A 46,307-nucleotide genomic window follows, 5' to 3' on the forward strand; every position below is an offset into this window, starting at 1 on the left:
CGGAAGGGTAAGAAAATAAAAAATGAAAAAAGCGCGGAATGGCAATATTGAATTGCTGCGGTTTGTATTTTGCGTGGGGGTGGTATTGTTCCATGCGTGGTACGTGCGCAGGGGATATATCGGCGTTGAATTCTTTTTTATCGTAACAGGGTATTTTCTTGCCGAAAAGATATGCCGGTTAAACGCAAGAGAAACAACCTGCCCTTCGCTAGAAAATGCCATGAAAGAAGCGACATGGGATGTGCTCAAGCGTTATCGTTTGATATTTCCATACTTTCTTGTGGCAACCGTTTTGGGGTTTATAGTGCGTGCCTATGCACAACAGTGGGACAGCGCTACAATTCTGTTGAATTTACAGCTGATTCCGGCAGATTTCCTGTATTTACAGAACTTTGGGTTTTCTGTAGCCTCCACAACAGGGGTGCTATGGTATCTTTCCGCAATGACTTTTGCGGTCTGGGTGCTGTATCCGCTGCTGCGCAGGCATTATGGCTTGACTGTGCAGGCGACCCCGGCAGCAATCCTGCTGATACTGGGCGTGATCCTGCAGAACTGTGGTTCACTGGATGCCCCATGTACACTTCTGTTTGGCTGGGTTAATACCGGAATGCTGCGTGCCTTTGCAGGAATTCTGGGAGGGGTAGTAGCAAACAGGGCTGCATCAACTCTGAAAAAAATTGATGTAGGGAAAAAGATGGCCGCGATGATGACAGCCGTGGAATTGGCTGGGTATGCGTGGGTACTTTACCATATATGGTCAATGAATGAGACACGTGCTATGCTGGATGGCATTGTGGTTTTGGCGTTGGGTGCGGCATTTACCATTACGGCAAGCGGAAAATCGCTTTTCTACGGAAAATTTGACAACGGCTTTGTCAGATTTCTGGGGAAAGCAACCATGCCAGTTTTCTTGAGTCATTTGTATTGCGTACAATTTTTGCCGAATATACTGGCAATGTACAGCGTAGAAGTGACCGAACTGCAAAGGCTGGTTCTTTCTTTTGCCTGCTGTGCAATAGCGGCAGGAATTGTCTATTATGTAGGGAAAATTATAGACAGACAAATGAAAAAAAGCTGGCATGCTTTTTGCACAGAGATCATTGCGAAAAACAAATAAGGTGTTGAAAATGGAAAAAATCGAAAGGCAGATACAAACCGTAATCGTAACCGGCCCCACCGGGGCCGTGGGCACAGCATTGTGCAGCCGGCTGCTGCAGGCCGGGTGTACCGTGGTGGCGGTCTGCCGCCCCGGCAGCCCGCGGGCCGTAGCGCTGCCCAAGGATGCAAACCTGTATGTAGTTGCCTGTGATGCCGCCAACCTGGCGGATTTGCCGCAGTGCATGGCCGCAGCCGGGCTGCCCGTGCAGGCGGATGCCTTTTTCCACCTGGCGTGGGCGCACACCATTGGCGCGGGCCGCAATGATATGCCGGCTCAGATTGAGAATATCCGCTATACCATTGATGCCGTGCGTACCGCGGCGGCAATGGGCTGCCGTGTGTTTGTTGGTACCGGCAGCCAGGCAGAGTATGGCCGTGTGGACGGTGTTCTGCGGGCCGATACCCCCACAAACCCCGAAAACGGGTACGGCATGGCCAAGCTGTGTGCAGGCCAGATGAGCCGTACCGAGGCCGCCGCCCTGGGCATGGACCATGTGTGGGCGCGTATCCTTTCGGTTTACGGCCCGCATGACGGCCCCAACACGATGATCTCCGCCACCATCCAAAAACTGCTGGCCGGGCAGTGCCCGGACCTGACGGCAGGGGAGCAGAAGTGGGATTATCTTTACTCCGCCGATGCTGCGGATGCACTGTACCGCATGGCCTGCCATGGCCGCAGCGGTGCTGTGTACCCGGTGGGCAGCGGCACCGCCCGCCCCCTGCGGGAATATATTGAGACCCTGCGTGATGCCATCGACCTGGCCCTGCCGCTTGGCCTGGGCAAAATCCCTTACGGGCCGCAGCAGGTCATGTTTTTGCAGGCGGATATCACCCAGCTTGCGGCGGATACCGGCTTTGCGCCGCGCACCGCCTTTGCCGATGGCATCCGCGCCACCATTGCGTGGGCAAAAACGCAAAAGCAAACCAATTAAGCCAATAAGGAATAACCCCGTCCGTGCGGGCAGGACCCGCATGGACGAACAGGAGCCAGACAGTATTTATGCAGTTGACCTACCAAAAGTTAAAGCCGTTTGCCTTATCCTATCTCACCGCGCCGCTGGCGGTGTTTTTTGCGGGGTATCTCCGCGCGCCGTTTGCCGTTGCGGGCCTGGCCGTGCTGGCCTTTGCCTGGTGGTATGCCGTGTGCAAAACGCCGCAGGTTAAGCAAGTGGGGCAAGAAGAGCAGGGCATTACGCTTTCGGTGCCAAAGCTGGTGCTGCTGTTTGCCCTGATGCTGTTGTGGGGCTACCTGGGCGGTCAGACGGGCTTTTTTTACCAGAACTCGGACTGGGGTTACCGCAACGCCATTTACCGGGATCTGATCACAAACAGCTGGCCGGTGTATTACCCGCAAAAGGATACGGCGCTGGTGTATTATATCGGGCACTGGCTGGTCCCGGCGGCGCTGACCAAACCGGTATACGCTCTGTTTGGGCTGGATGCCGCCTGGATGTTCGCCCGTATGGCCCTTTGGGTGTGGACGGCGCTGGGCACCTATCTGGCGGCGCTGAATTTGTTGGTCTACCTGCGTGCTGATACCGGCAAAAAGCAGGGGATCGGCCTGCTGTTTTTGATTTTCTTCAGCGGCATGGATATTCTGGGCGCGCTGTACAGCAGCCGACTGCCGGACCTGCTGGCCTATGACGCTATGCACCTGGAATGGTGGACGAATGATTTCCAGTTCAGCTCCCTGACGACCTGCCTGTTCTGGGTGTTCAACCAGACAGTGGGGGCATGGCTGGCAACCGTCTGCTTTTTGCAGGAGAAAGACTGCCGCAACTACCTGCTGCTGGGCACGGCCTGCCTGATGTGCGGCCCCTTCCCATTTGTGGGGCTGGTTATTTTTATGGTGGTGCGCGGCATTGTTCTGCTGGCACAGCGTCAAAAAGGCGTGCTGCAATCGGCGTTCTCCCCGGCCAATGTGCTGGTGCTGGTTGTGGTGCTCAGCATTACGGCCAGTTATTTTTTGGCCAATAACGCCTTTGGCTACAGCGTTCTGGGCGAAACTGTCGCCGGGAACCAGGCAGCGCAGCAGACTTTTGGCCAAAACGTTCTGACCAGCCTGCAAAAAGGCATGCTGGTATTTTACCTGCTGGATGCCGGCATTTATCTGCTGCTGCTCTGGCGGCAGAACCGCCGCAGCTGGCTGTTTTATACCTGCGCCGTGTCGCTCTTCATCATTCCGTTCTTTAAGGTGGGACAGGGGTGCGATTTCTGCATGCGGGTGTCCATCCCGGCTATCTTTATCCTGATGACCCTCTGTGCCCGGTACTTTATCGCCTTGGTGGGCACCAAATGGCGGGACGGTACGCTTGCACAGCATGCCGTGACCATTCTGCTGGCGGCAACGCTGCTGATCGGTGCCTGCACCCCGGCCATGGAAATTTACCGCGGCATCTGCCACATTGCCAAAGAGGGGACTTTCTGCCTGGAAAACGAGGAGCCCTACACCCTGGCGGACCGCCCTGTAAGCCTGAACTTTGAAACGCAAAACTGTGAAAATAAATTGTTCTTTACCTATTTTGCAAAATAGTGTATAGTGATAAGGGTCTGCCCGGCTATTGCGGCAGTGGGCCAAAGACTAAACTTAAAGGAATGAAACCTGCATGAGCGAGAAGAAAAAAGTCATCTCTGTTATGATCCCTACCTATAACGAGGAGGAGAACGCCCGCCCCATCTATGAGGCGGTGCGGGATGAGATTCGGAAGGATTGCCCGGATTATGACTATGAGATCCTTTTTATTGATAATAAAAGCCAGGATCGTACCCGCCGGATCATTACGGACATCTGCGCACAGGACCCCAAGGTCAAAGCCATTTTTAACAGCAAGAACTTTGGTCAGTTCAACAGCCCCTATTACGGTATGATCCATACCACAGGGGACTGCACCATTACCATCTGCGCGGACTTCCAGGACCCGGTGGAGATGATTCCAAAGTTTGTGGCTGAATGGGAAAAAGGCTACAAAATTGTAATCGGCAAAAAGACCACCAGCCAGGAAAACCCTGTCATGTACTTTTTGCGGGACTGTTACTACAAAACCATCAAAAAGATGAGCAATGTGGAAATGATCGAGCAGTTTACCGGGTTTGGCCTGTACGATAAAAGCTTTATCCAGACCCTGCGTGATTTGCACGACCCCACCCCGTTTTTGCGCGGGATTGTGGCGGAGCTTGGCCCCGAGCGCAAGGAGATTGAATACACCCAGCCCAAGCGCCGGGCAGGCAAGACCCACAACAACTGGTACAGCCTGTTTGATGCCGCCATGCTCAGCTTTACCAGCTACACCAAGATTGGGATGCGGATGGCGGAGTTCTTCGGCTTTTTCTGCGCGGCGGTCAGCTTTATCCTGGGGCTTGTGTTCCTGGTGGCAAAGCTGATCCACTGGAATACCTTTGCTGCGGGTTATGCCCCGATGATTATTGCTGTGTTCTTTGTAGGCGGCGTGCAGCTGACCTTTCTGGGATTTTTGGGCGAGTACATCATGGCAATGAACGCCCGTATTATGGACCGCCCCCTGGTGGTGGAAGAAAAGCGGCTGAATTTTGAACCCGAAACGCCGGAAAGTGATACTACCCGCGCCCAGTAAGACCGAGTGGTTATAATAGATTGCGAGTTGACAGTAAAACAATGATTCCTTTTAATATTCCCCCGCAGGTTGGTACAGAGCTGGACTATATGCACCAGGCCATGGCCAACAATAAGATCTGCGGCGATGGCCCTTTTACCCGCCGCTGTGATGAATGGATGGAACAGCGGTTCCATGCGGGCAAGGTGCTGCTGACCACCAGCGGTACCACCGCGCTGGAAATGGCTGCCCTGCTGTGCGGCATCCAGCCCGGTGATGAGGTGATCCTGCCCAGCTACACATTTTCTTCCACGGCAACGGCCTTTGTTTTAGCTGGGGCCAAGCTGGTGTTTGTGGATATCCGCCCGGACACCATGAACATTGACGAAGCAAAAATTGAACCCGCCATTACCGAAAAAACCAAAGTCATCTGCGTGATGCACTATGCCGGTGTGGCCTGCGATATGGATACCATCATGCAGATTGCGCGCCGCCATAACCTGAAGGTGGTGGAAGATGCCGCCCAGGGCGTGATGGCCAGCTATAAGGGCAGGGCACTGGGCACCATCGGTGATTTTGGCTGCTACTCTTTCCATGAGACGAAGAACTTCTCAATGGGGGAGGGGGGCGCGCTGGTCATCAATGACCCCGAAACCGTGACCAAGGCCGAAATCCTGCGGGAAAAGGGTACCAACCGCGCCAGTTTTCTGCGCGGCCAGGTAGATAAATATACCTGGGTTTCTTATGGCTCCAGCTACCTGCCCAGTGATCTGAATGCCGCTTACCTGTGGGCACAGCTGGAACAGGCCGATACCATCAATACAGACCGTACCCACAGCTGGGATTATTACGCACAGGAGCTGGCACCGCTGGCTGAAGCAGGCCTATTGGAGCTGCCCACCGTGCCGGAAGGCTGTGTGCATAACGGGCATTTGTTCTATGTCAAGCTGCGGGACCTGGAACAGCGCACTGCGTTCATTGCCTATTTGAAAGCCCACGGTGTGGCATCGTCTTTCCATTATGTGCCGCTGCACAGCGCCCCGGCGGGCATCCAATACGGCCGCTTTGCCGGTGTGGATGAATACACCACAAAGGAAAGCAACCGCCTGACCCGCCTGCCGCTGTACTATGGTCTGACCGAAGCCGACCGCGCAGCCGTGGTGCAGGTGGTCAAAGACTTTTTTGCACAGAAATAACATGCCCAGTGCATGAAATCAGCAATATAACAAAAATCCGTATCCCGAATGCCAAGCAGGGCAGGAGGATACGGATTTTTCTGTTTGTTCTTTTAAAATTAAGCGAAAGTTCTCCACGGAACAATGAGGTCAGGGCACGGGGGACGAAATGCTTGCCTGTTTGTATAAAAAACCAAGGGCAATACCGCATAATTCTAAGTGCCGATACGGCGAGCGAGGTGCGGCAGATGCCAAGCCAAAAGCGTAGATAATACTGGATGCTGCAAAGGTGAGCGCCGCCAGTGGCGGAAACAGCGAACCGAAGCAGGGGCAGCGGTCGCAGAGTGCGAGGGGCTTTTGCCCCGAAGCACGATGCGGGTACCGCAACCCGACATTATCGAGCATTTTGGCAACGCAGATGCCGTGCCGCAGCTGCCGGAGCGGTGCTTAAGCCGCAAGGCGGGAATTGTGCGGTGTTGCCCAAGGTTTCTACAGGGGAATAATGCCGTTCACTTTCCCCACCCGCTGCTTTGCAGCATGGTTTCATCGCTCAGCATCCACAGGGCTTCCACATCGTTCAGCTGCTCGATCAAAGCCTGCCCTTTTTCTACCGGCATGCAGAACACACCGGTGGAAAGCGCATCCCCCAGGCCGCTGTCACTGCTTACAATGGCAACGCTGTTCATGTAGCGGGCAGGCTGCAGGGTGGTCAGGTCGATCAGGTGGTGGTAGCGTACACCGTCCACGGTAAAGTAACGCTGGTAGTCCCCGCTGATCACAAGGCTTTGCCCCGGCTGCAGCTCCACGGTATCCACATAGCTTGCGGTGGCGTATTGGCCGTCCTGATCCGGCCAGGGGTTATCGACTCCGGCAACCCAGGGCCCGCTGTTGGGCTTGGTGCCAATGGCGCGCACATTGCCACCCACGTTCAACAAGGCGCTGGTCAGGCCGCGGGCTTCGGCTGCCTGGGCGCATTGCTCCACCGCATAGCCTTTGCCAATGCTGCCAACGTCCAGCTGCAATTCCGGGTCTGCAAAATACACCGTCCCGGTATTCTGGTTCAAAATCAAATCATCCATATTGCAGTGGGCAGCCGCAGCCTGCAGGTCGGCGGTTTTGGGCAGGATATCGGCGCTTACCTCGGCTCCATCGCCCGCGGCGGTGCGGGCATCGTGCCAGTAGCGCAGCACCGCCCCGGCAGCGGCATTGCAGGCACCGTCCGTTGCCTGGTACATCTCCTGCGCGAAGGTCAGCAGGTTCATAATCTCATCCCCAACGGCAACGGGGGCAGCGGCGGCTCCGGCGTTTACATCCGCCAGGTTGGTCATGCCGTCATAGTGGTTGTAAATATCATACAGCTGGTTATACCGCAGCAGGTCTGCATGCAGGGCGGTCATCTGGGTGTTCCAGTCGGCTTCACTGTCGGCATAGCCGCTGATGACAGTAACGGTGTCAAACACATCCCACCAAGTTACGCTGTAGCGCTGGGGGCTGGTGGTTCCAGTTGCCGCACAGCCGCTCAGCAGCAGGCAGAGCGCCAGCACCGCACAGGTCAGGCGGCGCTTCATGCTTGGCCTCCCACGTGTTCATGCTCGCGGTTCAGTTCGGCCAGCAGGGCAGCAAGGGTCCAGCCGCGGCTGGTGGGGGTTACCATGGCGCGCAGCGGGATCACCGCCCCGCCGCGGCGCACTTCATCCACAAACTGGCCCAGATCGCCATTGTCATGCCGCAGCCCGCTCACAATCATGGCCGGGCGCTCCGGTACATCCGGGGCGGGGGCGGCTTCACCGCCAGTGTGCCGCCCGATGCAAAGGGCTTCCATGGTGGTGCCCAGGTCGGCGGCGGTCAAAAGGCGGACTTTCAGGCGGCTCAGGCGTGCAGCGTGTTCCACCGCGGCGTGCTCGGCACTGCCGGGGGCAACCTGCCACAGCAGCACACAGCGCGGTTCCTGCTGGATTCTGGCTTTCATAACAATACCTCGTTATGCCTGCCCGCAGCCGGGCAGGCAGCAATCATAAAATCAAAATGTGCGGCGCAGGGGTCAGTCCCGCGCCGCACGGTGGAAAAGGTTCAATTACAGGTCAGGGTGATACTCTTTGCAGGTGCATTTTTTCCATTTCAGGCCGCTGCCGCAGGGGCAGGGATCGTTGCGGCCAATCTTGGTCACGCGCACAGGGGTGGCACCCTTGGCACCAGCCTGAGCCGGTGCGCCTTCGCCGGTGGGCTTGGCAACCTGTTCGCGTTTCGGCTCCTGGTTCTGCTGGCGCACTTCAATGGTCAGCAGCATGTGTACGGCATCCTCGCGGATGGTGGCGATCATCTCGTCAAACATGGCAAAGCCTTCAATGCGGTATTCCACAATGGGGTCGCGTTGGCCGTAACCGCGCAGGCTCATGCCCTGCTTCAGCTGGTCCATGTTGTCAATGTGTTCCATCCACTTGGAGTCAACATTGCGCAGCAGGCAGATGCGCTCCAGTTCGCGCATCATGGGGGCACCGTACTTCTGCTCCTTGCTTTCCAGAATGCTCATGCCGCGCTCATACAGCACCTTGGCAACATCCTCGCGCTTCAGATCATTCAGCTGCTCGGCAGTGTAGTTAAAATCAGTGGGCAGGCACAGCCAGTTCAGGTAGTGGCGGCGCAGGGCAGCAAAATCCCAATCGTCGGCGGTTTCGCCGCTCAGGAAGGACTCGCAGGTCTCGTCGATGGACTGCTTCATCATCTCGTGCAGCTTGTCGGAGATATCCTCGCCGTCCAGCACCATCTGACGCTGCTTGTAGATGATCTCGCGCTGCTGGTTCATGACATCGTCATACTGCAGCACCTGCTTACGGATGGCAAAGTTGGAAGCTTCCAGCTTTTTCTGGGCGCTCTCGATCGTGTTGGTGATCAGCTTGTTCTCGATGGGCATGTCCTCGTCCAGGCCCAGGGTATCCATCAGGCCCTGCACGCGCTCACCGCCGAAAATGCGCATCAGGTCATCTTCCAGGCTCAGGAAAAAACGGGATGCACCGGGGTCGCCCTGACGGCCAGCACGGCCGCGCAGCTGGTTATCAATACGGCGGCTTTCGTGGCGTTCAGTGCCAATGATGAACAGGCCGCCAGCTTCGCGCACAGCCTCGGCTTCGCGCTTGACTTCCGGTTCATATTCTTCAACCAGCTCGTCAAAGCGCTTGCGGGCAGCCAGAATATCAGCATCCTGGGTGTCGGCATGGCCGTCGCACTCGGTCATCAGCATTTCAACTTTTGCTTCATAGGCTGTGTCCGGGGCAGGGGGGATGGGCAGGCCCTGTGCCTTGGCGCGGGCTTTGGCGTGCTCGTATTCGTCTTTCAGCACTTCCAGGTCGGCATTCATCTGGCGGGTCAGCTCTTTGCGCAGGGTGGCCTTTGCCATATAGGTCACGTTGCCGCCCAGCATGATATCGGTGCCGCGGCCAGCCATATTGGTGGCGATGGTCACAGCGCCCTGCTTACCGGCCTGTGCAACGATTTCGGCTTCGCGCTCATGCTGCTTTGCGTTCAGCACATTGTGCTCAATGCCGCGCTTTTTCAGCAGCTTGGAAAGCGCCTCGCTCTTTTCCACGCTGACGGTACCAACCAGAACGGGCTGGCCCTTGGCGTGGCATTCGGCAACCTGCTCGATCACGGCATTATACTTGCCGTTGATGGTCTTGTACACGCTGTCCGGCAGGTCCTTGCGGGCGCGGGGCTTGTTGGTGGGGATGGATACGATCTGCAAGCCGTAAATTTCGCTGAACTCGTCCGCTTCGGTGGAAGCCGTACCGGTCATGCCGCCCAGCTTTTTGTACATGCGGAAATAGTTCTGGAAGGTGATGCTGGCCAAAGTCTTGCTCTCAGCAGCAACGGTCACGCCTTCCTTGGCTTCAATGGCCTGGTGCAGACCGTCATTGAAGCGGCGGCCATACATCAGACGGCCGGTGAATTCATCAACGATGATGACCTCGCCGTCTTTCACGATATAGTCGGTATCACGGTGCATCACACCGCGGGCCTTGATGGCACCGTCAATATAGTGGCGCAGGGTCATGTTGTCGGCATCGGCCAGGTTCTCAACATTGAACCATGCTTCGGCTTTCTTAACGCCGCTTTCGGTCAGGGTGCAGGTCTTGTGCTTTTCGTCCACAACGTAATCACCGTCAACCTGTTCATCGGCTTCCACTTTGTCGTCCAGTTCAACGATGACAGACTTTTTCAGCGTTTTGGCAAAGTCGTCCGCGCGCTTGTACATCACGCTGGAATCTTCGCCCTTGCCGGAGATGATCAGCGGGGTACGGGCTTCATCAATCAGGATGGAGTCCACCTCGTCCACGATGGCGTAAGCATGGCCGCGCTGCACCATGCTGGCCTTGTAAACCACCATGTTGTCACGCAGGTAGTCAAAGCCAAACTCGTTGTTGGTGCCGTAAGTAACATCCGCCAGGTAAGCCTTGCGGCGGTCCTGCGGCTGTACGTCATGGATAACCAGGCCGACCGTCAAGCCAAGAAAGCGGTAAACCTTGCCCATCCATTCGCTGTCGCGCTTGGCCAGGTAATCGTTGACGGTAACAACATGCACGCCTTCGCCGGTCAGGGCATTCAGGTAAACTGGCATGGTGGCCACCAGGGTCTTGCCTTCACCGGTCTGCATCTCGGCAATGCAGGAACGATGAAGCACAATGCCGCCGATGATCTGCACCGGGTAGGGCTTCAGGCCCAGCACACGCCAGTCCGCTTCGCGGCAGACGGCGAACGCTTCGGGCAGGATATCGTCAAGGCTGGCCCCGTTTTTCAGCTTTTCTTTCAGGTACGGGGTTTTGGCCTGTAATTCTTCGTCAGTAAGTTTCTGCATTTCGGGCTCAAGTTCCAGCACCTTGTTGGCAATGGGTTTGATACGCTTGAGCTCTTTGTCGGAAAAATTACCGAACAGTTTTTCCATAAAAGACATAAGTAAACACCTGTATTTCTGCCGCATGGCGGCGAATGGATCAGCAGGGGAACCCCTGTTGGATACAATGCTATACTTTAATATAATACACCCGCGCAGGGTACTGTGTCAAACCTGCGCGGGTGTAAAATGCAAATAATAAACTGTTTCAGCGGCTTTTGTTGAAACTTGGCCGGTTATCATGCGCTTGCAGCGCTTTTGGCCTGCTTTTCGTTGCTGATGAACAGCAGCACCAGCATCAAAAAGATGCAAACAAAGCCGATGGCGTCCCACACGGTAAAGGGGGAACCGAGCACCAGCGTGCTGATGATGGCCGCCGTAACCGGTTCCGCAAAGCTGAACAGGCTGGATTTCTGCGGCCCAATGTACATGACGCCGCTCATGTAACAGCTGAACGCCAGCACGTTGCCGATGAGCACGACCGCCGCAATACCGGCAATGCCGGCCGCGTTGGGTACGTAGTTCATCCGCCACGGGCGGAACACCAGCGCAAAGAAGGTGCCGCCCATCAGGAATGCCCAACCCTGCAGCATGGGTGTGGGGTACTGTTTTTGCAGGTTTTGGGGCCATATGGTGTAAATAACAACGCAGAACGCGCTGATAATACCAACGACCAGCGCAGCGGGCGAAACCGCCATGTTGGTCAGGCTGCCGTGGGTGGTCAGCATAAATACACCACCCAGCGCCAGCACAATGGAGAACACCTCAAACAGCCGTGGCGCACGCTTTTGCTGGATGCAGACCACCAGCAGAATCAGCACGGGGGAAAGATCCTGCAAAATAGTGCCCACACCGGCGCTGGAAAGCTGGATGGTCAAAAAATAGGTGAACTGGCAAAAGCTGACGCCAGCCAGGCCATAGATCACAAGGTCGCGCGCGTTGCGCCAGCTGCGCCAGGGGTTCACCAGTTGGCGCCAGTTGCGCACACCGTAATAGATGCACAGAATCACACCGGCCAAAAACAGCCGGATGGGCACCAGCCAGGCGGAATCCATGCCTTGGCGGGTAAACAGATACTGCCCCACGCAGCCGGAAACACCCCAGCACATGCCGCCGAACATTGTCAGCAGAGCGCCTTTTACGCTATCCGTCATTCGTTATGATCTCCTATCCCAAAACTTGTTACAGTTCGTTCAGGCAATACTGCGCAGCGGCCAAAACATCCGGAACAACGGGGGCACCGGTGGCACGCAGCTGCTGTGCGCTCTGATGCCCAGCGGTTTGCAGCACACACCGCACGCCCAGCGCCTGGGCAACCTCAAAATCGTGGACAGAATCCCCGATCATAATAGCCTGCGCCGGTACGGCACCGCGCTGCTTCAGTTCAGTCAGATAAGCCAGGCCGACTTCCACTTTGCTGCGGGCGTAAATATTATCCAACCCCAGCAGGCGGTCAAAGTAGGGGCGCACTCCGCGCTCCGTGACCTGCTGTTCCAAAACCGGCAAGTTGGAAGCCGAAAGAATGACCTGCTGCACCCCGGCACCTTTCAAAAGGGAAAGGGCGGGCACAGCACTTTCTGCCAGCGGGCAGGCCCCGGCGCGGGCCAGGTAATCCTGCATGTAATCATCGGCAAGCTCTTTGTAGGAGTTTTTGGAAAAATCGAACCCTGCGCGAATATAATAATCTTCAATCGGGAAGCCAAAAATCTCACGGTACTGGGCAAGGCTGTATTGCTGCGGGTAATGATAGATGCGGAGCAGACGGTTGAGCGCGTCCACACAAAGGGCAACATCATCCAGCAGGGTGCCGTTCCAGTCCCATAAAACAAGGCTCGGTTTCATGGCAGCTCCTTTTAATGAATACAGGGAAAGCGGTTATTATTCTGCAAAAATTTTGTTCAGGGATTCGTTGCTCTCGATCAGCTTGACCAGGGCAACACCCAGCACACAGCAGCTGATGATCTCACCAACGCCAACAGCAACGGCGTTGAATACCGCCATGGTGGCCGTGGGGGCAGAATCCGAGAAGAACACAGTGATTTCAAACGCGCCAACGATCAGTGCATTGGCGATAACAGGAGGGAAAGACGCCGGAATTGCCAGCCCTTTCCAGCGCACATTGCGCAGGGCATAGGTGGCAAGGCAGGCAATCAGGGTGGCGGCGGTGCCAAACACCACATCCACCATGGTGGAACCCAGCAGGTTTGCCAGCAGGCAGCCCAGGGTAACGCCCACAATGTATTCGGCCCCAAACACCGGCAGCAGGCAGAATGCTTCGGCCACGCGCACCTGTACCGCGCCGTAAGAGAACGGCTGCAATACCAGGCAAAGCACGGTGTAAACTGCGGCGATCATGGCGCAGCGTACCAGGGTTTGATCGGACAGTTTGTTTTTGCTAGTAGACATAAAATTACACTCCGGCGGATAGATTTTGACCGCGCCCAAGACCGCCAGGCTTGGGTGGGTTTGCGCCTGAAAACCAGGCGGAGCCTAAAATCCTAAGTTGCTCAACAAATTGTTATTATAACAAATGAAAATGGGGGATACAAGGGGGAAAGGGGCATAATATTGCAGCAAAAGAGCAAAATACTGCCTTTGCAGACAAAAAATCCCGCACCGGGCGGGCTGCCGGTGCGGGGGAAAATGATAGAGAGGTTTGTTACCAGGGCGCGTTATCCAGCGGGCAGTGCATGTCTGTGCGGGCAGCGCGCATTTCCACATAGCAACCGCACTGCATGCAGGTCCCGGCGTTAAGGCTGGGGCAGGTGCGGCAATGTTCCAGCCGGGCAGTGTATTCCGCATCCGGGGTGCGCACACGGCGGGGCATGGTGGCGCGGTAGCGCACCACGCTGGCGTAATAGTCGTTTTCGTCCGCCATATCCTGCAATAAGCAGCGGCGGCAGCGCTTGGGCTGGGCTTCCATTACTGGTTCACCACAAAAGCGGCTACGCTGCACGGCGGCAGGGTGGCGGTAAAGCCGTCCGCCGTCAGGCTGGTGTTCAGTTCCGCGGGGACAACCTGCTCCGGCGCGGCAAAGGTGTTGTGGGCGGCGGGGGCACCGGCCAGCACGCGGGCTGTTACACCGGTGGGCTTGGCCCCGCCCAGCATGCAGGTAACAGGGATAGCTGCCGTATCGTTCAGGTTGGCCGCAGTGACCAGAATACTGCCGTCTGCCTGCTGGCTGGCACTGACATGCAGATCGGGCACCGCCTGGTCATCGTGGTTCAGCAGGGTGGTCTCCGCATAGCTTTCCAGCTGCTTGGCACCCTGGTGGCCCTTGTACATTTCAAATACATGATAGGTCGGGGTCAGCACCATCTTGCTGCCTTCGGTCAGGATCATGGCCTGCAGCACGTTGACCATCTGGGCAATGTTGGCCATGCAGACGGTATCACAGTGGTTGTTGAAGATATTCAGGTTGATGGCCGCCACCAGCGCATCACGCATGGTGTTCTGCTGGTAAAGGAAGCCGGGGTTCGTGTCCGGTTCCACATCGTACCAGGTGCCCCATTCATCCACGGCCAGGCCCACTTTGCGGTCGCCCTGATACTGCTTGATAATGCGGGTGTGGTTCTCCACCAGTTCTTCCATCTGCAGGGTCTTGTGCAGGGTGGTATAGTATTCCTCATCGGTAAAGTCTGTGGCCGAGCCCTTGTGCTGCCAATCCTCATGGGGCACGGTATAGTAATGCAGTGATACCGCATCTACGGCCTGCCCGGCGCGCTCCATCACGGTTTTGGTCCAGTGGTAATCCGCCACGTTGGCGCCGGATGCGATCTTGAAGATTTTGTGCTCCGGCGAGTAGTTGCGCAGGTAGGTGGAATATTGGCGGCACAAATCGGCATAATACTCGGCACGCATACTGCCGCCGCAGCCCCAGGCTTCATTGCCAATGCCCCAGTATTTTACGTTGAACGGTTCGTCCTGCCCGTTGGCGCGGCGCTCTGATGCCATGGGGGAAATGCCGCCCATGTTGCAGTATTCCACCCAGTCCGAAAATTCCTGCACGGTGCCGCTGCCCACATTGCCGCTGAAATATGCTTCGCAGCCAATCTGGCGGCACAGCTCCATAAATTCATGGGTGCCAAAGCTGTTATCCTCGGTCACGCCGCCCCAGTTGGTGTTTACAATGGTTTTGCGGTTCTCCTTGGGGCCAATGCCGTCGCGCCAGTGATAGGTATCGGCAAAGCAGCCGCCCGGCCAACGCAGCACGGGCACATGCAGGGCTTTCAGCGCGGATACAACATCATTGCGCATGCCGTTGGTGTTGGGAATATCAGAAGCCTGACCGACATAAATGCCCTGATAGATGCAGCGGCCCAGATGCTCCGAAAACTGACCGTAAATGTTGGGGTTGATGGTGCCGACCGAACGGTTGGCGTTCACAAAAATACATGCCATAAAAACACCTCACAAAAGTAAAAAAATACCTATGGCAACACCGCACAATTCCCGCCTTACGGCTTAAGCACCGCTCCGACGGCTGCGGCACGGCATTTGCGTTGCCAAAATGCTCGATAAGACATCCAGTATTATCTGCGCTTTTGGCTTAGCAGCTGCCGTGCCTCGCTCGCCGTATCGGCACTTAGAATTATGCGGTATTGCCCATAAAAAGCAACATGAAATAGGAACCTAAAAGCACTATAACAAACCCCGTTCGTTATGTCAATCTCCTATAAATAAAAAATAAACCCTGCATTCCGGCAGAAGCACAAAATGCAGGGCAGATAAAAGCAAACAAAGAAGCAAATAGAAAGCAAGAATAAGCGAATTTACAAGAAAAAGCAGTTACAGGCAGGCTCAGCCTGCATACAATGCTCCGAACTCCTAACTCCTAACTTTATTCCCACTTCTCCCAAACCTCCGGCCGGTACCCCACTGTGGCGGCGCGGCCATTGCGTACAATGGGTTGGCGCAAAAGCTGCTGGTTTTCAAACAGTTTGTCAGCCTGCTGGCTTTCGTCCAGCCAGCGCAGCAGGGCAAGGGTATCCTGGTCTTTGGCGGTTTCGTCCACCAGGGCCTGCCAGCCGCCCACGGCCTGGCACACGCGGTCAAACTCACCGCGGCTCAGGCCCTTTTCTTTCAGGTCCACCATCTGGAACTTGATGCGCCGCTCTTTGAACCAGCGCTGCGCCTTTTTGGTGTCAAAGCTTTTGTTGGTGCCAAAAATCTGGATGTTCATGCGTTTTCCTCCCGCCATCAGTCTGCCTGCGGGACATCCTGGCTGGATGCCACAATGTTATTGACCCACACGCCCTTTTTGACCAGAATAAACCCGATGATGCACTTGAGCAGATCCACCCCGTTCACAAACAGGTAGACAATGGGCAGCGGCAGTGCCGTATAGCGGCTGAGGACAAAGGCAATGGGAAAGTTGATCAGCCAGGTATAGCAGCTGTCAAAAAAGAAGGTGATCAGCGTTTTGCCGCCGGAACGCAGCGTAAAGTAGGCAGCGTTGGCAAAGGCGAACAACGGCATGCACAGCGCCGCCGTGCGGATCACGCTGGAAGCAAGCTCCCGGATGGCGGGTTCGGTGTTGTAAATGTGAGGGATCAGCGGACTGAACAGGGCCAGCAGCGTGCCCATCACCGCGCAGCTGGAAACACTCAGGGTGATCATCCGCCATGCGGTGCGGCGTGCACCGGTCATGCGGCTGGCACCAAGCTCTTGCCCAACCAGAATGGCCGTGGCATTGCCCAGAGAAAGGAAAACTTCGTTAAAAATCTGGGTGATGGTGTTGGTAATGTTCATGGCGGCAATGGCCTGGATGCCGCGCACGGAATAGCATTGCAACAGCATGGCCTGGCTCATGCTCCACAGGCATTCGTTCAGCAGAAGGGGGAAACCCTTGATCGCCACCTGGCGGGTCAGATTGCCGTCAATGTGGAAATTGCGGAACACGCCTTCCATGAACGGGTAGCGCTCGGCACTGCGGTGCGCCCCGCTGACCACGATGACAAACTCCACAAAGCGGCTGAGCGAAGTGGCAATACCGGCACCCACTACGCCCAAAGCAGGAAAGCCGAACAGGCCAAAGATCAACAGGCTGTTGAACACAAAGTTGATGCCCATGGCAATCATGCTGGCGCGCATGGGAAGCGTTGTCTGGCCGGATTCCCGCAGGGTGCTGGCGTAAGCCTGAGTCAGCGCAAAGGGAATCAGCCCCGCCAGCATCACACGCAGGTAGCCCAGGGCATACTCCATCGTGGCGGCGGCATCGGCGGCGGTGGTGTCGGCTGAAATATACAGTTCGATCAGCGGCCGCCCGGCCCCCAGCAGCACTCCGAACGCGATGACCAGCAGGCCGACCGCAATCAGCAGTTTCATGCGCAGGGTCTGGCGCACGCCCTCCATGTTGCCCTGGCCGTAATACTGGGCGCCAAAAATGCCCGCCCCGGCCAGCGCACCCCAGATGCACAGGTTGAACACAAACAGCAGCTGATTGATGATGGCAACGGCGCTCATGGGCAGGGTGCCCACCTGGCCAACCATCACATTATCCAGCAGGCTGACCACGTTGGACAGGGTGTTCTGCACAATAATAGGCAGAACCACCACCGCAACATGGCGGTAAAAGGTGCGGTCACCGATCAGGCACTCCCGCAGGGTTAAACTTTTTTGCTCCATACATCCTCCGTTTTACAAGTCTTACACCATAACAAAAATGCTCTTCCCGCACACAGCGGCAGGAAGAGCAGAAAAAAGAAACCCCTTTTTACGGCAGCGGCACCGCGTAATCCACAAGGCGGCGGGGCTTGCCTTCAAATACAATGGCAATACCATCCGGGCCGGTGTTGGCGCTCACAACGCCGCCCAGCTGGAACACCAGCAGCGGCGCATGACCAAACTCTTTTTTGCACAGCTTGACAAGTTCGTCACGCTTGGCGGTGGAGCTGGTGTAAGCAATCATGTAAGGCATTTTCTTCACATCGTCCACGCGGCTCTTGACCCACTTGACCATGGCAGGCGGCACGTTGTTGTCACCGCGCACCTTGGCTTCCACCTTGCTGATGCCATCGTTCAGGCTGATGATGGGGCGGATGCCCATCAAATCGCCCACAACGGCAGCGGCGGCGGAAACACGGCCAGATTTTTTCATCTGCTTTAAGCTGTATGCGGCAAGGCAGATTTCCACCCGGGCCAGCTTGTCCTGCATTTCGCGCAGGCAGGCATCCAGCGGCTCACCGGCACGCACCTTGCGGGCGCACTCGCACAGATACCAGCCATACGGCATGGAGTAGGTGTGCGAATCGATCAGATGAATCTTCATCTTGTGGCCGGGGCGCTCGTCTTCCAGCAGTTCGGCAGCCTTTACGGCGTTATTGTATGTACTGGAACCACCGGCGTTGATGCACAGGTGTACAAGGTCCTGTATACCGGCGTCTACATATTTGGCATAGATATCCACCCATTCCAGCTGGGTGATGGCGGCGGTGGTGGGTACGCTTTTGGACTGGCGCATCATCTCATAGAACTGGTCGTTGGTCATGTCTTTGCGTTCCAGGTATTCCTTGCCGTCCAGCATAATGTGGAACCCAATCACATCAATGCCGTATTTATCGGTCAGTTCCTGCGGAATGTCGGAGCAGGAATCCGTTAAAAAAGCAACTTTCACATCACTCATCTTTGTTCTCACTTCCATTCAAATCGGGTCAGCTGGCCGTGTGTTTCCAGGTCGGCAAAGTCCCACTGGCGCAGAACTTCGTATACCCCCACAGCTACAGCATTGGATAAGTTCAGGCAGCGCTCGCCTTTGCGCATGGGCATGCGCACGCACTGCTGCTGGTTAGCGGCCAGCAGCTCTTCCGGCAGGCCAGCGTCCTCGCGGCCAAACACCAGATAGGAACCATCCGGATAATGGGCGTCAGTATGGCGCTGCGGCCCCTTGGAGGTAAAGTAGAAGAACGGGCCGTGATTTGCCGCAAAAAACGCATCCAGATCCTGATAATATGTTATATCAAGCTGGCCCCAATAGTCAAGACCGGCGCGCTTTAATTTTTTATCATCGATCGTGAAACCCATCGGCCCAACCAGGTGCAGGCGGGCACCGGTCACGGCGCAGGTGCGCGCAACATTGCCGGTATTCTGGGGGATCTGCGGTTCAACCAGTACAATATTTACAGTTGGCAAAATTTACACATCCTTATTGCTTCTTATTCCGGGTTCTGCATCAGCCGGGGCAGCACGCTTTCCAGCCACACGCCAAGGCGCTCGTCAGCTTCGTCGGGGGTGGCTTTCAGGCAGTCGGCTACAAACACGGCGGCAGCCTGTGCGGCGGCGGGCAGCACATTGCCCTGCAGCAGCCGCCCGACCAGCACCGCGCCAAAAATATCCCCCGTGCCATGGAAGCTCTTGGGTACCATGGGGGTGCGCACCAGACTTTCGCCGGTGGCACGGTCTGCCCCAACGCAGGCAATGCCGCGCCCGGCGGCCACACCGGTGATGAGCACCCGCGGGCAGATGCGCGTTAGGCGCTGCGCCTGGGCCTGCGCGGTATGCAATTCCGCTTCGCCAGTCACACCGGGCATCGGATCGCCCAGCAGCAGGGCGGCTTCGGTGGTGTTGGGCAGAATCAGGCTGGCACGGGAACACAGGGTATACATGGCGGGCACCATTTCCGGCGCAAGGCCGCGGTACATCCGGCCGTGGTCGCCCATCACGGGGTCAACCACCGTCAGGGCGTCCGGCCAAAGGTCCATGGCCTGCTCTACCAGCTTGGCCTGGCTGGCATCGGCCAGGTAGCCGGAATAAATGCAGTCAAACCGCAGGCCAAGGCGGCGGTAATGCTCCAGGGCTGCGGGGCCGTAACCGGGGTTGGCCAGCTTGGCCGGGGTGCCCAGCCCGCCCGTGTGGGTGGAAAGCACTGCTGTTGGTACGGCAACGGCCTGTGCCCCCAGCGCCGAAAGCACAGGCACAATGACCGAAAGACCTGCCCGTCCAAAGCCGGGCAGATCATGGATGCACAGAACTGTTTTAGGTGCATTGGACATAAGAAAAACGCTCATTTCTATATCGAATTTAGGGCAGCCCGCAGCAGGGAAGTGAATGCGCGGCGGCTGAAAACGTCTTTTCCAAACGTCTGTACTGATTTTACCACAAACTTCCCCGCAGAAAAAGACGTATAACCACGAAACTGTATGGAAAAACTATCCCCAGGCTGGGATGAATGGAAAGCCGGCATCCCAAAGCCAAAAACACCAAAAGGAGCAATGCAAAATGGAAAACATGATCCCGACCGTTGCCGCTGCCGCCGTGGGGATGGCCATTGGCGGTGCCGCCGTATATGCCGCCACACAGGACCACCGCCAGATCCGACGCACCGTGCACAGACTTTCCCGCGGGGCAGAAAAAGCTTTGATCGACTTTGACCGCATGGTGGAAAGCTACACCAAATAACAAAAATGCACCGCGTATGATGGCGGTGCATTACATAAAAAAGCAAACAAAATGCCGCAACGGAACCCCATGCCCCGCTGCGGCAGACCCAAACCCCTCTATTTTAAGGCATTATCACAGGATACGCACGCGGATGGCGGCATCAATGCCGCTGAGCTGTGCGGTTAGGCCGGCATCCACGTTGCCTGTTACATCCAGCATGGTGTAGGCAACATTCTTGCGGCCTTTGTTCACCATGTTCTCAATGTTCAGGTTGGCGGCGGTCAGAATGCCGGTGATGGCAGAGATTGCGCCCGGCTCATTGCGGTGAATGATGCAGATGCGCTTGCCGCCAACGCGCGGCTGGCTGACATCCGGCAGGTTGACACTGTGGGTGATGTTGCCGTTTTTCAGGTAGTCGCTCAGCTCATTGGCTGCCATCACAGCGCAGTTGGTCTCGCTTTCCGGGGTGGAAGCGCCCAGGTGCGGCGTGCAGTAAACTCCTTTCACACCCAGCAGCTCCTCCGCCGGGAAATCGCAGAAATACTGGGCAACCTTGCCGGTGCCAAGAGCATCCAGCAGGGCAAAGTTATCAACCAGCTCACCGCGGGCAAAGTTCAGCACACGCACGCCGTCCTTGCACATGGCCAGCGTCTGGGCATTGATGGTGTTCTTGGTGGAGGGCAGGTACGGCACATGGATGGTCAGATAGTCGCAGCGGGGCAGCATATCGCCCAGGGTGACGCAGTGCTGTACGCTGCGGGACAGGCTCCATGCAGCGTCAATGGAAATGTATGGGTCATAGCCCAGAACTTCCATGCCCAGGGCAACGGCGGCGTTGGCGACGCGGGCACCAATGGCACCCAGGCCGATTACACCGATGGTTTTGCCGCGCAGTTCCGGGCCGACAAACTGCTTTTTGCCCTTCTCCACATCCTTGGCCAGGGTGGCGCTGCCTTTCAGGCCCTGCGCCCACTGCACAGCGTCCGGTACATTGCGGCTGCCGGACACCAGCGCGCCGATGACCAGCTCGGCCACAGCGTTGGCGTTGGCACCGGGGGTGTTGAACACCACGATGCCCTGCTCGGTGCACTGGTCAATGGGAATGTTGTTGGTGCCGGCACCTGCGCGGGCAATGGCCAGCAGGCTTTTGGGCAGGGCGACATCATGCAGGTCGGCGCTGCGCACCAGAATGCCCTGTGCGTCGTTGGCCTCGTTATTGATCTCGAACTGGTTGGCCGGCAGCTTTGCCAGCCCAACCGGCGAAATGGCGTTCATGGTTTTAATGGTATACATAATGGCGGATAACCCCCTGTAATAATTAGAAATGAGCAATTAGGAATGAGCAATTAGGAATGAACGGTATGGCAGAGAAATCAGCAAGAACATTGGGATTTGAGCAAAACATAAAGTCAGCCTTCAATTCCTAATTTCTAATTGCTAATTCCTCATTATTTCACGCGTTTTCCTTGCGGAACTTCTCCATGAAATCAACCAGGTCGTTCACACCCTGGGCAGGCATGGCATTATAGATGGAAGCGCGCATGCCGCCAACCAGGCGGTGGCCTTTCAGGTTCACGAAGCCGGCTTCGGTAGCAGCGGCGCAGAACTTCTTATCCATATCCGGGTTGGGGCTGGTGAAGGTCACGTTCATCATGCTGCGGTATTCCGGCTGAACGGGATTGTTATAGAAGTCCTGACCGTCCAGGTAATCATACAGGACCTTGGCCTTGGCGTGGTTGATCTTGGCCATCTCTTCCAGGCCGCCAACCTCATTCTGCAGGTAATCCATCACCAGACCGGTCATGTAAATGCACCAGCACGGCGGGGTGTTGTACATGCTGTCCTTATCCAACAGGGTAGTGTAGTTCATCATGGTGGGGATCTTTTCCGCCGGGATGTCTTTTGCGCTCTTGCCCAGCAGGTCGTCCCGGATGATGGCAATGGCCATACCGGCGGGGGCAACGTTCTTCTGCACACCAAAGTAGATGCAGCCGTACTTGCTTACATCGGTCGGCTCACTGAAAATCATGGAGCTCATGTCAGCTACCAGGGGGATGCCGTCCACCTGCGGTACATCTTTATAAGTAGTGCCAAAAATGGTGTTGTTCTGGCAGATGTGGATGTAGCTGGCGTTGGGGTCATATTCAATGGCCTTGACATCCGGAATATAGGTGAAGTTCTTATCCTTGCTGGAAGCAGCGATGCGGGCTGTGCCGAACTTAGCGGCTTCTTCGGCAGCCTTTTTGCTGAAGTTGCCGGTCACCAGATAATCCGCCGTGCCGGTGGTCATAAAGTTCAGGGGCACCATGGCGAACTGCTGGGTTGCGCCGCCCTGGAAGAAACCGATCTTGTAGTTGTCGGGCACATTCAGCACCTTGCGGATACCGGCCTCAGTGTTCTGGATGATCTCATCGAACCACTTGCTGCGGTGGCTCATCTCCATCACGCTCATACCGCTGCCATGGTAGTCCAGCAGGTCGGCCTGAGCTTTTTGCAAAACGGGAACCGGCAGCATGGAAGGACCGGCGCTGAAATTATACACACGATTCATAAGAGGTTACCTCCTAAATTCATTCTTACACCCAAGCTCAAAGCGGCGCGCTGCGCCTTGCTTTGTTGATTCGTTTTTCACAACACCTGTATTATACGCACTGCGCCTGCCCGCCCGCAAGCAAAACACGTTTGTCAAAATACCGAAAAAAGTGGAAAATTGCCGCGGGCAGCCTGCCAATAAGTACAGATGTGCGCAAAACGAAAACAGATACTTTTACAAACATGAAATACTGACCGCCAAAACAGCCAAAAAGTAAGTGCTAATTTTGTGCAAAAATGCACCTTGCTAAAATATCTGCCACAGATGTAAAATAAAAGTGTAAAAATCAACCACAAACATAAAAGGATGGGGTGGGGAGAAGAATGAAAGCACTTTCAACCAGTGAAGAGCAGGTCATGGCGGCGCTGTGGGCATGCGGCAAACCGGCCACTCGGCGGCAGATCGCGGCCAAACTGCCGCCGGACTGTGTGTGGGCGGATTCCACACTGCTCAACTTCCTGCTGCGGCTGGAAGCCAAGGGTTATGTACGGCCCGAAAAGCAGGGCAACAAAAATATTTATACCCCGCTGGTGCGCCGTGTGACCTATTGCGGGGCAGTCAGTGCGGCACACCTGCAAACTCTGTATGGCGGGGACCTGCGCAGCATGGTGGCGGCGTTATCGGATACCGGACGCATCACCAATGCTGAGATGGAGCGTCTGGCTCGCTGGCTGGACATCCGCGTGGCTGAAAGCCCGGAATACGATTACGATTGACCCCAAAAAAGGAAAACTGCCCCTTGCTTTTATAGGGCGGTGCAGTACAATACAGACAGATGCTTGACTTGTAACAGAATGAGAGGGGAAATAAGACATGACAAAATTGGATGACCTTGCTTTGCATATGATTACATATTACGCGGCGGATCCTGCCCGCATCCAGCACTTTATCAAGGTGCACAGCTTTGCTGCGCTGATTGCCCGGCAGGAGGGGATGGATGCCGCAACGCTGGAAATTCTGGAAGCCGCTGCCTATGTGCATGATATCGGAATCAAACCGGCAGAGCAGACCTATGGCAGCTCCGCGGGCAAATATCAGGAAGAGCTCGGCCCCGCCCCGGCCCGCGCCATGATGTTGGAATGCGGCTTTACCCCGGTGCAGGCCGACCGCGTTGCTTATCTGGTGGGGCACCACCATACCTATACCAATATCAACGGAATGGACTATCAGATTTTAGTGGAAGCGGATTTCCTGGTCAATCTGTATGAGGATTCTGTACCCAAAGCAGCGGCGCAGAACGCGCTGGATAAAATTTTCAAAACGCAGACAGGCAAAACAATCTGCAAAGAAATGTTTGTGTTGTAAACGATACTACGATAAATTTTCTGTCCGCAACCGGCGGTTGACACATTTCCAACAGTCAGGTTCTTTTTTGCAACGGCACCAGCTGGTACGATAAAGCCACCGAAACAAAACCCCACAACACAAGAAAGGACATTGACCATGATCTTTGCAGACAAATTGATCGCCCTGCGCAAAAAGGCAGGATATTCCCAGGAAGAACTTGCCCAACAGCTGAACGTGACCCGGCAGTCGGTCTCCAAATGGGAGGGTGCACAGTCGGTGCCGGACATTGAAAAGATATTGCAGATCAGCAAACTGTTTGGCGTTACCACAGATTACCTGTTAAAAGACGAGATGGGCGAACCGGAATATGCCGAAAGTGAGCCCACCGCCCTGCGCCGTGTAACGCTGGAGCAGGCTAACGCTGCCCTGGCCCAGGCAAAGGTCAACGCTCCCTACATGGCGTGGGGAACCGCGCTCTGTGTTGCTTCACCTGTTATGCTGCTGCTTTTGGGCGAAATCTGCCAGCATTCCCAGTTTGGCCTGAACGAGAATGTGGCGACCGGAATTGGCCTGTGCGTTCTGCTGGTAATGGTATGCGCGGCTGTGGTGCTGTTTATGCTGTGCGGCACGAAGAACCGGGACTTTGATTTTTTGGAAAAGGAACCCTTTGAAACAGAATACGGCGTGACCGGCATGGTGCGGGAACGCCAGGCGGCGTACCGTCCCACCTATGATAAATTGAACCTGACCGGCACTGTGCTGTGCATTCTGTCCGCTATTCCGCTGTTTGTGGCCATGATGGTGAACAGCGGAATCGTGATGAATGCGGCGGTTTGTGTTCTGCTGGTGTTGGTTGCCTGCGGCGTTTTTGCCTTTGTGCTGGGCGGGACCTATTATGGCGCAACGGAAAAGCTGCTGGAAGAAGGAGACTACACCCGCCACAGCAAAGCCACCCGTGAGCTGCGTACCGCCATCAGCGTGGTGTACTGGCTGGTGGTCACGGCGGCATTCCTGCTGTACACCTTTGGCCCCAAGGGCAACGGCCAGCCCCAATACAGCTGGTTCATCTGGGCCATCGGCGGCATTCTGTATGCGGCCCTGGTGCTGGTGGTGAAAATGGCGCTGAGAAAGCAAAATAATAAATAATAATGAATAAAGAATAATGTTGGTGGACCGCCGTGCGGTGGCACGGCTCAAAAAATAGGGCGCTACTTTCCTACAGCAAATTGCCAATGAAGGAAAGTAACGCCTTATTTTAATGTGCGCGCATGGCGCGCACACCGCCATTATTCTTTATTATTTATTCTGATGCTGCGCATCAGCCCTGCATCTGCACAATATCCCGGATCGCCTTTCCCGTCGGGGTGCCGGCAAGGCCGCCGATGCCGGTTTCACGCAGGTCATTGCTCATGGCAGCGCCAACTTCGGCCATCGCGTCGATCACCTCGTCCGCGGGGATATGCCCTACCACGCCGGCCAGCGCCATGTCCGCGCAGGAGACTGCGTTCATGGCCCCGATCACATTGCGCTTGATGCAGGGAATTTCCACCAGCCCGGCCACGGGGTCACACACAAGGCCCTCCAGGTTGGTCAGCGCCATGGCAAAGGCTTCGGCGCATTGTTCGGCGGTGCCGCCACGCAGCTCCACCAGGGCGGCGGCTGCCATGGCGCTGGCAGCGCCGACCTCGGCCTGGCAGCCGCCCTCGGCGCCGGCCAGCGTGGCGCGCGCGGCCACAACCTGCCCAAACCCGGCGGAGACATACAGCGCGCGGCAGATGGCTTCCTCGTTATAGTTGCCGCTGCGCCACAAGGGCAGCAGCACCGCGGGCAGAACGCCGCAGCTGCCCGCCGTGGGCGCGGCGACAATTCGTTTCATGCAGGCGTTGCATTCGGCGGTTTTCAGGGCTTCGGCCATCACCTGGGCCAGATAGCCGCCGGTCAACAGCTGGCCGCGGGCTTCGGCTTCGGCCACTTTGGCAGCATCGCCGCCCGCAAAGCCGCTGGCGGAACGATCCGCGCCACAGTAGTTATCGCTGGTTTGCACCATCACCTGCCACAGGTGGTGCATTTCGGCCAGGGACTGGGGGCGGGTCAGCCCGCTTTCCAGCAGGTCGCTCTGCAAAATAACGTCCCACAGGGGCTGGTTGTTCTGGCGACTGACGTTCAGCATTGCTTTAACGGAAGAATATGCCATAATCACGCGCCCTCCCTTGTTTCGGTCTGCTGCGCAAGGTTCAGACCGGTCACTTTCACAATGCCCTGCATGCCGCGCAGTTCGGCAATTAAGGTGTCCGGCAGGGGCTGGTCACATTCCAGCACCATTACGGCATAGCCCCCGGCGGTGGAACGGTACAGCTGCATGGTGGCAATGTTGATGCCCCGCTGCGCCAATGCGGTGGTCACTTCGGCCACATGGCCGGGGGTATCCTGATTGTGAACGATCAGGGTGTTGTGGTCGCCGCCAAAGTTGGTGGTAATGCCGTCGATCTGGCAGATGTTGATGCGCCCGCCGCCGATGGAAGCACCCATTACTTCCAGCTTGCGGCCGCTCACCCCTTCCAGCCGCAGCAGGGCGGTGTTGGGGTGGGCACCGCGCAGCACCACGGTGCCGATGGTATAATCCAGCCCGGCCTGCTGCGCCAGGGAAAAGCTGTCCGGGATGCGTTCATCGTCTGGCAGCATGCCCAGCAGCCCGGCCACCAGCGCACGGTCGGTACCGTGGCCGCGGCCTGTGGCGGCAAAGCTGCCATGCAGCAGGATCTCGGCGGTTTTTGGGGTTTCGCCCAACAGGTTGCGCGCTGTAAGCCCAATGCGCACCGCGCCAGCCGTGTGGCTGCTGGAAGGGCCTGTCATCACGGGGCCCAGCACATCAAATAAGCGCATGACGTTATCCCTCCTAGAGTGTACCTGAAAAGTCGAAAATCTGGCCTATTTCTTTGCTTTCAGATACACCTTATAAAAACCGGGCTGCGCGCCGCGGTTTTGGCCTGATAGTTAAAAAGGCGCGGCCAAAAAACAGGTCGCGCCTCATTGCAAAAACAGTATAGCATATCGCGCAGGTGTTTGCAAGTGGGGGACAGCACGGAAGAAATGCCCAAAAACTTTAGAAACTTTTGGGCGGCTTAACAGCAAAGTGGAATTTTCACAATAAAGCGGATACAAAAGCCCAAAGACGGCAGGGTAAAACGATGTTATAATTATAACAAAGGCATGGAACGGGCTGCGTACAGCGCGTGCCCAAGAGCAAACCATGCACAGAAAACGGAGGTAATACCATTATGGCTGACCGCATTGTTTTGAATACGATCTCTTACCATGGCCATGGTGCAATCGAGAACATTGTTCCCGAATTGACCGCCCGCGGCTATAAAAAGGCTTTTGTCTGCTCTGACCCCGACCTGATCAAGTTCGGCGTTACCGGCAAGATCACTGCCCTGCTGGATGCAGCCAGCTTCCCCTATGCTGTTTACAGCGAAATCAAGCCCAACCCCACCATCCAGAACGTGCAGGACGGCGTTGCTGCTTTCAAGGCAGCTGAGGCGGACTGCATCGTGACCATCGGCGGCGGATCCTCCATGGATACTGCAAAGGCTATCGGCATCATCATCAACAACCCCGAATTTGCGGATGTCCGCAGCCTGGAAGGCGTTGCCCCCACCAAAAAGCACGCTGTGTTTACCATTGCCGTACCCACCACCGCCGGTACCGCTGCCGAAGTTACCATCAATTATGTCATCACCGATGTAGAGAAGAAGCGCAAGTTCGTCTGCGTGGATACCAACGATATTCCTGAAATCGCTGTGGTTGACCCCGATATGATGTCCAGCATGCCCAAGGGTCTGACCGCCGCCACTGGTATGGACGCACTGACCCATGCCATTGAAGGCTACATCACCAAGGGCCATTGCACCATCTCTGATATGTTCCACCTGGAAGCCATCAAGCTGATCTCCGAGAACCTGCGCGGCGCTGTGCAGAACACCCCGGAAGGGCGCGAAGGCATGGCTCTGGGTCAGTACATTGCCGGCATGGGTTTCTCCAATGTTGGCCTGGGCATTGTCCACAGCATGGCACACGGTTTGTCTGCTCTGTACGACACCCCGCATGGCGTTGCCTGCGCCATCATCCTGCCCACCGGCCTGGAATACAACAAGAGTGTTGCAGGCGAGCGTTACCGCGCAGTCGGCAAGGCTATGGGCGTGACCGGCATTGACGAGATGAATGATGCCGAAGCCGCTGATGCAACCATCGCAGCCGTCAAGCAGCTGAGCGCCGATGTTGGCATCCCCGCAAACCTGCATGGCATCCTGAAGGAAGAGGACATCCAGTTCCTGGCAGAGTCCGCTTTTGCCGATGCCTGCTGCCCCGGCAACCCGCGTGATACCAGCGTTGAGGAGATCAAGGAACTGTACAAGGGCCTGCTGTGATCTTTCGATGAACTGAATCTATAATTACCGCCCCGCATGCTGTCCACTGCTGCATGCGGGGCGGTTTTTCGTGGCAGAAATATTGAGGGATGCTGCGATTTTAATGTTTCATTGACGAAAACAGCGTGACATGCTATAGTATAACTAACCAAACAAGAACCATGCAGCGGTCAAACAACAAATGAAAGGCAGGGAAGATCGTGAGCCAATTTTGGAACCAGCTGAAAGACCGGGTGCAGGCAAGGGGAGCGCAGGCCAGCAGCACCATTGGCATTATTGGCGGAGCAGATGGCCCAACGGCGGTATTTGTCAGCACGAAGCCCGACAGCTGGCTGGGCACCCTGCTGGGGCTTCTGCCGTGGGGGACGGGAATAATTTCCGCAGGCCTGCTGCTGGGCTGGTGCCATAAGGATAAAAAGCGCCTGCTGCTGCCGATGATCCTTTCTACCGTTGGCTGCGCCGTTGGGGCGGAGCAGGCTGCTGTTCAAGCAGCGGCAGTGTGGCAGGCGGCCAGGCATATGCCGGAGATCCCCATGCCCGGTGCCATGCTGCGCACAGCGGCAGCCAACGCGTTCAGCACCGGGCTGTGGTTCAGCGCGGCCACGCTGGTATGGTCTCTGGCGGTGCTGTTCCGCCGCCGCGCATCCTGAACTGCATCCTTGTGCCGCACCGTATAATAAAAGCCGGAGTATACCCGCAAAACGCTTGTGGAAACACGCCGGCTATTTTTTGAAAAAAGCGTTAGTTACAACTAACATATGTAACGGCTTTAACGGGGCTGCTCATCCCCTTTGCGTTTGTAGAAATAGACGATATTTTCGACGTTTCAGATACACCCTAGATAGGGGGATTATTGAGGTAAATGTTGGGGTAGAGGTGCGTTTAGATAAACCAAAAACCCGCATATCTTACGCAGATACGCGGGTTTTTGTTGGCGGAGTAAGAGAGATTTGAACTGCATTTTTGTTGCAAATCTAATGTAATCAAGTACAATCTTTTACAAATAAATTTCGGTACGCCGCTTCTTATTTGCAATTTGGTGTAATTGGAAAAAATGGAGCTTTATTTTGTTGTGGGTAAAGTTGTGGGTAAATTAGAAGTCCCATAAATGGGGAAAGCGCCCCGCTAAGGGCGCTCTGCCTGTTATGGGTTCTTCCCGCCGGGGGTGTTGGCGCACGGGGTCAATCTTTCGGGGGCGTATCGGGTGATGATTTCCCGCGCACCTGCCACAAACTCGGCCATTTGCTCAGGGGAAAAGGTCAGCAATATGGACACCAGTTTTTCAATGTTTTCTGATGCTTCAGCCGTCATTGCAAACATCCCCCATTCTTTGCCGCTTGGCGAAAATATCCTCTTTGCAAAGTCCGAATTTCGCAAGACTTGCTTCAAGTTCGCTTTCGCTCATGCCGTCATCAAGTAACCAGTTGTAGGCATGGCGCATAAAGCGGATTAGGTCTTTGTGTCCCATGTTAGCTAAGTCACGTTCTCGCTGTTCGTAGTCTTTCATTTCATCACCTCATAAGCCCGTATAGCCAGATAGCACAGCCGTGTTTGTTATGCCTTGCGCTGCTGCCGGGCGTTTTCTATGTATGCCCGTAATTCGGTTTCGGTGTGGTCTTGCTTGAAGTAACCGCTTTTCACGGCTTCGATAAAAATTTCGGTGTCGATAACATCGATCTGCATCATCAAATCAATGGCCTGCTGTACCTTTTTCTGATGTTCAGTCATATAAACCACCCTTTTCATTAAGTCCATATTTGGCGCGGATTCCCACAAGGTTGCTTTCGCTAGTACCGAGTTCGACTAATCGGCGGTAAGCGTGTTTCGTAAGCTCGTTTAATTCCTCTTTGGTCATCTGATCGATGGCACGTTCTATCATTTCGGCGGTAGCTTCATCCATTTTCAATACCTCGCAAGCCCGTCAAGCCGTTAGCGCAGCTGTGTTTATTCGTTTGTTATGCTTCAATCGGCTGCACTTGGCTTGCGCCGAAAAAACTTGCCGTGTACCTCGCGCCATCGCCGTGACTTGCCCAGATTAGGACGGCGCGGAAAAGCGCCTTGTTGCCGTGAACCACTTCAAAGCCCGCCGCTTTCCAGTCAGCCCACGTTTTGCAATCCTCTGCAATCCCGGCGGCTGCTTTGGCTGCTGCAATCGCTGCCGCGTTCTGTGGACGGGCTTTGGCGCTCTGCCAAGCTCTGTGCAGGGCTTCGGCGAATACTATCCCGCCTTTGCGGAAAATCGCCCATGCACGGCTCATAATGGCGGATAGATCATACTTCATAGCTTGCTCCTTTACTTTGTGGGGCAAACCGTGCTATAATAGGCTTGCCCTATTTGTGGGGTTGCGTCTCGCGGTGCTTTGGTCGGCCTTTGCGGGACGCTTTCTTTTTTGTCTTGGGGCTTCGGGTGCGCGGGGGCTCGGTGCTGTCTGCACGCTCTGTGGCGGTTCTTGCAATCCTGTCCGCGTCTTGTCTGGTATTTCTGGTGGGCTTTCGCTTGACGACTACCTTGACCTTTTCCCTTTCGACATCTTTATTATATACCATTGCGCAAGTACATTCAATATGCAAATTGCACAAAGATATACACTTGCATAAGTACAAATTGTACACTTGCGCAAGTACAGATTGCGTGCTATAATATGTAAGAGGAGGTGTAACCATTGGGAACAGCAAGAACAAAGGCGAATAACAAATGGAATGCTAAAGCCTATGACCGTGTAAACCTCGTGTTGAAAAAAGATACCAGCCCGACAAAGGATGAAGTTCAAGCCGCTGCCGATGCGGAGGGAGTTAGCCTGAATGCGTATATTGTGGCGGCAATTAGCCAACAGTTAAACAAAGAGAAACCGTGAAGGGGGCGCTATTATGAGCGAGAGAGAGCAGGCAAAGCAGATTATTGATACCTTGCCGGATTACAAGATGCAGGCTATTTTGATGTTCCTGCGCGGCGTAGAGTTTGACGATGAACTAGAAGATGATCGTTTCTGTGAGGAATTGGCAGAAAAGTACGAGAACGACCCGGACAAGGGGCAGTTCATCACGGAAGATGAGCTTTGCAAAGAACTGGGGATTGCATTATGAAATATACAATCCTGTATGATAAGGCTGCTGTAAAGTTCATCAAAAAACAATCGCCAGCACAGCAGCGGCGCATCCTGGAAGCCGTTCATGCTTTACCCGATGAGGGAGACAGGAAGCAGCTAAAAGGCCACAGGGGGCTTTATAGGCTGCGCGTAGGTGACTACCGCATTATCTACAGTGTCGACAACGGTAAGCTAATTGTGCGGGTCGTAGATGCCGGGAATCGCGGGCAGATTTACAACAGGTATTGATAGTTCAAACCACGAATAAGATAATACGTTATGAGTAATATTGCCTTTACTGCGCTGATAAAAAGCAAAGGTTACAATCAAAAGCGCCTTGCAGAAGAAACCGGCATTCCGCCCGGCGTCCTGTCTCTCCGCATCAACGGCGTGAACGATTGGCGCTGGCCGGAGGTTTCGCTCATCTGCGCTGCGCTGGGCATCACCTACGATGAGTTTGCCACTTACTTTCCCACTTCCAGCACTATAAAGAAAAGTTCTAAGCCAAAAGAACCCACAAAAAGAGAGCTTGCTGTAGATGCTATAAAGGCATTTCTTGAATATTTAGAGCAAGAAGTATAGCCAGACAAAAACGCCCCCTGCGGTTACAATCCGCCGGGGGTGATGGCAAAGAATAAGACAATGCGCTGTAAAGCCCCTGCAAGGTTCAGTAACGTGTTCTGCGTTCCAGATGGCAAAAACTATATTAAACAGACCTGAAACACCAAAACAGGCGTATTTCTCGTGCTGTGGCGTTGTGATGCTCAAAGTATGCAAAAGCCCCCGGCGGTTCGTCCCGCCGGGGGTAAATTAGTTTAATGACACGATACTCGCACGTCAAAAATTTTCAATGACGTTCGCGGAAAGTTCTTCCCATTTTTCGCCCATTTCGACAATGACGGCGGGGGAATCATTGCAACCCTCGTAACGCTGCCCGCTGCACCGATTGGCGACATGTGAAATATCATCCCACAAACGCATGATTGCGCTGTTTCCGTCCTTACAGTCGGAGTACACCTGATTCAGCGCAGCGCGTTCTTTCGGTTCTGCGCTCTCTGCGGCGGCGTGTGCGCGGGCTGCAACCAACTTTAACATAGTTGAATTGCCGTCGTACTTTTCGGCAAACGCTGCATAGTCTGCCGCCGTCATCGTGCCGCTGTCCAGCAGATAAACCGCGTTTGTGTCCAGCGCCGCCGGGTCTGTAATGCAATCGGCTGCAATAGCTTTTTCAAGTTCTGCCCGCAGCTCTGCCCGCTTGCTGTTAAAAACAGACCACACATTCTTACGCACTTCTTCAAAGAGCTCTTTCTTTTCCACACGCTCTACTTCGGTTTCAGCCTTTCGCAGCGCATACGAATAATTGGTATCATCGGGGGCGCGGCGCTGTGCATCTTTGGCGGCGCGTTCTGCCTGTGCGTATTGGGAATACGCTTTCGCATATGCGTCGCGGGAGGTCTTAAACGCCGCGTCAAGGTCTTTTGCAAAACGGTTGTACTTGCTCATTTCTTTTTACTCGCTTTCTTAAATTCGGGGTACATCGTCAATAATTACAACGTCATATCGTTTGTTTAGTTCATCCATCGTTACAATTTCGCCTTTTTGTTCGCCAGTTTTCAGCAGGTAGCCGCCGGGCACTGGTTCAACGATTGCAACGGGGTCTTGCGTTGTCAGGGAATCTTCAAGCGCTTTCAATCTGGCTGTGAAGTCACGTTTCATTTTCTGCTCCTTTCTTCCAGCGCCCGCAAGCGCTGTTCAAAGTCGTTGGCCTCTACAAGCCGCAAACCATATTCCAGCACAGCGCGGGCCGCCGCAATATGCTGCTGCGGCTGCTGCTGGTCATCGTCTATAATGCCGCGCAGGCGGTCAATGGCGGGCGGCATAGCCGCTTTTGCATTGTCTGTGGCCGTTTCCAGCATTTCAGCGCAGCGCCGCTCGTACTCTGCCATAAAGGCGGGGTCTTGCCTGTAGCGGCGGATCGTGCTCTCATCCAGCCCTGCAGCGCGGGCAGCTGCTTTTACTGTAGGGCACGTTAGCAGCGCTGCTAGGGCCTTTTGCTGTCTCTGTGTAATCTGTCACACCCCCTCTCTTAAATGTTCATTTTTGAGCGTTTTTTCACGCTTTGCGGCAATTTTATTCAGTTCTATCGTTTCCAGCCGTTCAGTGACACGCTCCTGCACACTGCTGCCGGTCTCTCGCCATGTCAGGTAGCCAACTCCATGCCAGGCACGGTTTTCAAGTTCCCTGTCATGCCAGCGGCGTAGTTTCGGGTCGCTGCGCAGCTTTCGAAGTGCGCGGGTTTCTATAGTGCGCACCTGCGCCGGGGTTATGCCTATCTTTTCGCCAGTGGCCGCCATCGACAGCCCATCAAAGAACCTGTGCCGCATTACAGCGCTTTCTATGGTGCCGCAACGGTCTAAGGCATCACCCAGCACGGCGCGGGTTTGGGCGCTGGATATGCGCTCCTCTGCCGCTGTAAACGCCTGTTCTGCTGCCGGGTCTGGCTGAACCTCGCCCAGCGTGGGGCCGTCTGCATTTTCGCTGTCGATGGGCAAGTCTAGGCTGAAACAATGGTTTAACGGGTCGGCGCTGGTCGTGTGGCTCTTGCCGTCCTCATCAACAAATTTTCGCCGGTGGCCGTTGGATAAGGCAAGCTGTATCTGCCGCTGCATGGCTTGGGCAAGCCACGTAGAGAACGCGCCAGCCGCCGGGTCGTAGGTCCGGGCGGCGTACTGGACGGCGAAAAAGCCTTCCTGTTCAAAGTCATCTGCCGTCACGCCGTGCTTATCTGCAAGGCTTTTGTGATGGGGATACCATTTCCAGAACATTGAGCGGATAAGTCCCCTGTTTGTCTCCCACAGCTGGCCCAGCGCGTAGCTGTTGCCAGCGGCCGCCAGTGTTGCAAGGGCTGCGTTTGTGGCCTGCTGTTCTGCTGCTGACATTTTATCCTCCATCACTTAATGAACACGCCCGGTGAGGTCTGGATAGCACAACCGTCATTTTAATACCAGCCGTCATATCCGCGCTTGGGCGGGAGTAAAGGTTTCTGTCTTTCGGCTGCAAGCTGCTTTTCTACTTCTTCGTTGACTGGAAGTAACACCGGATTTAGTGGCGCCGTCTTCGTCCATTTCTCGTAGAATCTCTCAAACTCACTACGCTTGTACATGCGCCCCTCATCGCTCATATTGTTAAGTGCAAGCGCTGCATGATAGCTACCAAGCCAATCGCGCGCAACGTCGGGAAGATCTAAAAACATTGCTGGATAGTCCAGTGGCGGCTCGCCACAATAACGAACGCGTGAGATCATCTGCAAAATTTTCTTCCATGCTTCGGCAGCTGGAACCGCATATTCTGCTTGGACGCTTCGCAGCTGGTCGCATAAATCGGCCAACGTCACGGGAAACTTGCAGACGGTAAAAGCCTTGCGCATAGCTTTCTGCCCAGCATAAGCTGGTACGTTAGCAAGTTCTGCTGCCCAGATCGTAATTTGAGTGGCGGCGTTCTCCTCGCTTAACGGCTTGGCACAGTTAGCGTACATTGCCACGTTCCATTTCATCAAAGCTGTAACTTCATCAACGGTCATTTCCCTACCTCCAGAAGTGAAAAATCTCCGGCTTTAAGTCTATCCGCCACACGGCTCAATGTATCAGCCGGTGACTCTTGCGATACGTTCCTTGTCTGTGGGCGGGTATACTGTCCAGCACGGCGCAACCAATTGCGGGCAGCTGCCTGCCAATCCTTCATGCTGGACCTTCCGCCAACCTTCCAACCGTTGGCCGCATAGTAGTCAATAAAGGATTTAGCTTCTGCTGCTGACGAACCTTGTTCGCAAAAATAAGTAATAGCATCATCCTCAGACGGTGGCGTGAAGCGTGGGCGGGGCGGCTTGTCCGCCTTACTCTCGCTCTTTACACTGTCCTTACCTATCCTAGCCTTACCTAACCTATCCTGTGGAACCCGTTGGTATGCGCTTTGGTTTACCGCTGGTATACCAAGTTGCGCTTTTTCCTCTTGAAACTGCGTTGGAGTATAGCGATCTGGACGAATAAGGTTGTTTTTCTTCCAATCAACAATGACCAGTACCCCACTTTCAAAAGGTTTTACAAAACCTTTTGCCGCCAATAAGTTGAGGTCATCGGCACTGCAACCACACATTGCGGTGGTACGTTTTGGAGATGCTACGAAACCGTCATCATCGGCCCGCATACCTAAGTGGAAGTAAAGAGCCTGTGTGCTACTCGGCATATCAAGAAATCTGTCTGTATCGACTACGTCAAGGCTGAACATTCTACGGCGTGCCATTATAGCGTTTCCTCACTTTCAAAATCCAGCTGGCCTAATGGGATGCCCAACTTCCGAGCCACCGGCGCAATCGCAGCGAGACCATTCTTGCAGCGGGCGGCTTGGGTGTGATAGAACGCGGACAATTCCCGTTGTGCAGCCTTCGGGTCATCGCTCGGCAGGAAGTACCCACCATAACCGCCGGGGCTATAGAGGATAATCTCGCCCTGCTCTCGCGCCAGCATGATTAGACGGCGCAGTCCGCGCGGGGTGGTTTCCAACTTGGCGGCCAGTATCTCGGCGCGGATTGCATTCTCACGGCCATGCTTTAAAATTTCGGTAATAGTCATCCTTGTAAAACTCCCTTCGATTTGGTAGAATGGGAGCGGAGAGGGCTTGCCTGCTTTTCTCCACTCTTTGGCCGTCTCGGTGTTCCAGCACCGGGGCGGCTTTTTTCGTTGCGGTCATTTAGCTTTTGCTCCATGTGCTGCCTGTTGTGCTAGCCATGTTTCGAGCGCGTCATAAGGAACAACTTTGCGACGCGGGCTGATTTGAACCGACGGGAAATCATCCCGGTTCATTAATTCGTAAGCGCTGGGTCTGCAAATTCCAAGAACCTCAGCCAGTTCATGTGTGGTGAGAACAAGTTTTTGCGACATGCATGACACTCCATTCCAATAAAATGTTGACTTTTTTGTTCCAATGCTGTATCATTGGAACAAATTTAGTATAACATAATTTTGCCAGACATCAATAGTTTTTGTTCCATAAATGAGGAATTGGAACAAAATAATAACACAGGGAGAATTTTCTAATGAACAGTAACAAAATGACCATCGGTGAGCGCATAAAGCTAAAACGTGAAGCACTAGGATTGACACAGCGGGAACTGTCAGAAAAGCTATATGTAAAGCGTGAGACTGTAAATCAGTGGGAAAGCGGCACAAGGCAAATAAAAGGAGATGACGTCGCTCGGCTTGCCGACGCGCTTGAAACCACTTGTGACTACATCCTGCGTGGGGTCGAAGCAGAACAACTCCATTTTTTTAAAGATTTAGGTCTAACAGGAAACGCTGTAAAAAAGCTAAAGAAAATGGCTCCTCAGGTCGGTGGCAATGATGTATTAAACAGCATGATTGGAAATGATATGTTTTCGCTTCTCGTTGGTCGCTGGGGTGACTATTGCACAGTTGCGCAAGGCCTCAATCAAGCGAAAATCGAACTTATAAAAGCGCTAACGGATGCCGGTGTCAAACTTACCTCAAAAGAATTAAGCGATGATGATTGTACCATTATTGCATATAGTCAACTTAAAGAGCCATCATCGAAAGTGTGCTACGAGTTCGCGAAACTATTTATGCAACAGCAGAATAAGAAAGAGTATTTCAAGTTTAAGCTACAACAAGGTATAAACGCAATGACTGAAAATTACGATATATCCTTACGCGATAGTAGGAGATGAAAATTAAATGCCGAACAACAAAACAACCCGCGCCGCCAGCGGAAGAGGCTCCATCCGGCAGCGCCCAGACGGACGATGGGAAGCAAGGCTGACATTGGGGTATGATGAAGGCACAGGCAAGCGCAAAACCCTAAGTATCTACGGTGCAACGCAAAAAGAAGTGAAAAAGAAGATGACGGAGAAGCTGCGCCAGCTGGATACGAATACCTATATAGCCGATGACAAACGGACGCTTGCGCAGTATCTCGATACATGGTTTGCTGAATTTATTGTTCCAACGCAAAAGCCGTATACTATCACGACTTATCGAGGCGTCATCAAGAACCACCTGAAGCCTAATTTGGGTGCGGTGCGGCTGTGTGACCTTACGACAGAGCAGGTGCAAAAGATGGTTCGCAAGTTGGTCAATGCGGGGAAAGCTCCAAAGACCATCAAGAATGTTCTGACGGTGTTAAACAGCGCCCTTGAACAGGCCGTCAAAGCGCAGACTATCCAGCGCAACCCCGCCAAATTTGCAAAAATCCCGGCGGTGCGGGTTAAGGATATACACCCCCTCTCCCCTGCTGAAATTGTTGCGTTTGTGGATGCGGCGCAGGATTCACCGTACTATGCACCGCTGATGTGCTGCTTGTTTCTAGGGCTGCGCGAAGGTGAGGCGTTGGGCCTTGCATGGGAACATGTAGATTTTGAGAATTGCAAGGTGCATATCTGCCAACAGCTGCAAAAAGATAAAGCGAAGGGCGGGCAGTTCTACATCCAAGAGGGAACAAAGAACGGCCAGAGCCGCATTCTGGATGTACCTGACTTTTTGTTGGAAATTCTGCAAGAGGAAAAACAGCGCCAGTTGCGGGCGCGCCTAGCCGCCGGGCCAGCGTGGCAAAATGTGTGGGGGCTGTGCTTTACTGATGCGCTAGGCCGGTGTATCAACCCGCATACCTTGTGGGCAAACTTCAAGCGCATTGCAGCAAGTATCGGGCTACCGGATGCCCGCGTGCATGATCTACGGCATACCAACGCAACGCTTGCGTTGGTGAACGGTGATGACCTGAAAACAGTACAAGCAAATCTGGGCCACGCAACAGCGGCCTTTACCCTGCAGAGGTATGTACACGCAAGTGAAGCAATGAAGCGGGCCAGCGCGAACAGGATGCAGCAGTTCTTTGATGACAATGTAAAAAAGGCATAAAAATACCCCCGGCAAGCGTGAGCCTGTCGGGGGTAATATCATGCCACAAAAACGGTTTCTAATTCTGTTGTGGGTAAAATGGTGGGTAAAAGAGCATTTTTATAAACCAAAAACCCGCATATCTTACGCAGATACGCGGGTTTTTGTTGGCGGAGTAAGAGAGATTTGAACTCTCGCGGCCCTTTCGGACCCTACGCCCTTAGCAGGGGCGCCTCTTCGACCTCTTGAGTATTACTCCACAAGTCAAAGTGATAAACTATTCACTTTTTCACACAAAATGGCGGAGAGGATGGGATTCGAACCCATGGTCCGCTCGCGCGAATCGCTGGTTTTCAAGACCAGTTCCTTAAACCACTCGGACACCTCTCCACAGTGGCCACCACCAAGGTGCGATAGTTATATTACCATAAGCCCTGCAGAATGTCAAGCATGAAAATGAAAAAACAGCAAAAGAAATTGAAAAAATTAAAAAGAAAAAGAGAAAATACAATAAAATCACGCCAAATCGTCCAACACTTGGCGCGCGGCACGCACGGACGCTGTATCCGTCTGCTGGATATGCCACTCGTCCAAACCGGGCAGCCCCATGGGAACGCCCTCACGGCGGAACACCATCCGGCTTTCCAGTTCCACTTTCCCACTCATGTGGTAAGCCCTTGCGCCCGGCAGGGCAGCCGAAAGCTGCCGGATCACCCCGGCGTTTACCCCGGCACCGATCAGTACTTCCGGACCATTGGTGCGGTCACGCTCTGCCAACAGGCTGCACAGAACGTCAACACCCTGCACACAGCTGGCGGCGGCACCGCTGGTCAGCACGGTATCAATTCCAAGGGCGGCGGCGTCGCGGTAGGTTTGCAATGGGTCGGCAGATACATCAATGGCGCGGTGTAGGGTGAGCCCAGCACTATTGGCGGCCTTTGCCAGCCGTGCGGTTGCGGTGCAATCCAGCGTGCCGTCCGGGTTCAGGCAGCCAATCACAAAACCGTTAGCCCCGGCACTGCGCAGCTCAGTGATCTGCGCGCACATCATCTCAATCTCTTCCGGCATATACAGAAAGTCCCCTGCACGCGGGCGTATCAGGCAGCGCACGGCAACATCGCTTTCGTGTCGGATCTGACGCAGCAGCTCGGTATAAGGGGTCAGCCCACCGGCCAGCAGTGCACTGCACAGTTCCAGACGGTCCGCCCCGCCAGCAATGGCAGCGCGCGCCGATGCAAGGCTATCCACACAAACTTCCAGCAGCATAATGACCCTCCAAAACGATTTTTCTTATTTAATATAAGAGTAACACATTCCGGACGGGGTTACAATGCCTTTGCGCTACCAAAGAGCGCCGACAAAATTTAAGCGGCATGTCCACCGCGCATAACGCGCAGGGGGTGGGTGCTGCTTTGTGGGTGTGGCTGCGGGGCAATGGTTACGCTCCGCTTTTGCGTATTGGTATTGCGCAGGGCAATGCGTACCCCAGCAACTGCGTTAAAGGTGAAGCACAGCACGGCCCCAATGGCGAGGGCTGGCAGCAGGGAAAGCTGACCTTCTGCCACGGCGCAGACGACCATCAGCCCGCCAAAACCGATGGAATACAAAAGGACATTGCAGATAAGCTCGGTAAGTAGATTCATTTTCATAATTATGACCTCCGGGATCGTGCCGCAAATTAAAAAACAGTTGCGAAAAATGCAATAAAAGTACAACGACAAATGCATAAGAACAACTTGAAGTTGTTTTATGAATCTAGAATAGTACAACTAGCGGTTGTTGTCAAGGGGCGCAAAACAACTTTTTCTAGAATATTTTTTCACGGAATCTCTTTACAAATACTACCTTGGGTTGTATAATGAAACCATAAAACTTGGCGAATGCCGCGGCTTGGGCTGGTGCATGGGTGCATCGCTTGACTGCTGCTTTATGTACAGCGCGGCAACCACAGTGAAAGTAGGAAAAACCATGTTTTCAGAACGACTGAGAGAAGCCCGTAAGGCGAAACATTATAGCCAGGCAGAAGTTTCGCGCCTGCTAGGCGTTACCCAACAGGCTGTTGGCAAGTGGGAAACTGGGCGCTCCACCCCGGACCCACAGACGGTTGCCCGGCTGGCAGAAATTTTAGATACTACCGCAGACATGCTGCTTGGTCTGCAAAGCAACGCAGACGCGCACGGCGCCGTTGGGCAGCGTGCGTTCAGCCAGTATACCCAGTGCCCAATTCCTGTTGTGGGGACGGTGCGCGCAGGGTACGATGCCCTTGCTTTTGAGGAAGATTACGGCACAGAATACGCCAGCGTAAAGGACCCGCAGAATTATTTCTATCTTGTGGTTAAGGGCGACAGTATGGAACCGCGCATTTCGGATGGCGATCTGGCCCTTATTCACCGCCAGAATACGCTGGATAACGGTGACCTTGGCGTTATGGTGTATGGTGATGGCAACGGTACCCTGAAAAAATACATCCAGCGCGGCAACGCTGTTGTGCTACATCCTTTCAACCCGGATTATGAGGATTTGATCATCCGCGGGGAAGAATTGGACCATTTGTACATTGCCGGTAAGGTTGTGGAGACCAAAGCCAAGTGGTAAAAAACCGCAGCGCGTTCCCGCGGTAATGCGGATGAGGCCAGCAGATAACTGAATAAAATTTTTCCTACACGCCGTCTGCAAAACAATGCTTATGCGGCGGCGTGTATTTCTTATACCATTTTTTAGGGCACGTTATAAAACCGTGCTGGCTAGTAAGAGGAGAACGGACCATGCAGCTGGAAGATAAACTTGCGATTTTGGCGGATAGCGCCAAGTATGATGTGGCATGTACTTCCAGCGGTGTGGACCGCGCCGGGGTACACGGCAAGCTGGGGTGCAGCGTGGCGGCGGGCATCTGCCACAGCTTTACGCCGGATGGGCGGTGTATTTCGCTGCTGAAAGTGCTGTATTCCAACGCCTGCTGTTATGATTGCGGTTATTGTGTCAACCGCCGCTCCAACGATGTACCCCGTGCGACCTTTACCCCGCGGGAGCTTGCAGAACTGACAATCGGCTTTTATAAGCGTAATTACATTGAAGGGCTTTTCCTTTCCAGTGCGGTCATCGGTACGCCGGATTATACGATGGAACGCATGATCGAGGCGCTGCGCATTCTGCGGCAAGAATATCATTTCAACGGCTATATCCACGCCAAAACCATCCCCGGCGCGGACGCGGAATTGGTGCGGCGTATCGGTCTTTTGGCGGACCGGCTTTCGGTCAATATTGAACTGCCCAGCGAAGCCAGCCTTTCCTTGCTGGCTCCCGATAAAAAGAAGCAGGCGATTTTGAAGCCGATGGGCCAGATCGCTGTACAGAGTGCGCAGAGCAAAAAGGAGCTGGTGCTGTACCGCCACGCCCCGGCGTTTGCACCGGCAGGGCAGAGCACCCAGATGATTATTGGAGCGACGCCGGAAAGCGACCGCCACATTATGGGATTGGCGGAATCTTTATATAAAAAATACTCGCTCAAGCGCGTGTTCTTTTCGGCGTATCTTCCGGTTAACAGTGATTCCCGCCTGCCTGCGCTGAATGTACGCCCGCCGCTTTTGCGGGAACACCGGCTGTACCAGGCGGACTGGCTTTTGCGGTACTATGATTTTTCGGCTTGGGAACTGCTGACAGAGGAAGAGCCGAACTTTGACCCTTATCTGGACCCCAAATGTACCTGGGCAGTGCGCCACCCGGAATTTTTCCCCGTGGAGATCAACACTGCGCCCAAGGCGGCCCTGCTGCGTATTCCGGGTATCGGGCCCAAAAGTGCATTGCGGATTTTGTCCGCCCGCCGCCAGCAGCACCTTGGAATGGCGGAACTCAAGCGGATGGGGGTTGTGCTGAAACGTGCCCAGTACTTTATTACCTGCAACGGCCGCGCCGCAGCCCACGGAACCCGGCAGGAAATCGCCGCGGCGCTGCTGGACCCCAAGGCATTTGCCGTGGGTACGCAGCAGCTTTCGCTGGATGACTTTACCCCGAAGGTTCTGCCGGATGCAGCGCCCGCTGTGCAGAAACTGGCCGCGGCGGGGATGCCCGCCCGCCAGGCAGCCTATGAGGTAAAACAGGAGGCTTTGCAATGTCTTACCCGGCGCATGTGACCGACACGGTGTACCGCTATGATGGAACCTTCCAGGGCTTTTTGTGCTGCATTTTTGAAAGCTATTCCCGCAAAGAGATCCCTGCCGCCGTCTGCGCACCTGACCGCGGGCAGATCAGCTTTTATGATTCGTGCGAGATCGTAACAGACCCTGCCCGCGCCCAGCGCGTTGCAAGAGGATTGGAGCGGCTCGGACCGACGGTAAAGGAACGCATAACAACAGGATTTTTATCGGATGACCCGGAACATGAACTGATCCTGCTGCGCTTTGCGCGTATCTGCTTTGAAAAAGGCCCCGCTGCCGCGCGTGCAACAGGGGACCCAGATATCTGTGCGGCGTTTGACCTAGAACGGGCGGTCAATAATGAAGCCTGCAAGTATATTGAGTTCATCCGCTTTGAACAGCGTGATATGATGCTTGGCACGGTGATCCACCCCAAAAACAGGATTCTGCCGCTGCTGCGCGGGCACTTTTGCAGTCGGTTGCCGGATGAAGACTTTATGATTTTTGATGCGACCCACGGCATCGCCATGCTGCGCAGGGACCGCAAAGTGCAGTATATGGTCATGGAGCATTATGATAAAAACACCGGGCAGGAGGAACTGGACTGGCAAAAGCTGTGGAAACGCTTTTTTGATGCCGTTACCATTGAACAGCGCCGCAATGAACGTTGCCAGATGACCCACGCTCCCAAGCGCTATTGGAAAGATATGTGCGAAATGGCGCTGCTGGGCCGGGGAACCGCTGGTAAGGCGGAGCAAAATGCGGAAGCAGCCCGATAAAAACAGCAGCTTTACCCCCTGTGCAGACATAAAAATTTGTGGTATACTAATACTTATATATTATTTGTATGCGTGTGTAAGATCACGGGCCGGAAGCAGGCAGGAAATTTGCCCTGCGGCAGACGGTAAAACAGAAAAGATAGGGGAGTTTCTGCATGATGGAAGAATTGCTGCATATTCTTGAAAAAAATGCCCGCCTGCCGGTGGAAGATATCGCCGCTATGATGGGCAAAACGCCTGCCCAGGTTGCCACTATGATGGATGAGGCGGTTGCCAAGGGGTATATCCGCGGTTTTGAAGCCATGATCGACTGGGAACAGGCTGGTATCAATGTGGTGGAAGCAGTGATCGAACTGCACGTTTCCCCGCGCAAGAGCCGCGGTTTTGACGAGATTGCATCGGTGATCGCAAGCTTTGACGAGGTGGACAGCGTTCTGCTGATGAGCGGCAGCTATGATCTGCAGGTCATCATCAAGGGCCACAGCTTCCAGGAAATTGCCCTGTTTGTGGCAAAGCGCCTTTCTCCGCTGGACGATGTACTTTCCACGGCAACCAGCTTTGTACTACGCCCGTATAAGCGCGGCGGCAAGCTGTACCTGAACGAAGAAGCCGACGAAAGAGAGTGTACCGTACTGTGATGAATTACGATGAACTGCTTGCGCCGGCTGCGAAATCCATGCGGCCTTCGGGGATTCGCAAGTTTTTTGATTTGGCCGCCGAAATGCCGCACTGCATTAGCCTTGGCGTGGGCGAACCGGATTTCAAGACGCCGTGGACCATCCGGGATGCGGGCATCCGTAGCCTGGAACAAGGCCGTACGCGCTATACCGCCAATGCGGGTATCAAAGAGCTGCGCGCCGAAATTTGCCGCTACTTGGCCCGCCGCATGGAGCTGAACTACCAGCCCAGCGAGGTGCTTGTTACCGTGGGCGGCAGCGAGGCCATTGACCTGACCATCCGTGCACTGGTCAAACCGGGGGATGAAGTCATCATCCCGGAGCCTTGTTTTGTCTGTTATGAACCGATCACTTCGTTGACCGGCGGCGTGCCGGTGCACATTGCCACCAAAGTGGAGGATGATTTCCGCCTGCGGGCGGACCAGCTGCGCGCCGCCATTACGCCGCGTACCAAACTGTTGATCCTGCCGTATCCCAACAACCCCACCGGCGGCGTGATGGATGCGGCAGATCTGGAAGCCATTGCGGAGGTGCTGCGCGGTACCAATATTATGGTGCTTTCGGATGAGATTTATGCGGAGCTGACCTATGGATTGGAACGCCACATCAGCATTGCCACACTGCCGGGCATGAAAGAACGCACCATCGTAGTGAACGGCTTCTCAAAAGCGTATGCCATGACAGGCTGGCGCCTGGGATATGCGGTTGGTCCGGAACCGGTGATCAAGGTGATGACCAAAATTCACCAGAGCTGCATTATGTCGGCCCCCACCACCAGCCAGTATGCAGCTATCGCAGCGCTACATTCCTGCGATGATTCTATTGAGATGATGCGCGATGAATATAACCGCCGCCGCCGCTATGTGGTAAAGGCGCTGAACGATATGGGCCTGACCTGCTTTGAGCCGCGCGGGGCGTTTTATGTATTCCCCTGCATTCGCTGCAGCGGGCTGACCAGCCAGGAATTTTGCGAAATGCTGTTGAAAGAGCAGGAGGTTGCCATTATCCCCGGTGATGCTTTTGGCGCCAGTGGGGAAGGCTATGCGCGCATCAGCTATGCCTACAGCGTGGAACACCTGGAAACTGCCATGCGCCGCATCCGCACTTTCCTGAAAGACCACGGCTGGCTGGCAGAATAAACGGCAAAAACAGGAGCTGAACAGGATATGGTATATCAAAAACAATTGGTCGTGGTGTTGGCGCCTGCCAAGTTGAACCTTTCGCTAGATGTGGCTGGACTGCTGCCAAACGGCTACCATGACCTTGACATGGTTATGCAGACCATTGACCTGTATGAACGCATCACCTTGCGCCGCAGTGCAGACCTGACCCTGCGCCTGCCGGGTAGCTTTGTTCCGCCCAACGATAAAAATACAGCGTACAAAGCGGCTGTGGCGTTTTTCAATTATACCGGGCTGCTGGCCGGGGTGGATATCACAATCCAGAAGCATGTGCCGGTGCGGGCTGGTATGGCGGGCGGCAGTGCGGATGCTGCCGGTGTGCTGGTTGGCCTGAATGAGCTGTATAACGCGCAGCTTTCAATGAGCGAGCTGTGTGCCATCGGTGCGGGCATTGGCGCGGATGTACCCTTTGCCCTGATGGGCGGAACCTGCCGGGTAAAGGGCGTGGGCGATTTGATTAAGCCGCTGCCGCCCTGCCCGGACTGCTGGTTTGTGGTGGTTATGCCCAGCGTTGGCATCTCCACACCGGAGGCGTTCAAGCGCTATGATATCATGGGAAGCCCGGTTCACCCGGACTGTGAGCACCAGGAACAGGCCATCCGCGAAAACGATCTGGCTGCTATGTGCACCGCTGCAGGCAATGCGTTGGAACATTGCAGCGGCGCGGTGGAAACAGCCGCTATCTGTAAGCAGCTGAATGCCCAAGGCGCAGTAACCAGCCTGATGACTGGTTCCGGCGCGGCGGTGTTTGGTGTGTTTGATGATGAGCAAAAGGCGAAACAGGCCCAGCAGGCATTGCAGGCCGGGTATGACCAGGTTTATCTGGCCCGCCCGGTGCGCGGCGGTGCGCGCGTTTTGCCGCTCCCTGCCAAAAAGGACCACACACCCAGGCGGGAAAAATAAGCCTGCTGGTTGCAGGTCTGCAGCATGTGACCTGCCAATAGCTTTTGCGTCTTTGATTTTATGCCTTTTATGGTTTATAAAAACTATAGGCAATACCGCATAATTCTAAGTGCCGATACGGCGAGCGAGGTGCGGCAGCTGCTAAGCCAAAAGCGCAGATAATACTGGATG

56 protein-coding genes, 2 tRNA genes and 1 riboswitch (1 of these 59 only partly in view) are annotated in these 46,307 nt (G+C 54.8%); of the genes, 24 read left to right on the forward strand and 34 right to left on the reverse strand.

The window, feature by feature from the left end; genetic code table 11:
• The 6 genes from C4885_RS02190 to rffA form a co-directional block, all read left to right on the forward strand.
• Positions 1 to 11, forward strand: partial view of a thiamine pyrophosphate-binding protein gene (locus C4885_RS02190; RefSeq protein WP_113998822.1) — the 3' end only. The gene continues 1,831 nt to the left of window position 1, outside the view; 11 of the gene's 1,842 nt are visible here — the last part of the coding sequence; its start codon lies beyond the left edge, outside the window; its stop codon occupies positions 9 to 11.
• An 11-nt stretch (positions 12 to 22) separates the two neighbouring features.
• The gene (locus C4885_RS02195) at positions 23 to 1,117 is read left to right on the forward strand and encodes an acyltransferase (protein ID WP_113998823.1); all 1,095 of its coding nucleotides are present in this window, start codon (positions 23 to 25) and stop codon (positions 1,115 to 1,117) included.
• A 10-nt stretch (positions 1,118 to 1,127) separates the two neighbouring features.
• Complete coding sequence (locus C4885_RS02200; RefSeq protein ID WP_113998824.1) at positions 1,128 to 2,090, forward strand: NAD(P)-dependent oxidoreductase; 963 nt, start codon at positions 1,128 to 1,130, stop codon at positions 2,088 to 2,090.
• Between the two features lie 68 nt (positions 2,091 to 2,158).
• Positions 2,159 to 3,691, forward strand: coding sequence for a hypothetical protein (locus C4885_RS02205; protein ID WP_113998825.1), 1,533 nt, complete (start codon positions 2,159 to 2,161; stop codon positions 3,689 to 3,691).
• A gap of 73 nt (positions 3,692 to 3,764) precedes the next feature.
• A complete protein-coding gene (locus C4885_RS02210) occupies positions 3,765 to 4,748 on the forward strand; it encodes a glycosyltransferase family 2 protein (protein WP_113998826.1) in 984 nt (327 codons plus the stop codon).
• 41 nt (positions 4,749 to 4,789) lie between these two features.
• Complete coding sequence (rffA, locus tag C4885_RS02215) at positions 4,790 to 5,923, forward strand: dTDP-4-amino-4,6-dideoxygalactose transaminase (protein WP_113998827.1); 1,134 nt, start codon at positions 4,790 to 4,792, stop codon at positions 5,921 to 5,923.
• A gap of 488 nt (positions 5,924 to 6,411) precedes the next feature.
• Here rffA and C4885_RS02220 read toward each other — a convergent pair whose 3' ends face one another.
• The 13 genes from C4885_RS02220 to C4885_RS02280 form a co-directional block, all read right to left on the reverse strand.
• Complete coding sequence (locus C4885_RS02220) at positions 6,412 to 7,470, reverse strand: FAD:protein FMN transferase (protein WP_113998828.1); 1,059 nt, start codon at positions 7,468 to 7,470, stop codon at positions 6,412 to 6,414.
• Positions 7,467 to 7,871 carry a DUF3783 domain-containing protein gene (locus C4885_RS02225; protein ID WP_113998829.1) on the reverse strand — a complete coding sequence of 135 codons (405 nt, stop codon included), beginning with the start codon at positions 7,869 to 7,871 and terminating at the stop codon, positions 7,467 to 7,469. The genes C4885_RS02220 and C4885_RS02225 overlap by 4 nt, the downstream gene beginning before the upstream one ends.
• Before the next feature lie 105 nt (positions 7,872 to 7,976).
• On the reverse strand, positions 7,977 to 10,847 hold the full coding sequence (secA, locus tag C4885_RS02230; protein ID WP_113998830.1) for a preprotein translocase subunit SecA: 2,871 nt from the start codon (positions 10,845 to 10,847) through the stop codon (positions 7,977 to 7,979).
• A gap of 179 nt (positions 10,848 to 11,026) precedes the next feature.
• Positions 11,027 to 11,941 carry a DMT family transporter gene (locus C4885_RS02235; protein ID WP_113998831.1) on the reverse strand — a complete coding sequence of 305 codons (915 nt, stop codon included), beginning with the start codon at positions 11,939 to 11,941 and terminating at the stop codon, positions 11,027 to 11,029.
• Between the two features lie 28 nt (positions 11,942 to 11,969).
• Complete coding sequence (locus C4885_RS02240; protein ID WP_113998832.1) at positions 11,970 to 12,629, reverse strand: HAD family hydrolase; 660 nt, start codon at positions 12,627 to 12,629, stop codon at positions 11,970 to 11,972.
• 36 nt (positions 12,630 to 12,665) lie between these two features.
• The gene (locus C4885_RS02245) at positions 12,666 to 13,193 is read right to left on the reverse strand and encodes a QueT transporter family protein (RefSeq protein WP_113998833.1); all 528 of its coding nucleotides are present in this window, start codon (positions 13,191 to 13,193) and stop codon (positions 12,666 to 12,668) included.
• Between the two features lie 9 nt (positions 13,194 to 13,202).
• A riboswitch (PreQ1-III riboswitch) is annotated at positions 13,203 to 13,296 on the reverse strand.
• A gap of 150 nt (positions 13,297 to 13,446) precedes the next feature.
• A complete protein-coding gene (locus C4885_RS02250) occupies positions 13,447 to 13,710 on the reverse strand; it encodes a DUF6171 family protein (RefSeq protein WP_113998834.1) in 264 nt (87 codons plus the stop codon).
• Complete coding sequence (locus tag C4885_RS02255; protein ID WP_113998835.1) at positions 13,710 to 15,188, reverse strand: alpha-N-arabinofuranosidase; 1,479 nt, start codon at positions 15,186 to 15,188, stop codon at positions 13,710 to 13,712. The genes C4885_RS02250 and C4885_RS02255 overlap by 1 nt, the downstream gene beginning before the upstream one ends.
• 439 nt (positions 15,189 to 15,627) lie before the next feature.
• Positions 15,628 to 15,969 (reverse strand): arsenate reductase family protein, encoded by a 342-nt coding sequence (locus C4885_RS02260; protein WP_113998836.1) that lies wholly within the window; start codon positions 15,967 to 15,969, stop codon positions 15,628 to 15,630.
• Positions 15,970 to 15,986: 17 nt separating this feature from the next.
• On the reverse strand, positions 15,987 to 17,414 hold the full coding sequence (locus C4885_RS02265) for an MATE family efflux transporter (RefSeq protein WP_113998837.1): 1,428 nt from the start codon (positions 17,412 to 17,414) through the stop codon (positions 15,987 to 15,989).
• Positions 17,415 to 17,502: 88 nt separating this feature from the next.
• Positions 17,503 to 18,411 (reverse strand): DegV family protein, encoded by a 909-nt coding sequence (locus C4885_RS02270; RefSeq protein WP_199488067.1) that lies wholly within the window; start codon positions 18,409 to 18,411, stop codon positions 17,503 to 17,505.
• An 8-nt stretch (positions 18,412 to 18,419) separates the two neighbouring features.
• On the reverse strand, positions 18,420 to 18,917 hold the full coding sequence (locus tag C4885_RS02275; protein WP_113998839.1) for a tRNA (cytidine(34)-2'-O)-methyltransferase: 498 nt from the start codon (positions 18,915 to 18,917) through the stop codon (positions 18,420 to 18,422).
• A gap of 23 nt (positions 18,918 to 18,940) precedes the next feature.
• Positions 18,941 to 19,777, reverse strand: a complete 837-nt coding sequence (locus C4885_RS02280; RefSeq protein ID WP_113998840.1) for a bifunctional hydroxymethylpyrimidine kinase/phosphomethylpyrimidine kinase — start codon at positions 19,775 to 19,777, stop codon at positions 18,941 to 18,943.
• Positions 19,778 to 20,003: 226 nt separating this feature from the next.
• On the opposite strand from C4885_RS02280, the gene C4885_RS02285 reads away from it, so the two are divergent.
• On the forward strand, positions 20,004 to 20,183 hold the full coding sequence (locus C4885_RS02285; RefSeq protein ID WP_113998841.1) for a DUF2613 family protein: 180 nt from the start codon (positions 20,004 to 20,006) through the stop codon (positions 20,181 to 20,183).
• 114 nt (positions 20,184 to 20,297) lie between these two features.
• On the opposite strand, the gene C4885_RS02290 is transcribed toward C4885_RS02285, so the two are convergent.
• Together C4885_RS02290 and serC are read right to left on the reverse strand one after the other, a co-directional pair.
• Positions 20,298 to 21,458 (reverse strand): phosphoglycerate dehydrogenase, encoded by a 1,161-nt coding sequence (locus C4885_RS02290; RefSeq protein WP_113998842.1) that lies wholly within the window; start codon positions 21,456 to 21,458, stop codon positions 20,298 to 20,300.
• Between the two features lie 160 nt (positions 21,459 to 21,618).
• Positions 21,619 to 22,716, reverse strand: a complete 1,098-nt coding sequence (gene serC / locus C4885_RS02295; RefSeq protein WP_113998843.1) for a 3-phosphoserine/phosphohydroxythreonine transaminase — start codon at positions 22,714 to 22,716, stop codon at positions 21,619 to 21,621.
• A 365-nt stretch (positions 22,717 to 23,081) separates the two neighbouring features.
• Here serC and C4885_RS02300 point away from each other — a divergent pair, with 365 nt between their 5' ends.
• The 3 genes from C4885_RS02300 to C4885_RS02310 all read left to right on the forward strand — a co-directional run bounded on the left by C4885_RS02300 (position 23,082) and on the right by C4885_RS02310 (position 25,191).
• The gene (locus C4885_RS02300) at positions 23,082 to 23,474 is read left to right on the forward strand and encodes a BlaI/MecI/CopY family transcriptional regulator (protein ID WP_113998844.1); all 393 of its coding nucleotides are present in this window, start codon (positions 23,082 to 23,084) and stop codon (positions 23,472 to 23,474) included.
• Between the two features lie 97 nt (positions 23,475 to 23,571).
• Positions 23,572 to 24,063, forward strand: a complete 492-nt coding sequence (locus C4885_RS02305) for an HD domain-containing protein (RefSeq protein ID WP_113998845.1) — start codon at positions 23,572 to 23,574, stop codon at positions 24,061 to 24,063.
• Positions 24,064 to 24,201: 138 nt separating this feature from the next.
• Complete coding sequence (locus tag C4885_RS02310) at positions 24,202 to 25,191, forward strand: helix-turn-helix domain-containing protein (protein ID WP_113998846.1); 990 nt, start codon at positions 24,202 to 24,204, stop codon at positions 25,189 to 25,191.
• A gap of 172 nt (positions 25,192 to 25,363) precedes the next feature.
• On the opposite strand, the gene sdaAA is transcribed toward C4885_RS02310, so the two are convergent.
• Positions 25,364 to 26,239, reverse strand: a complete 876-nt coding sequence (gene sdaAA / locus C4885_RS02315; protein ID WP_113998847.1) for an L-serine ammonia-lyase, iron-sulfur-dependent, subunit alpha — start codon at positions 26,237 to 26,239, stop codon at positions 25,364 to 25,366.
• A 2-nt stretch (positions 26,240 to 26,241) separates the two neighbouring features.
• The gene (gene sdaAB, locus C4885_RS02320) at positions 26,242 to 26,928 is read right to left on the reverse strand and encodes an L-serine ammonia-lyase, iron-sulfur-dependent subunit beta (protein ID WP_113998848.1); all 687 of its coding nucleotides are present in this window, start codon (positions 26,926 to 26,928) and stop codon (positions 26,242 to 26,244) included.
• A 395-nt stretch (positions 26,929 to 27,323) separates the two neighbouring features.
• Between sdaAB and fucO the strand changes: the two genes are divergently transcribed.
• Entirely contained in the window at positions 27,324 to 28,472 is a 1,149-nt protein-coding gene (gene fucO / locus C4885_RS02325) for a lactaldehyde reductase (RefSeq protein ID WP_113998849.1), read from the forward strand.
• Positions 28,473 to 28,672: 200 nt separating this feature from the next.
• Positions 28,673 to 29,122 carry a hypothetical protein gene (locus tag C4885_RS02330; RefSeq protein WP_113998850.1) on the forward strand — a complete coding sequence of 150 codons (450 nt, stop codon included), beginning with the start codon at positions 28,673 to 28,675 and terminating at the stop codon, positions 29,120 to 29,122.
• Positions 29,123 to 29,615: 493 nt separating this feature from the next.
• Here the strand turns inward: C4885_RS02330 and C4885_RS16370 are convergent, their stop codons facing one another.
• Genes C4885_RS16370 through C4885_RS02345 form a run of 5 tightly spaced genes read right to left on the reverse strand, consistent with a single transcriptional unit; the run spans position 29,616 to position 30,754 of the window.
• Positions 29,616 to 29,783, reverse strand: coding sequence for a hypothetical protein (locus tag C4885_RS16370; RefSeq protein WP_158538781.1), 168 nt, complete (start codon positions 29,781 to 29,783; stop codon positions 29,616 to 29,618).
• The gene (locus C4885_RS02335; RefSeq protein ID WP_078783706.1) at positions 29,773 to 29,979 is read right to left on the reverse strand and encodes a hypothetical protein; all 207 of its coding nucleotides are present in this window, start codon (positions 29,977 to 29,979) and stop codon (positions 29,773 to 29,775) included. Before C4885_RS02335 ends, C4885_RS16370 begins: the two co-directional genes overlap by 11 nt.
• A gap of 47 nt (positions 29,980 to 30,026) precedes the next feature.
• Entirely contained in the window at positions 30,027 to 30,200 is a 174-nt protein-coding gene (locus C4885_RS16375) for a hypothetical protein (RefSeq protein ID WP_158538782.1), read from the reverse strand.
• Positions 30,193 to 30,372, reverse strand: a complete 180-nt coding sequence (locus C4885_RS02340) for a hypothetical protein (protein ID WP_113998851.1) — start codon at positions 30,370 to 30,372, stop codon at positions 30,193 to 30,195. Before C4885_RS02340 ends, C4885_RS16375 begins: the two co-directional genes overlap by 8 nt.
• A gap of 55 nt (positions 30,373 to 30,427) precedes the next feature.
• The gene (locus C4885_RS02345; RefSeq protein WP_113998852.1) at positions 30,428 to 30,754 is read right to left on the reverse strand and encodes a hypothetical protein; all 327 of its coding nucleotides are present in this window, start codon (positions 30,752 to 30,754) and stop codon (positions 30,428 to 30,430) included.
• A 381-nt stretch (positions 30,755 to 31,135) separates the two neighbouring features.
• On the opposite strand from C4885_RS02345, the gene C4885_RS02350 reads away from it, so the two are divergent.
• Genes C4885_RS02350 through C4885_RS02365 form a run of 4 tightly spaced genes read left to right on the forward strand, consistent with a single transcriptional unit; the run spans position 31,136 to position 32,140 of the window.
• Complete coding sequence (locus C4885_RS02350; RefSeq protein WP_078783709.1) at positions 31,136 to 31,327, forward strand: hypothetical protein; 192 nt, start codon at positions 31,136 to 31,138, stop codon at positions 31,325 to 31,327.
• A gap of 13 nt (positions 31,328 to 31,340) precedes the next feature.
• Positions 31,341 to 31,556 (forward strand): hypothetical protein, encoded by a 216-nt coding sequence (locus C4885_RS02355; RefSeq protein ID WP_113998853.1) that lies wholly within the window; start codon positions 31,341 to 31,343, stop codon positions 31,554 to 31,556.
• Positions 31,553 to 31,807, forward strand: a complete 255-nt coding sequence (locus C4885_RS02360; protein ID WP_113998854.1) for a type II toxin-antitoxin system RelE/ParE family toxin — start codon at positions 31,553 to 31,555, stop codon at positions 31,805 to 31,807. Before C4885_RS02355 ends, C4885_RS02360 begins: the two co-directional genes overlap by 4 nt.
• 30 nt (positions 31,808 to 31,837) lie before the next feature.
• A complete protein-coding gene (locus C4885_RS02365) occupies positions 31,838 to 32,140 on the forward strand; it encodes a helix-turn-helix transcriptional regulator (protein WP_113998855.1) in 303 nt (100 codons plus the stop codon).
• Positions 32,141 to 32,395: 255 nt separating this feature from the next.
• Here the strand turns inward: C4885_RS02365 and C4885_RS02370 are convergent, their stop codons facing one another.
• From C4885_RS02370 to C4885_RS02405, 8 genes are all read right to left on the reverse strand, one after another.
• Positions 32,396 to 33,061 carry a hypothetical protein gene (locus C4885_RS02370; protein WP_113998856.1) on the reverse strand — a complete coding sequence of 222 codons (666 nt, stop codon included), beginning with the start codon at positions 33,059 to 33,061 and terminating at the stop codon, positions 32,396 to 32,398.
• 18 nt (positions 33,062 to 33,079) lie between these two features.
• The gene (locus C4885_RS02375; RefSeq protein WP_113998857.1) at positions 33,080 to 33,274 is read right to left on the reverse strand and encodes a hypothetical protein; all 195 of its coding nucleotides are present in this window, start codon (positions 33,272 to 33,274) and stop codon (positions 33,080 to 33,082) included.
• Positions 33,271 to 33,504 carry a hypothetical protein gene (locus C4885_RS02380; protein ID WP_113998858.1) on the reverse strand — a complete coding sequence of 78 codons (234 nt, stop codon included), beginning with the start codon at positions 33,502 to 33,504 and terminating at the stop codon, positions 33,271 to 33,273. The genes C4885_RS02375 and C4885_RS02380 overlap by 4 nt, the downstream gene beginning before the upstream one ends.
• Positions 33,505 to 33,630: 126 nt before the next feature.
• Positions 33,631 to 34,497: a sigma-70 family RNA polymerase sigma factor gene (locus C4885_RS02385; RefSeq protein ID WP_158538783.1), complete on the reverse strand. Its 867-nt coding sequence runs from the start codon at positions 34,495 to 34,497 to the stop codon at positions 33,631 to 33,633.
• A 59-nt stretch (positions 34,498 to 34,556) separates the two neighbouring features.
• On the reverse strand, positions 34,557 to 35,138 hold the full coding sequence (locus C4885_RS02390) for a hypothetical protein (protein WP_113998860.1): 582 nt from the start codon (positions 35,136 to 35,138) through the stop codon (positions 34,557 to 34,559).
• The gene (locus tag C4885_RS16615; protein WP_199488068.1) at positions 35,135 to 35,857 is read right to left on the reverse strand and encodes a hypothetical protein; all 723 of its coding nucleotides are present in this window, start codon (positions 35,855 to 35,857) and stop codon (positions 35,135 to 35,137) included. The genes C4885_RS02390 and C4885_RS16615 overlap by 4 nt, the downstream gene beginning before the upstream one ends.
• On the reverse strand, positions 35,857 to 36,186 hold the full coding sequence (locus C4885_RS02400; RefSeq protein ID WP_113998861.1) for a hypothetical protein: 330 nt from the start codon (positions 36,184 to 36,186) through the stop codon (positions 35,857 to 35,859). The genes C4885_RS16615 and C4885_RS02400 overlap by 1 nt, the downstream gene beginning before the upstream one ends.
• Positions 36,187 to 36,300: 114 nt before the next feature.
• The gene (locus tag C4885_RS02405; RefSeq protein ID WP_113998862.1) at positions 36,301 to 36,495 is read right to left on the reverse strand and encodes an AlpA family transcriptional regulator; all 195 of its coding nucleotides are present in this window, start codon (positions 36,493 to 36,495) and stop codon (positions 36,301 to 36,303) included.
• Between the two features lie 155 nt (positions 36,496 to 36,650).
• Between C4885_RS02405 and C4885_RS02410 the strand changes: the two genes are divergently transcribed.
• Together C4885_RS02410 and C4885_RS02415 are read left to right on the forward strand one after the other, a co-directional pair.
• Positions 36,651 to 37,298 carry a helix-turn-helix domain-containing protein gene (locus C4885_RS02410; RefSeq protein ID WP_113998863.1) on the forward strand — a complete coding sequence of 216 codons (648 nt, stop codon included), beginning with the start codon at positions 36,651 to 36,653 and terminating at the stop codon, positions 37,296 to 37,298.
• Positions 37,299 to 37,305: 7 nt separating this feature from the next.
• Positions 37,306 to 38,484: a site-specific integrase gene (locus tag C4885_RS02415; protein ID WP_113998864.1), complete on the forward strand. Its 1,179-nt coding sequence runs from the start codon at positions 37,306 to 37,308 to the stop codon at positions 38,482 to 38,484.
• Between the two features lie 147 nt (positions 38,485 to 38,631).
• On the opposite strand, the gene C4885_RS02420 is transcribed toward C4885_RS02415, so the two are convergent.
• The 4 genes from C4885_RS02420 to C4885_RS16250 form a co-directional block, all read right to left on the reverse strand.
• Positions 38,632 to 38,722: transfer RNA gene (locus tag C4885_RS02420), tRNA-Ser, on the reverse strand.
• 40 nt (positions 38,723 to 38,762) lie between these two features.
• Positions 38,763 to 38,853 (reverse strand) — tRNA-Ser (locus C4885_RS02425).
• Positions 38,854 to 38,979: 126 nt separating this feature from the next.
• Complete coding sequence (locus C4885_RS02430; RefSeq protein ID WP_113998865.1) at positions 38,980 to 39,729, reverse strand: copper homeostasis protein CutC; 750 nt, start codon at positions 39,727 to 39,729, stop codon at positions 38,980 to 38,982.
• Between the two features lie 98 nt (positions 39,730 to 39,827).
• A complete protein-coding gene (locus C4885_RS16250) occupies positions 39,828 to 40,112 on the reverse strand; it encodes a hypothetical protein (RefSeq protein WP_147237738.1) in 285 nt (94 codons plus the stop codon).
• A gap of 319 nt (positions 40,113 to 40,431) precedes the next feature.
• Here C4885_RS16250 and C4885_RS02440 point away from each other — a divergent pair, with 319 nt between their 5' ends.
• The 6 genes from C4885_RS02440 to ispE all read left to right on the forward strand — a co-directional run bounded on the left by C4885_RS02440 (position 40,432) and on the right by ispE (position 46,136).
• Positions 40,432 to 41,058 carry a LexA family transcriptional regulator gene (locus C4885_RS02440; RefSeq protein ID WP_113998875.1) on the forward strand — a complete coding sequence of 209 codons (627 nt, stop codon included), beginning with the start codon at positions 40,432 to 40,434 and terminating at the stop codon, positions 41,056 to 41,058.
• A gap of 170 nt (positions 41,059 to 41,228) precedes the next feature.
• Positions 41,229 to 42,593 carry a putative DNA modification/repair radical SAM protein gene (locus tag C4885_RS02445; RefSeq protein ID WP_113998867.1) on the forward strand — a complete coding sequence of 455 codons (1,365 nt, stop codon included), beginning with the start codon at positions 41,229 to 41,231 and terminating at the stop codon, positions 42,591 to 42,593.
• Positions 42,572 to 43,375 carry a TIGR03915 family putative DNA repair protein gene (locus tag C4885_RS02450; RefSeq protein WP_113998868.1) on the forward strand — a complete coding sequence of 268 codons (804 nt, stop codon included), beginning with the start codon at positions 42,572 to 42,574 and terminating at the stop codon, positions 43,373 to 43,375. Before C4885_RS02445 ends, C4885_RS02450 begins: the two co-directional genes overlap by 22 nt.
• Before the next feature lie 158 nt (positions 43,376 to 43,533).
• A complete protein-coding gene (locus tag C4885_RS02455; RefSeq protein ID WP_113998876.1) occupies positions 43,534 to 44,013 on the forward strand; it encodes an Lrp/AsnC family transcriptional regulator in 480 nt (159 codons plus the stop codon).
• Positions 44,013 to 45,191 carry a pyridoxal phosphate-dependent aminotransferase gene (locus C4885_RS02460; protein ID WP_113998869.1) on the forward strand — a complete coding sequence of 393 codons (1,179 nt, stop codon included), beginning with the start codon at positions 44,013 to 44,015 and terminating at the stop codon, positions 45,189 to 45,191. Before C4885_RS02455 ends, C4885_RS02460 begins: the two co-directional genes overlap by 1 nt.
• Positions 45,192 to 45,218: 27 nt before the next feature.
• Positions 45,219 to 46,136: a 4-(cytidine 5'-diphospho)-2-C-methyl-D-erythritol kinase gene (gene ispE, locus C4885_RS02465; protein WP_113998870.1), complete on the forward strand. Its 918-nt coding sequence runs from the start codon at positions 45,219 to 45,221 to the stop codon at positions 46,134 to 46,136.
• Positions 46,137 to 46,307 lie beyond the last annotated feature (171 nt).

The organism is Subdoligranulum sp. APC924/74 (assembly GCF_003324125.1).
GTDB classification, from domain to species: domain Bacteria; phylum Bacillota; class Clostridia; order Oscillospirales; family Ruminococcaceae; genus Gemmiger; species Gemmiger qucibialis.

Bases quoted from the DNA above. Each gene is read 5' to 3' on its own strand.
- C4885_RS02380 (WP_113998858.1), bottom strand. From the start codon at position 33,504: ATGGCAGAGTACGAGCGGCGCTGCGCTGAAATGCTGGAAACGGCCACA.
- ispE (WP_113998870.1), top strand. From the start codon at position 45,219: ATGGTATATCAAAAACAATTGGTCGTGGTGTTGGCGCCTGCCAAGTTG.
- C4885_RS02365 (WP_113998855.1), top strand. From the start codon at position 31,838: ATGAGTAATATTGCCTTTACTGCGCTGATAAAAAGCAAAGGTTACAAT.
- C4885_RS02390 (WP_113998860.1), bottom strand. From the start codon at position 35,138: ATGACCGTTGATGAAGTTACAGCTTTGATGAAATGGAACGTGGCAATG.
- sdaAA (WP_113998847.1), bottom strand. From the start codon at position 26,239: ATGGCATATTCTTCCGTTAAAGCAATGCTGAACGTCAGTCGCCAGAAC.
- C4885_RS02300 (WP_113998844.1), top strand. From the start codon at position 23,082: ATGAAAGCACTTTCAACCAGTGAAGAGCAGGTCATGGCGGCGCTGTGG.
- C4885_RS02415 (WP_113998864.1), top strand. From the start codon at position 37,306: ATGCCGAACAACAAAACAACCCGCGCCGCCAGCGGAAGAGGCTCCATC.
- C4885_RS02405 (WP_113998862.1), bottom strand. From the start codon at position 36,495: ATGTCGCAAAAACTTGTTCTCACCACACATGAACTGGCTGAGGTTCTT.
- C4885_RS02385 (WP_158538783.1), bottom strand. From the start codon at position 34,497: ATGTCAGCAGCAGAACAGCAGGCCACAAACGCAGCCCTTGCAACACTG.
- C4885_RS02210 (WP_113998826.1), top strand. From the start codon at position 3,765: ATGAGCGAGAAGAAAAAAGTCATCTCTGTTATGATCCCTACCTATAAC.
- C4885_RS02290 (WP_113998842.1), bottom strand. From the start codon at position 21,458: ATGTATACCATTAAAACCATGAACGCCATTTCGCCGGTTGGGCTGGCA.
- C4885_RS16250 (WP_147237738.1), bottom strand. From the start codon at position 40,112: ATGAAAATGAATCTACTTACCGAGCTTATCTGCAATGTCCTTTTGTAT.
- C4885_RS02265 (WP_113998837.1), bottom strand. From the start codon at position 17,414: ATGGAGCAAAAAAGTTTAACCCTGCGGGAGTGCCTGATCGGTGACCGC.
- C4885_RS02410 (WP_113998863.1), top strand. From the start codon at position 36,651: ATGAACAGTAACAAAATGACCATCGGTGAGCGCATAAAGCTAAAACGT.
- C4885_RS02235 (WP_113998831.1), bottom strand. From the start codon at position 11,941: ATGACGGATAGCGTAAAAGGCGCTCTGCTGACAATGTTCGGCGGCATG.
- C4885_RS02250 (WP_113998834.1), bottom strand. From the start codon at position 13,710: ATGGAAGCCCAGCCCAAGCGCTGCCGCCGCTGCTTATTGCAGGATATG.
- C4885_RS02280 (WP_113998840.1), bottom strand. From the start codon at position 19,777: ATGTCCAATGCACCTAAAACAGTTCTGTGCATCCATGATCTGCCCGGC.
- C4885_RS16370 (WP_158538781.1), bottom strand. From the start codon at position 29,783: ATGACGGCTGAAGCATCAGAAAACATTGAAAAACTGGTGTCCATATTG.
- C4885_RS02200 (WP_113998824.1), top strand. From the start codon at position 1,128: ATGGAAAAAATCGAAAGGCAGATACAAACCGTAATCGTAACCGGCCCC.
- C4885_RS02240 (WP_113998832.1), bottom strand. From the start codon at position 12,629: ATGAAACCGAGCCTTGTTTTATGGGACTGGAACGGCACCCTGCTGGAT.
- sdaAB (WP_113998848.1), bottom strand. From the start codon at position 26,928: ATGCGCTTATTTGATGTGCTGGGCCCCGTGATGACAGGCCCTTCCAGC.
- C4885_RS02375 (WP_113998857.1), bottom strand. From the start codon at position 33,274: ATGAAACGTGACTTCACAGCCAGATTGAAAGCGCTTGAAGATTCCCTG.
- rffA (WP_113998827.1), top strand. From the start codon at position 4,790: ATGATTCCTTTTAATATTCCCCCGCAGGTTGGTACAGAGCTGGACTAT.
- C4885_RS02285 (WP_113998841.1), top strand. From the start codon at position 20,004: ATGGAAAACATGATCCCGACCGTTGCCGCTGCCGCCGTGGGGATGGCC.
- C4885_RS02225 (WP_113998829.1), bottom strand. From the start codon at position 7,871: ATGAAAGCCAGAATCCAGCAGGAACCGCGCTGTGTGCTGCTGTGGCAG.
- C4885_RS02455 (WP_113998876.1), top strand. From the start codon at position 43,534: ATGGAAGAATTGCTGCATATTCTTGAAAAAAATGCCCGCCTGCCGGTG.
- C4885_RS02445 (WP_113998867.1), top strand. From the start codon at position 41,229: ATGCAGCTGGAAGATAAACTTGCGATTTTGGCGGATAGCGCCAAGTAT.
- C4885_RS02440 (WP_113998875.1), top strand. From the start codon at position 40,432: ATGTTTTCAGAACGACTGAGAGAAGCCCGTAAGGCGAAACATTATAGC.
- C4885_RS02370 (WP_113998856.1), bottom strand. From the start codon at position 33,061: ATGAGCAAGTACAACCGTTTTGCAAAAGACCTTGACGCGGCGTTTAAG.
- C4885_RS02260 (WP_113998836.1), bottom strand. From the start codon at position 15,969: ATGAACATCCAGATTTTTGGCACCAACAAAAGCTTTGACACCAAAAAG.
- C4885_RS02305 (WP_113998845.1), top strand. From the start codon at position 23,572: ATGACAAAATTGGATGACCTTGCTTTGCATATGATTACATATTACGCG.
- C4885_RS02400 (WP_113998861.1), bottom strand. From the start codon at position 36,186: ATGACTATTACCGAAATTTTAAAGCATGGCCGTGAGAATGCAATCCGC.
- C4885_RS02310 (WP_113998846.1), top strand. From the start codon at position 24,202: ATGATCTTTGCAGACAAATTGATCGCCCTGCGCAAAAAGGCAGGATAT.
- C4885_RS02460 (WP_113998869.1), top strand. From the start codon at position 44,013: ATGAATTACGATGAACTGCTTGCGCCGGCTGCGAAATCCATGCGGCCT.
- C4885_RS02345 (WP_113998852.1), bottom strand. From the start codon at position 30,754: ATGAAGTATGATCTATCCGCCATTATGAGCCGTGCATGGGCGATTTTC.
- C4885_RS02430 (WP_113998865.1), bottom strand. From the start codon at position 39,729: ATGCTGCTGGAAGTTTGTGTGGATAGCCTTGCATCGGCGCGCGCTGCC.
- C4885_RS02205 (WP_113998825.1), top strand. From the start codon at position 2,159: ATGCAGTTGACCTACCAAAAGTTAAAGCCGTTTGCCTTATCCTATCTC.
- C4885_RS16375 (WP_158538782.1), bottom strand. From the start codon at position 30,200: ATGACTGAACATCAGAAAAAGGTACAGCAGGCCATTGATTTGATGATG.
- C4885_RS02340 (WP_113998851.1), bottom strand. From the start codon at position 30,372: ATGGATGAAGCTACCGCCGAAATGATAGAACGTGCCATCGATCAGATG.
- C4885_RS02220 (WP_113998828.1), bottom strand. From the start codon at position 7,470: ATGAAGCGCCGCCTGACCTGTGCGGTGCTGGCGCTCTGCCTGCTGCTG.
- secA (WP_113998830.1), bottom strand. From the start codon at position 10,847: ATGTCTTTTATGGAAAAACTGTTCGGTAATTTTTCCGACAAAGAGCTC.
- C4885_RS02450 (WP_113998868.1), top strand. From the start codon at position 42,572: ATGTCTTACCCGGCGCATGTGACCGACACGGTGTACCGCTATGATGGA.
- C4885_RS16615 (WP_199488068.1), bottom strand. From the start codon at position 35,857: ATGGCACGCCGTAGAATGTTCAGCCTTGACGTAGTCGATACAGACAGA.
- serC (WP_113998843.1), bottom strand. From the start codon at position 22,716: ATGAATCGTGTGTATAATTTCAGCGCCGGTCCTTCCATGCTGCCGGTT.
- C4885_RS02255 (WP_113998835.1), bottom strand. From the start codon at position 15,188: ATGGCATGTATTTTTGTGAACGCCAACCGTTCGGTCGGCACCATCAAC.
- C4885_RS02355 (WP_113998853.1), top strand. From the start codon at position 31,341: ATGAGCGAGAGAGAGCAGGCAAAGCAGATTATTGATACCTTGCCGGAT.
- C4885_RS02195 (WP_113998823.1), top strand. From the start codon at position 23: ATGAAAAAAGCGCGGAATGGCAATATTGAATTGCTGCGGTTTGTATTT.
- C4885_RS02245 (WP_113998833.1), bottom strand. From the start codon at position 13,193: ATGTCTACTAGCAAAAACAAACTGTCCGATCAAACCCTGGTACGCTGC.
- fucO (WP_113998849.1), top strand. From the start codon at position 27,324: ATGGCTGACCGCATTGTTTTGAATACGATCTCTTACCATGGCCATGGT.
- C4885_RS02335 (WP_078783706.1), bottom strand. From the start codon at position 29,979: ATGAAAGACTACGAACAGCGAGAACGTGACTTAGCTAACATGGGACAC.
- C4885_RS02360 (WP_113998854.1), top strand. From the start codon at position 31,553: ATGAAATATACAATCCTGTATGATAAGGCTGCTGTAAAGTTCATCAAA.
- C4885_RS02270 (WP_199488067.1), bottom strand. From the start codon at position 18,411: ATGAGTGATGTGAAAGTTGCTTTTTTAACGGATTCCTGCTCCGACATT.